The sequence below is a fragment of the Streptomyces sp. NPDC001270 genome (assembly GCF_042896695.1).
Classification (GTDB): domain Bacteria; phylum Actinomycetota; class Actinomycetes; order Streptomycetales; family Streptomycetaceae; genus Streptomyces.
Window position 1 is genome coordinate 1 of record NZ_JBIAXM010000009.1, and the last position, 57,671, is coordinate 57,671.

General features: G+C 70.8%; 43 protein-coding genes, 1 tRNA gene and 1 pseudogene (1 of these 45 running past the window's edge). 11 read left to right on the forward strand and 34 right to left on the reverse strand.

Annotated features, from left to right (window positions below; all coding sequences use genetic code 11):
• Positions 1-374: 374 nt before the first annotated feature.
• Positions 375-1,400 carry a 6-phosphofructokinase gene (locus ACFY2B_RS16625; RefSeq protein WP_390763833.1) on the forward strand — a complete coding sequence of 342 codons (1,026 nt, stop codon included), beginning with the start codon at positions 375-377 and terminating at the stop codon, positions 1,398-1,400.
• A gap of 19 nt (positions 1,401-1,419) precedes the next feature.
• Here ACFY2B_RS16625 and ACFY2B_RS16630 read toward each other — a convergent pair whose 3' ends face one another.
• Positions 1,420-1,713, reverse strand: coding sequence for a hypothetical protein (locus ACFY2B_RS16630; protein ID WP_390763834.1), 294 nt, complete (start codon positions 1,711-1,713; stop codon positions 1,420-1,422).
• Positions 1,714-2,001: 288 nt separating this feature from the next.
• On the opposite strand from ACFY2B_RS16630, the gene ACFY2B_RS16635 reads away from it, so the two are divergent.
• Together ACFY2B_RS16635 and ACFY2B_RS16640 are read left to right on the forward strand one after the other, a co-directional pair.
• Positions 2,002-2,679, forward strand: coding sequence for a hypothetical protein (locus tag ACFY2B_RS16635; protein ID WP_390763835.1), 678 nt, complete (start codon positions 2,002-2,004; stop codon positions 2,677-2,679).
• 250 nt (positions 2,680-2,929) lie between these two features.
• Complete coding sequence (locus ACFY2B_RS16640) at positions 2,930-3,508, forward strand: TetR/AcrR family transcriptional regulator (RefSeq protein WP_390763836.1); 579 nt, start codon at positions 2,930-2,932, stop codon at positions 3,506-3,508.
• Between the two features lie 259 nt (positions 3,509-3,767).
• Here ACFY2B_RS16640 and ACFY2B_RS16645 read toward each other — a convergent pair whose 3' ends face one another.
• Entirely contained in the window at positions 3,768-4,046 is a 279-nt protein-coding gene (locus tag ACFY2B_RS16645; protein ID WP_390763837.1) for a hypothetical protein, read from the reverse strand.
• Between the two features lie 105 nt (positions 4,047-4,151).
• On the reverse strand, positions 4,152-4,904 hold the full coding sequence (locus ACFY2B_RS16650; protein WP_390763838.1) for a hypothetical protein: 753 nt from the start codon (positions 4,902-4,904) through the stop codon (positions 4,152-4,154).
• Positions 4,905-5,388: 484 nt separating this feature from the next.
• Here ACFY2B_RS16650 and ACFY2B_RS16655 point away from each other — a divergent pair, with 484 nt between their 5' ends.
• Both ACFY2B_RS16655 and ACFY2B_RS16660 read left to right on the forward strand, forming a co-directional pair.
• Complete coding sequence (locus ACFY2B_RS16655; protein ID WP_390763839.1) at positions 5,389-5,871, forward strand: hypothetical protein; 483 nt, start codon at positions 5,389-5,391, stop codon at positions 5,869-5,871.
• A gap of 205 nt (positions 5,872-6,076) precedes the next feature.
• The gene (locus ACFY2B_RS16660) at positions 6,077-6,364 is read left to right on the forward strand and encodes a hypothetical protein (protein ID WP_390763840.1); all 288 of its coding nucleotides are present in this window, start codon (positions 6,077-6,079) and stop codon (positions 6,362-6,364) included.
• A gap of 265 nt (positions 6,365-6,629) precedes the next feature.
• Here the strand turns inward: ACFY2B_RS16660 and ACFY2B_RS16665 are convergent, their stop codons facing one another.
• From ACFY2B_RS16665 to ACFY2B_RS16695, 7 genes are all read right to left on the reverse strand, one after another.
• A complete protein-coding gene (locus ACFY2B_RS16665) occupies positions 6,630-6,971 on the reverse strand; it encodes a hypothetical protein (RefSeq protein ID WP_390763841.1) in 342 nt (113 codons plus the stop codon).
• Positions 6,972-7,175: 204 nt separating this feature from the next.
• Positions 7,176-7,430, reverse strand: coding sequence for a hypothetical protein (locus ACFY2B_RS16670; RefSeq protein WP_390763842.1), 255 nt, complete (start codon positions 7,428-7,430; stop codon positions 7,176-7,178).
• Between the two features lie 178 nt (positions 7,431-7,608).
• Positions 7,609-7,950 (reverse strand): hypothetical protein, encoded by a 342-nt coding sequence (locus tag ACFY2B_RS16675; RefSeq protein ID WP_390763843.1) that lies wholly within the window; start codon positions 7,948-7,950, stop codon positions 7,609-7,611.
• Positions 7,951-8,102: 152 nt separating this feature from the next.
• Positions 8,103-8,348, reverse strand: coding sequence for a hypothetical protein (locus ACFY2B_RS16680; RefSeq protein WP_390763844.1), 246 nt, complete (start codon positions 8,346-8,348; stop codon positions 8,103-8,105).
• A gap of 257 nt (positions 8,349-8,605) precedes the next feature.
• Complete coding sequence (locus tag ACFY2B_RS16685; RefSeq protein WP_390763845.1) at positions 8,606-10,018, reverse strand: condensation domain-containing protein; 1,413 nt, start codon at positions 10,016-10,018, stop codon at positions 8,606-8,608.
• A 215-nt stretch (positions 10,019-10,233) separates the two neighbouring features.
• Complete coding sequence (locus tag ACFY2B_RS16690; RefSeq protein ID WP_390764076.1) at positions 10,234-10,842, reverse strand: DUF6924 domain-containing protein; 609 nt, start codon at positions 10,840-10,842, stop codon at positions 10,234-10,236.
• Positions 10,839-11,687 carry an SDR family oxidoreductase gene (locus ACFY2B_RS16695; protein WP_390763846.1) on the reverse strand — a complete coding sequence of 283 codons (849 nt, stop codon included), beginning with the start codon at positions 11,685-11,687 and terminating at the stop codon, positions 10,839-10,841. The genes ACFY2B_RS16690 and ACFY2B_RS16695 overlap by 4 nt, the downstream gene beginning before the upstream one ends.
• 130 nt (positions 11,688-11,817) lie before the next feature.
• Between ACFY2B_RS16695 and ACFY2B_RS16700 the strand changes: the two genes are divergently transcribed.
• Together ACFY2B_RS16700 and ACFY2B_RS16705 are read left to right on the forward strand one after the other, a co-directional pair.
• Complete coding sequence (locus ACFY2B_RS16700; RefSeq protein ID WP_390763847.1) at positions 11,818-12,765, forward strand: helix-turn-helix domain-containing protein; 948 nt, start codon at positions 11,818-11,820, stop codon at positions 12,763-12,765.
• Positions 12,766-12,901: 136 nt separating this feature from the next.
• Positions 12,902-13,252, forward strand: a complete 351-nt coding sequence (locus tag ACFY2B_RS16705; RefSeq protein WP_390763848.1) for a DUF4333 domain-containing protein — start codon at positions 12,902-12,904, stop codon at positions 13,250-13,252.
• A 170-nt stretch (positions 13,253-13,422) separates the two neighbouring features.
• Here ACFY2B_RS16705 and ACFY2B_RS16710 read toward each other — a convergent pair whose 3' ends face one another.
• The 12 genes from ACFY2B_RS16710 to ACFY2B_RS16765 all read right to left on the reverse strand — a co-directional run bounded on the left by ACFY2B_RS16710 (position 13,423) and on the right by ACFY2B_RS16765 (position 35,338).
• Positions 13,423-14,694 carry a nucleotide disphospho-sugar-binding domain-containing protein gene (locus ACFY2B_RS16710; protein WP_390763849.1) on the reverse strand — a complete coding sequence of 424 codons (1,272 nt, stop codon included), beginning with the start codon at positions 14,692-14,694 and terminating at the stop codon, positions 13,423-13,425.
• 264 nt (positions 14,695-14,958) lie between these two features.
• Entirely contained in the window at positions 14,959-17,028 is a 2,070-nt protein-coding gene (locus ACFY2B_RS16715; protein ID WP_390763850.1) for a DNA methyltransferase, read from the reverse strand.
• Positions 17,029-17,030: 2 nt separating this feature from the next.
• The gene (locus ACFY2B_RS16720) at positions 17,031-17,795 is read right to left on the reverse strand and encodes a hypothetical protein (protein WP_390763851.1); all 765 of its coding nucleotides are present in this window, start codon (positions 17,793-17,795) and stop codon (positions 17,031-17,033) included.
• A 458-nt stretch (positions 17,796-18,253) separates the two neighbouring features.
• Positions 18,254-18,382, reverse strand: coding sequence for a hypothetical protein (locus ACFY2B_RS16725; protein ID WP_390763852.1), 129 nt, complete (start codon positions 18,380-18,382; stop codon positions 18,254-18,256).
• 133 nt (positions 18,383-18,515) lie between these two features.
• Positions 18,516-19,802: a TIGR02679 family protein gene (locus tag ACFY2B_RS16730; RefSeq protein ID WP_390763853.1), complete on the reverse strand. Its 1,287-nt coding sequence runs from the start codon at positions 19,800-19,802 to the stop codon at positions 18,516-18,518.
• Positions 19,792-23,904, reverse strand: a complete 4,113-nt coding sequence (locus ACFY2B_RS16735) for a TIGR02680 family protein (RefSeq protein ID WP_390763854.1) — start codon at positions 23,902-23,904, stop codon at positions 19,792-19,794. The genes ACFY2B_RS16730 and ACFY2B_RS16735 overlap by 11 nt, the downstream gene beginning before the upstream one ends.
• Positions 23,901-25,331, reverse strand: coding sequence for a TIGR02678 family protein (locus ACFY2B_RS16740; protein WP_390763855.1), 1,431 nt, complete (start codon positions 25,329-25,331; stop codon positions 23,901-23,903). The genes ACFY2B_RS16735 and ACFY2B_RS16740 overlap by 4 nt, the downstream gene beginning before the upstream one ends.
• Positions 25,332-25,344: 13 nt before the next feature.
• The gene (locus ACFY2B_RS16745; RefSeq protein WP_390763856.1) at positions 25,345-26,892 is read right to left on the reverse strand and encodes a TIGR02677 family protein; all 1,548 of its coding nucleotides are present in this window, start codon (positions 26,890-26,892) and stop codon (positions 25,345-25,347) included.
• A gap of 201 nt (positions 26,893-27,093) precedes the next feature.
• Positions 27,094-30,192 carry a DEAD/DEAH box helicase gene (locus tag ACFY2B_RS16750; protein WP_390763857.1) on the reverse strand — a complete coding sequence of 1,033 codons (3,099 nt, stop codon included), beginning with the start codon at positions 30,190-30,192 and terminating at the stop codon, positions 27,094-27,096.
• Between the two features lie 911 nt (positions 30,193-31,103).
• Positions 31,104-31,964, reverse strand: coding sequence for a DUF6801 domain-containing protein (locus tag ACFY2B_RS16755; RefSeq protein ID WP_390763858.1), 861 nt, complete (start codon positions 31,962-31,964; stop codon positions 31,104-31,106).
• Positions 31,965-32,021: 57 nt separating this feature from the next.
• The gene (locus ACFY2B_RS16760; protein ID WP_390763859.1) at positions 32,022-34,925 is read right to left on the reverse strand and encodes an NACHT domain-containing protein; all 2,904 of its coding nucleotides are present in this window, start codon (positions 34,923-34,925) and stop codon (positions 32,022-32,024) included.
• The gene (locus tag ACFY2B_RS16765) at positions 34,922-35,338 is read right to left on the reverse strand and encodes a trypco2 family protein (RefSeq protein ID WP_390763860.1); all 417 of its coding nucleotides are present in this window, start codon (positions 35,336-35,338) and stop codon (positions 34,922-34,924) included. Before ACFY2B_RS16765 ends, ACFY2B_RS16760 begins: the two co-directional genes overlap by 4 nt.
• Positions 35,339-35,654: 316 nt before the next feature.
• Between ACFY2B_RS16765 and ACFY2B_RS16770 the strand changes: the two genes are divergently transcribed.
• Both ACFY2B_RS16770 and ACFY2B_RS16775 read left to right on the forward strand, forming a co-directional pair.
• Positions 35,655-36,542 carry a DUF6801 domain-containing protein gene (locus ACFY2B_RS16770; protein ID WP_390763861.1) on the forward strand — a complete coding sequence of 296 codons (888 nt, stop codon included), beginning with the start codon at positions 35,655-35,657 and terminating at the stop codon, positions 36,540-36,542.
• A gap of 114 nt (positions 36,543-36,656) precedes the next feature.
• Positions 36,657-37,472, forward strand: coding sequence for a cutinase family protein (locus tag ACFY2B_RS16775; RefSeq protein WP_390763862.1), 816 nt, complete (start codon positions 36,657-36,659; stop codon positions 37,470-37,472).
• 551 nt (positions 37,473-38,023) lie between these two features.
• Here ACFY2B_RS16775 and ACFY2B_RS16780 read toward each other — a convergent pair.
• Positions 38,024-38,323: a hypothetical protein gene (locus tag ACFY2B_RS16780; RefSeq protein ID WP_390764094.1), complete on the reverse strand. Its 300-nt coding sequence runs from the start codon at positions 38,321-38,323 to the stop codon at positions 38,024-38,026.
• Here ACFY2B_RS16780 and ACFY2B_RS16785 point away from each other — a divergent pair.
• Positions 38,276-38,497, forward strand: a pseudogene (locus tag ACFY2B_RS16785) (integrase); the annotation flags it as partial. The gene ACFY2B_RS16780 and the pseudogene ACFY2B_RS16785 sit on opposite strands and share 48 nt — an antisense overlap.
• Positions 38,498-38,541: 44 nt before the next feature.
• Here ACFY2B_RS16785 and ACFY2B_RS16790 read toward each other — a convergent pair.
• From ACFY2B_RS16790 to bldG, 11 genes are all read right to left on the reverse strand, one after another.
• Positions 38,542-38,615, reverse strand: a tRNA-Thr gene (locus tag ACFY2B_RS16790).
• 107 nt (positions 38,616-38,722) lie between these two features.
• Positions 38,723-40,321, reverse strand: coding sequence for an alpha/beta hydrolase (locus ACFY2B_RS16795; protein WP_390763863.1), 1,599 nt, complete (start codon positions 40,319-40,321; stop codon positions 38,723-38,725).
• Between the two features lie 115 nt (positions 40,322-40,436).
• Positions 40,437-41,642 (reverse strand): DNA polymerase III subunit delta', encoded by a 1,206-nt coding sequence (locus tag ACFY2B_RS16800; RefSeq protein ID WP_390763864.1) that lies wholly within the window; start codon positions 41,640-41,642, stop codon positions 40,437-40,439.
• A gap of 238 nt (positions 41,643-41,880) precedes the next feature.
• Complete coding sequence (tmk, locus tag ACFY2B_RS16805; RefSeq protein ID WP_390763865.1) at positions 41,881-45,009, reverse strand: dTMP kinase; 3,129 nt, start codon at positions 45,007-45,009, stop codon at positions 41,881-41,883.
• Between the two features lie 451 nt (positions 45,010-45,460).
• Entirely contained in the window at positions 45,461-48,307 is a 2,847-nt protein-coding gene (gene topA, locus ACFY2B_RS16810) for a type I DNA topoisomerase (protein ID WP_390763866.1), read from the reverse strand.
• A gap of 245 nt (positions 48,308-48,552) precedes the next feature.
• A complete protein-coding gene (locus tag ACFY2B_RS16815) occupies positions 48,553-48,750 on the reverse strand; it encodes a hypothetical protein (RefSeq protein WP_390763867.1) in 198 nt (65 codons plus the stop codon).
• Positions 48,751-49,224: 474 nt separating this feature from the next.
• Positions 49,225-50,823: a methyltransferase gene (locus ACFY2B_RS16820; RefSeq protein ID WP_390764077.1), complete on the reverse strand. Its 1,599-nt coding sequence runs from the start codon at positions 50,821-50,823 to the stop codon at positions 49,225-49,227.
• 117 nt (positions 50,824-50,940) lie between these two features.
• Positions 50,941-51,603, reverse strand: coding sequence for a small secreted protein (locus ACFY2B_RS16825; RefSeq protein ID WP_390763868.1), 663 nt, complete (start codon positions 51,601-51,603; stop codon positions 50,941-50,943).
• A gap of 194 nt (positions 51,604-51,797) precedes the next feature.
• The gene (locus ACFY2B_RS16830) at positions 51,798-54,206 is read right to left on the reverse strand and encodes a sodium-translocating pyrophosphatase (RefSeq protein WP_390763869.1); all 2,409 of its coding nucleotides are present in this window, start codon (positions 54,204-54,206) and stop codon (positions 51,798-51,800) included.
• A gap of 992 nt (positions 54,207-55,198) precedes the next feature.
• Positions 55,199-55,636: an ATP-binding protein gene (locus ACFY2B_RS16835; RefSeq protein WP_390763870.1), complete on the reverse strand. Its 438-nt coding sequence runs from the start codon at positions 55,634-55,636 to the stop codon at positions 55,199-55,201.
• Between the two features lie 152 nt (positions 55,637-55,788).
• Complete coding sequence (bldG, locus tag ACFY2B_RS16840) at positions 55,789-56,130, reverse strand: anti-sigma factor antagonist BldG (protein ID WP_009189842.1); 342 nt, start codon at positions 56,128-56,130, stop codon at positions 55,789-55,791.
• Positions 56,131-56,211: 81 nt separating this feature from the next.
• On the opposite strand from bldG, the gene ACFY2B_RS16845 reads away from it, so the two are divergent.
• Positions 56,212-57,671 carry the 5' portion of a DEAD/DEAH box helicase gene (locus tag ACFY2B_RS16845; RefSeq protein ID WP_390763871.1) on the forward strand. Its footprint extends 1,294 nt past the window's final position, so the window shows 1,460 of its 2,754 coding nt (coding positions 1-1,460); the start codon lies at positions 56,212-56,214; its stop codon lies off the right edge, out of view.

Consider the following 57,671-nt stretch of genomic DNA (forward strand, 5'->3'; position numbering starts at 1 on the left):
GCCCTCGGGCAGATGGGCGTGCTGGCGCGGCGGGGGGGGGGGGGCGGCGGGGGCGGGGGGGGCCCGGGGGGGGGGGGGCCGGGGGGGGGGGGGGGGGGGGGGGGGGGGGGGGGGGGGGGGGGGCCGCGGCCGGGGCCCCCCCCCCCCCCGCCCCGCAGTGCGAAGTGGGCACGGCCGGGCAGCTGGACGGAGGCTGGAAGAGGGAGAGGGAAGCCCGGAGGGAGAGGCGGAGAGGAGGCCGCCCAGCCGGATGGATGACTGATCGGACGAGTGGCTGATCGGACGGGTGACCGGCCTGACGGGCGGCTGATCAGACAGGTGACCGGTCTGACGAGTGGCTGATCGGACGGGTGACTGACGCAAGGGAGAAAGCCATGAAGGTCGGCATACTGACCGGTGGCGGAGACTGTCCCGGCCTGAACGCGGTGATCCGCAGCGTCGTCCGCAAGGGCATCGAGCAGTACGCCTTCGAGTTCGTCGGACTGCGCGACGGCTGGCGCGGAGCGCTCCAGAACCGCGTCGTCCCGCTGGACGTCTCCAGCGTGCGGGGGATCCTCCCGCGGGGCGGAACCATCCTCGGTTCCTCCCGGACCAACCCGTTCCAGCACGAGGACGGGGTTCGACGGGTGCAGGACACCCTCGCCGCGCACGACGTGGACGCGCTCGTCGTGATCGGCGGCGAGGACACCCTCAACGCGGCCGCCGGGCTCAGCGGCCTGGGGATCGGCCTGGTCGGCGTGCCGAAGACCATCGACAACGACGTGTGGGGCACGGACTACACCTTCGGCTTCGACACCGCCGTCGGCATAGCGACCGAGGCCGTCGACCGTCTGCACACCACCGCCGAGTCCCACATGCGCACCCTCGTGATGGAGGTGATGGGGCGGCACTCCGGCTGGATCGCCCTGTACTCGGGCGTCGCGGGCGGCGCCAACGTGATCCTCGTACCGGAGCGGCCGTTCGACATCGACGAGGTCTGCGGGTGGGTGAACAGCCGCTTCCGGATCAACTACGCGCCGGTCGTCGTGGTGGCCGAGGGCGCGGTCCCCAAGGACGGGAAGATGATCCTCAAGGACGACTCGGTGGACGAGTTCGGCCACGTCCGGCTGTCCGGGGTGGGCGAGTGGCTGGCCCGGGAGATCTCGCGGCGCACGGGCACGGACGCCCGCACCACCGTCCTCGGACACGTCCAGCGCGGCGGCACCCCGAGCGCCTTCGACCGCTGGCTGGCCACGCGGTTCGGGCTGCACGCCGTGGACGCGGTCAAGGACGGTGACTTCGGCGTCATGGTGGCGCTGGACGGCACCCGGATCGTCCGCGTGCCCCTCGCCGACGTCACGGGCCGGATCAAGACGGTCGATCCGTCGCTGTACGACGAGTTCGGGGTGTTCTTCGGCTGACCCGTTGCCTGTCGGGGCACTAGGGAGAGGCAGCGGCACCCAGTTCCGTGACGGTGGCACCGCCGCCCAGCCGGACGGCCGCCACCGCCGCCTGGTGCAGGTCGCGGCTGTGCCGCTCGGAACGGCAGGGGACCGGGCTGCCGGTCATGGTCAGCCACGTCGACGTGCCCGTGTACTGGACCGTCACATCGGCCGCTCTGCCGTGCCAGGTGGTGTGAACGGTCAGATCGCCCGTGACGATCCCCGCCTCGTCGGTACGCACGCCACCGCGGCCGGTGAAGACCCCCGGCGTCGTCCATGATGCGCCGACCATGACGCCGGCCTCCTTCCTGTCCGATCCTTCTGGGCCTCTTCCTTCACGATGTCCGATTGCCCATTTCAACCCATTTTCGCCCTATTTCTCCATGATGCCCGGTTGCTCCATGGTGTTCGGCCGGACACGGCCGCCGCTTGGGCCGCACGTCCCGATCCCGGGGTACGACCGGACTCACGGCGCTCGCCCCGGCGGAGCCGCACGGGCGTGCGGCCAGATCTTTGAACGGGCCACGAATTCGGTCGGACTGTGCCACCGTGTCCGTCGCGGACGATCAGAGGGGGACGGGTGACCGACGAACCGCAGCGGAGTGCCCGGATCCGCCTGGCCCGGCGGCGGACGGCCCCGGCCCACGTCCGGGCACGGGTCGCCGAACCTCAGCCGGCGCCGGCGCCGGAGCCCGACGAGGAGGCGCGGGTGCCGTGGCCGAGCAGAGTGTGGCGGATCCTGCGCGGGCGCAGTTGGGCGCAGATCGCGACGGTGATCGGAGTCGTCTCCGCCATCGGCGGCCTCTTCGCCCAGGCAGTGGCAACCTATTACGACGCCGCCGTCTCCAGGGACCAGCTGAAGCAGTCCCGCGAGAACGACAAGGACGCGGAGCGGGACCAGGCGTCCCAGGTCACGTTCTGGACCGAGGAGCCTCCGTTCGGCCGCCCGCGCACGATCCACATCGTGAACAGGTCGCCGGACGCGGTCTCCGCGGTCGCCCTGGCCGTCTCGTGGAACGGATCCGGCAAGCGCTACCTGGCCGAGAACGTGCTCGCCCCGTGCACCGTCGTCACCTACTCGGAGGAGCACCTGCTGGCCTTCCCGCGCCTGCCGTCGGACGGTCCCGAGATGCAGCGCCTGAACACCGTCCGCTACTACGTCGACAGCCTCTCCTTCGTCGACAGTCGAGGACGGGGCTGGGTTCGCTCTCTGACAGGCTGTCCCCGGGGCGCTCCCCGCTGGCGGAGAAATCCCTGAAGGCCGCGCAGAGTTGGGGAGCAGACCCGTTCCAGGACACGCTCGTGTCCGACAAGGAACCTCGGACGGAGAAGGCCACCCCGTGCGGCGACGGGAGCCGGTGAAACGACGCGGACAACCATGTGGCTCGGCCCGGGTCCGGCCGCCCCAGCGACCGACGCCCCGCGGGGTCCCTTCGGCCCGCCCCCCCTCCGAGCGGACGGGGTCACGCCGATTGCCGTACATACATACTTGTACGTACGGTCATGGGGTGACGGAATCGCACGGTGACGCCCGCGAGCGTCTGATCGAGGGAACCCGGGAACTGCTGTGGGACCGGGGCTACCTCGGCACCAGCCCGACGGCGATCTGGCGGGCCTCCGGCGTCGGCCAGGGCAGCATGTACCACCACTTCCGGGGCAAGCCCGAGCTGGTCCTCGCGGCCGAACGGCGCACCGCCGAGGCGATGCAGCGGGACATCCGGGCGTGCCTCGGCGGCCCGGGCTCGGCCCATGAGCGGATCTCGGCCTATCTGCTGCGGGAGCGCGACGCGCTGCGCGGCTGTCCCGTCGGGCGCCTGGTGGCCGATCCCGAGATCGCGGCGGACGAACGGCTCCGGGAGCCCGCGCGCGAGACGTTCGCGGTCCTGCACGCCTGCCTGGTGTCCGTGATCGAGGACGGCAAGGCCCAAGGGGAGTTCGACGCGGACCTGGACGCGGCACGCACGGCGAGCGCCTTGTCGGCCGTCGTCCAGGGCGGTCACACGCTCGCGCGGGCGGCGGCCTCCACCGAGCCGTACGACCGGGCCGTCCAGGGGGCTCTGGCTCTGCTGGACTCCGTCCGCCGGTAGAACGGGCCCCGGTCGAACGGGGCCCGTCGACCGGGGACCAGCCGAGGAGGTCCGGTCCGGCAGGCCCCGGCAGAACCGCAGTTCCGCGCGTCGGGGAGGCGACCGGATCGGACGCCGGCGCCAGGGGCACCCGGGCTCTCCGACGTGCGTACCTCCGAGCCGCCCCCGAGCCGGAAGGGAACGAGGGTGGACGGGACCGGCCAGGGTGCGCGGCCCGGAGGCGCAGGGGGGTTCGGCGGCCGAGGGGCGGCGCCGCCGGTCAGAACGCCCGGTTGTCGCAGCCCATGTCCGAACCCAGGTGGCTCTGCTGCGCGCCCGGGGACCCTTCGCCGTTCAGCAGGTTGCCGGCCAGGCCGGTGAGGCCGCTGACGCTGCCGAGCACTTCGATGTTCATGTCGTGCGAACGGCACTCGACGCCCTGCGTGATGTCGAACTCGTCGTGGCCCCGCTCGCCGTGGGCGAGGGCGGTACCGCCACCGAGGGTGCCGACGCTGCCGAGGATGGCGCCGACGAGGACTGCCTTGTGAAACCTGCGCATGGGTTCTCCGTTGGTCGAGCGGACGGGGTCCGCGTCGGATCGGGTCGGATCGGATCGGGTCGGATCGGATCGGATCGGGATTGCGGGACGAGTGCGGGCGGGCCGTCAACCGAGCCGGGGAAGCCCGAGCTGGCCGACGGGAGGCGCCGCGACCTGACCCAGGCCGACCGGTGCCAGCCCCGGTACGCTCGGCGGCCCCACCAGCGGGTTCACCTGCGGATTCAGCTGCGGGTTGATCTGCGGGTTCACCTGCGGTGCGACATGCAGCGGGGACTCCGGGCCGAATGCCTGGGGCATGGCCACCTGCGGGCCGACCTGGGGCATGACCTGCGGCATGACCTGCGGCACCACCTGGGCCGGCGGCGCGGGGGCGGCCTGCTGCGGGTACGTCGGGGCGGCCTGCTGCGGGTACGGCGACGCATACGACTGTGCCGAGCCCTGCGAGGAGGCCGAGGCGGAGGCGTAACCGGTCGGCTGTGGCGCCTGCGGGGCAGGTGCCGGAGCGGCCTGCGCGACCGGCTGCGGGGCAGGTGCCGGAGCGGCCTGCGCGACCGGCTGCGGGGCCGGCGCCGGAGCGGCCTGCGCGACCGGCTGCGGGGCCGGCGCCGGAGCGGCCTGCGGGGCCGGCGCCGGAGCGGCCTGCGCCACCGGCTGCGGGACAGGTGCCGGAGCGGCCTGCGCGACCGGCTGCGGGGCCGGCGCCGGGGCTGCGGCCTGGGGAGCCGGGTACTCGGGAGCCGGCGCCGGAGTGGCACCGCCACCTGGTACGGACAAGTCGGCGGCATGGCTGATGCCACCCCCGATGGACAGACCACTGGCCGCCGCCACGACGAGCGCGACCCTGTGAAGCTTGCGCATGAAACCCTCGGCCCTTCGATACCCGAAAAGGGAAATCCATTGCATTCGGTGCGGTCGCGCGTGCGGTCGGTGCGATATTCGCACCGCACCGTCAGCAGTGGTACTCCTGAGTTGCACACGGACGTCGCGTCGGAGTTGGCAGCGAATTCCCTCATCCCTCTTCAGGTCCTGCGGTCGCTGCCCTCTCCCCGTCGGAACGACGATTCCCCGGCCATGGTCACGGCACCTGAAAACCCGTCACCCATTTGCCGCCCACTGGCCGGACATTGCGGCCCGTACGTCCTTGCGGCAAATGGGTGACCACGATCCGGCACCCGTATCTGCGTCCGCGCGCACTTCGTTCCCCACGGACAAGAACGACGGACCGGCGCAGCCGCACAGAGCAGCAAGAAATGCGATAACTGCGCTGCCCCGTCAGCCATTTCACCCAGGTTCCGTCTCCAGGTCAATGACGTCTACAGGTCAATGAAGGGCCGAGGATTCCATGCGCAAGCTTCACCAAGTCGCGCTCGTCGTCGCGGCAGCCGGCGGTCTGTCCGCCGTCGGCGCCGGCCCGAGCTCCGCTGCCCCCGCCGCCTACAACGGGGCCGTGCCGACCCCCGTTTCACAGCCGGACGCCCAGGCCGCCCAGGCCGCCTCGGCCTCCTCGGCCCAGGCGACCGCGCAGACCTACGGCGCGCCGGCCCAGCAGCCGGCCCCGCAACGGGGCACCGAGGTCTCCCCGCAGGTCAACCCCCAACTGAACCCGCAGATCAACCCCCAGATCACACCGCAGGCCCCACAGCCGTCGGCGGGTGCCCCAGTGACCCAGAGCAGCTCGTACCGTCCGCACCAGGAGTGCAGCCCGCAGTCCCTGCTCGACGCGAACGTCCCGGTCGCACTGCTCGCCGCCGCCCAGACCCGGGGCGTCGAGTGCAGCCAGGCCAACAGCCAGTCGAACTCCCTCGCCAGCGCGCAACAGCGCTGACCACGGGGGCGACGGACGGCACGGGCCCGGCGAGCATCCCGGCCGACGGGCCCGTCGGCCTTCGCTACGGCTTTCGGGTGCTTCTGTTACGCGATCGCAAAAGCGGCGCGTCGCCGCCCCTTTTATGCCATTTCACACTAATCTCCAGTAACTGTAAAAAGTCGATCTGTCACAGATCACACCCACTCACTCCACCGGAGATGACATGCGCAAGCTTCGCAACGTTGCCGTCCTGGTCGCCGCGCTCGGCAGCATCGGGCTCGTGGGCGGCACGGCCCACGCCGACCACGGCAGGGGCGGCGACGAGGGCGGCGACAAGTTCAACATCCAGCAGAGCTCCCACTGCAAGTCGCACGACCTGAACCTCGACCTTCTCGGCAACGTCGGCCTGCTCAACGGCGCGCTGGGCAACGCCCTGAACGGCGAGGGCAACCCGGGCGCCGAGGCCACCGACATGGGTTCCACGATGGGCTGCAACAACAGCGCGCTCTGAGGCGACGGCCGACGCACAGACGCCGGCCGGTGAACGGTCCCGGCACCGGCCCCCAGGCCCGGTGCCGGGACCTTTTGTGTGCTCCGACAGGACCCGGGAGATCGAGAAGTATTCGTTCGGGTCGGCCGCCGGCAGGACGAAATGGTGATCCCCGGTTTTCCGACCGCTGATCGGAAAACCGGGGATCACCATTTCGCCACCGGCCCGTATTCCCGAAAACCGAAGACCCGGCCGGGAAATCCGGTGAGGCATTCACCAAGAGCTCTCAGAACTCGACGTGCGGCTTCTTGAATCCCTTGGGCAGCTTCGCCGTGTTGGAGCAGTCCACGTCCCGTCCGACACGGGCGGATCCGCCGCCCGTCAGCTGGTCCTCCGGAAACACGCGCGGATGGTCGGCCGCCGAGCAGTTCTGTTCCTGCTTGACGACGTGCGTGTCGTCCTCGTCGATGCGGGTCTCGCTCTTGTGCACGCAGACGGTGTCACCCTGCTCGGTGCTCTTGCAGTGACCCGAGGGCCCGTACGCGTACGCGTGTCCGGCGCCGACACAGAATGCGGCGAGACTTCCGACGAGCCCCGTGACGGTGGCGATCTTCCGCGGAGTGAACATGTGCTGTATTCCTTTACGACAGAGGCCCGGGCGCCTGTGCCATTGATCGGCATGCGCCCGGGCCCGAGAAGGTCAGACTGAGAATTCTGTGCCTGGACGCGTCGTCAGCCGCGTCCGACGGCGGGATGGCCGCAACCCGGACGCGCGACCTGATGAACCGTCGCGCGTCCGGGCTGCCTTCACCGATGAGCCCTCGGGACGTCTTTACTCGCCCTGCTCACCCTGCTGCGGGCCGTAGCCCTGCTCGGGACCACCCTTGTGCTCCTCCGGCGCGAAGCCGTGCGGCGGAGTGCCGAAATCGCCGCCGACGGCAACAGCGTTGGCCGACGAGTTGGCGACCGCGGTGACGCCCTGCGGCGCTTCGTCGTCGAAACCGCCGGCGGAGCTGATCCCGGCGCCCAGGACGGACAGCCCCGCCACGGCCACCGCTACGACTGCGGCGCGCTGAAATTTACGCATGGTTCGACCCTTTCGTGTTCAGGCGTCAACGCCCGACTTGACTACTCAACGTGATCATAACCACACATTCCGTAGTTACTCAGGATCTGCCGCGTCCCACGTGGCGCGTCGCCCCCTTCTGCCGTATCGACACAAGGAGCCGCCGGCCGGCAGGCTGCCGCGCGGGGGCGCAAGGAGCTCAGTCCGACAGACCGGGCCACCCCTGCCCGCCACCGGTTTCCTCCGGCGCACCCGATGCCGTGGGGGAACAGGTCACCTCGGGCCCGAACCGTGTCGGCCCGCCCGCCAGGGCGGCGGGCAGCGCCAGACGGCGGACCGGCTGACAGGTCTCCTGATGGGGGGCGGCGCCGCCCTCGGAGATCCAGCCTTGGATCCGCTGGGAACAGGTGACATTGCCCTGGAGGTCGCGCGTGCAGGTCCCCGGCCCCGCGCCGGCCTGTGCCTGGGCGATGCCGGTGCAGGCCACGGCGAGGCCGCCGAGGAGTCCGGAGACAGCCGCGATCTTCTTCCCGCTGAACATGTGATGCGTTTTCCTTTTCAGGGACGCCCGAGAACCGGCCCCGCCGGGCTCCGTCTTCGACGCTCAGGCAACCGGCCGGGGGGTACGGGACCCGTCGAGACTCGCTGCGAAGGGTCCCGCGCCGAGCGTCGCTGACGATGACGCAGCAGGTCTCAGCCGTTGAAGGCACTGCTGTTGTACTGGCCGCAGGCGTTGTCCAGGGTGCCGGCGACCCCGAGCACACCGACCGGGATGTCGTTCTCGGACACCGTCTGCGGGCTGCATTCCTGGTACGGGCGGTAGAGGTCGGACACCCGCGGCCCGTCGTCGGAGGTGGTGGCGGTGGCCGTGCCGACGCCGACCGCGGAGAGGCCACCGGCCGCCACCGCTGCGATCACGACCTGCTGAAGCTTGCGCATGGAACCCTCGGTTCTTTGCTCATCCATCAAAACTGGTTGCCTAGCGTGACTGCCAAAACACTAGCAGTAGCGGCACATAGCATTCCACACGGGACATCCGCCCTGAGAGGGACATAACCCACCAGAATCAACGGGTTACCTCTGACTGCCCATTCGGCGACGGGGTTGACCCGCGGCACAGGGGCGCGCCTCACGTGAGTCCGCGTCAGGTGCGGCACCTGCCGATGCCAACCCGCCGGTTGCGGACGCCAGTTGCGTCAAGCGGGCGCCGACGCCGCGATCCGCAGGTCCTCGCGCGCGGGCACCGAGGTGATCACGTCCCGCAGTCGCTCGACATACCGCCGCACGTTCCGGTACGCGATGTCCGTGTCCGGATAGCGGCAGGCGAACCACAGCCCCTCGTGCAGCCGGTTGACCCACGCGCACAACTGATCGCCGTACGACACCCGCAGCAGCCCGTACGCCTTCTTCTCGGGCCAGTCGGCCGAGCCGGGGGTGAGGCGGGCGTCCACGTACGAGATGATCGAGTACATGTCGGGCGAGGTCGGCCGGAAGTCCGTGCCGAGCAGGCGCAGTACGCGGGCCAGCGGAATGCGCGCCAGCGCCCGGTTGGCCCGCAGCTCGGCGCGGACCGTGGCGAGCGCGCCGTCGAAGTCCCGTGCCGCGGGCACCTCGATCGGTGCGCCGCCGACGTACCAGCCCACGGAGTCCGACCACGCGGACCTCAGCCGGGTGTGGAACGGCACGACCGTGCGGTAGACCGGCTGCCCGCCGAGTTCGTGGACGATCAGACTGGTCGCCGCCAGGACGCCCACCAGGCTGCCGCCGTAGGGCCGGCAGTGCGCCTCGAACACGGCGGCGGCGTCCGCGTCGACGAGCGGCTCGCACATCAGCTTCTGAGCGGGCAGGACCTCACCGGGCCGCAGACCGAGGTCGACGGGGAACTCCGGCAGCCTCCCGTCGCACCGGCCGATGAACTCGCGCCAGCGGGCGACGATCGCGTGTGTGTCGTCGATCCCGTCCGCGTTCACCCGCTCCTGCTCGCAGAAGTCGACGTAACTCCCGGCGGGCACGCCGCCGGCCGGCCGCCCGGTGACGCCCGCCCGGTACAGCTCGTGGACCTCGTCCGGGATGCGCTGGAGGGAATAGGCGTCCACATTGGTGTGGTCGAAGGCCATGTACACGCTGGTGGAGTCCTCGCGTACGACCGCCGCGTAGATGAGGTTCGGCCAGCCGAGCGCGTCCGCCGCGATGTCGAATCGGTCCTGCAAGTACCGGATCAGCGCATGCGTGTCACCGAAGTCGCCGACCACCGCCCGGTCCAACGCCACGTCGTCCTCGTCGAGCGTGAACCGGTGCATGTCCTCGCCGGCCCACCTGAAGCCGCTGCGCAGCGTCTCGTGACGCAACGTCCAGACGCGCAACGCCTGTTCCAGCACGTCGAGATCGACCTGGCCCGGCAGGTCGAACGCCGTGCCGAGCCAGGTCGGTACGAACAACCCGTCCTCCCGCACCGACCGGGCCGTTCTGATGTGCGACTCCTGGATGTACGCCGGCGGCCGCGGATCCGGCGGCAGTGCCGCCGCGGCCGCGATGGTCGCCGGGCTGAACGTCCACTCGACGAGCCGTCCGGGCCGGACCTCGCAGCGCTGGATATCAGAAATTCGCACAGTGGCGTCTCCTTCGCAGAAGACACCAGCTTGCTCGATCAAGGGGGAGCCGTGCGCGAGCGGTGGTCGCTGTGTCGTCGGCATTTCAGCGGGACGTGTGACACCTCGAACGGCGATGCGATACTCCGGGCGACGACCGGCCTCGTGGCCCGTGCCGTCGTCCGTGTCGCCGCGCCCCGCGCCGTCGTAACCTCCCCTTGCGGGGCGGCTTCCCGTCAGTGGGGCGGTTCGCCGGCGAACTCCTCGAAGTCCATGGTGGCGAGGGCCAGGTTGCCGTGCAGGGCGTGCGGGGTCCCCAGGGCCGGTACGCGGTACGGCTCGGTCGGCTCCTCCGGGTCGGTGCTCACCGCGAGCAGCGTCGGTTCCGGCCCCGTCATGCTCGCGGCGTCGGCGAGGAAGACCACGTCCCAGCCGCACTCGGACGGTTCCCCGCCGTCCTCGGGCGCGGTGAGGGCGGCGAGGACGTCGGCGAAGGTCGCCTCCGCCCACTCCGGGTCGTCCACGGACAGGATCTCCTCCGTGAGGCTGTCACCGTCCCCCGTCGTTCGCGTCGTTGGCTTCGTTCGCGTCGAAGACCCAGGGCTGGTCGAGCGGCCCGCAGCCGCAACCAGGCCGCCTCGTCCCGGAAGTCGGTGCGGACGAGCAGGAGGGGCGGACAGTCCTCGTCGGTGTTCGGCAGGACGCGCACGGGCGATGCTCCTTGCAACAGGCGTCCTGGACAGCTGCGTTGACGATGCGCCCGAAGAGTGGAGGCCGGGCCCGACAAGAGCCCTGGCAGCTCGTGTGCTGGGCCCGGGGCACGGGTGCCCCGGGCCCGGGGTCAGCCCTGCTGCACGGGGACGACGATCAACTCGGCGATGTTGACGTGCGGCGGCGCGGAGACGGCGAAGGCGATGGCTTCGGCGATGTCCTCGGCGCCCAGGGGCCGCAGGTCGGTCCGCATGCGCACGAGCGTCGCGCGCATGTCCCCGTCCTGCATGTCCGATCCCAACTCCGTGACGGTGACGCCGGGTTCCACGTTCTTCACCCGGACGCCGCGGGGCCCCAGTTCGGCGCGCAGATTGCGGGTCAGGTGGGCCACGGCGGCCTTGGTGGCGCAGTAGACCGACCAGTTGGGGTAGAGGCTGTGGCCGGCCACGGATCCGACGTGCACCAGGTCCGCGGGCCGACCGTCGGCCGCGGCGGCGAGGAGGTCGTCGGTGAAGACACGTGCCGTGTGCAGCAGACCCCGCAGGTTCACGTCGATCATGCGGTCCCACTCCTCGGTCCGGGCGTCCGCGAAGGGGGCACCGAGCATCGCTCCGGCGCCCGCGACGACGAGATCCACGCGGCCGAGGCGCGAGCCGACGGTGCGGGCCGCCGCCTGTACGGCCTCGGGGTCGGTCAGGTCGACGGCGAGCGGCAGGACCGTCCCGGTGGCCGTGTCCCGCGGCCGGTCCGTCCCGGTGGCCGTGGCCCGCAACCGGTCCGCCAGTTCGTTCAGCCGGTCCGCGCGGCGGCCCAGGAGGGCGACGGCGGCTCCGGCCGCGGCCAGCCGGCCCGCGGTCGCCGCGCCGATACCGCTGGAGGCGCCCGTCACGACGGCGACCCGACCGGTGAGGGGCCGGGCGACGCCGTCCGACTCGGCGGTGCGGAGCCCGGCGGGTGTGGTGGTGTGTTCTGAGGTCATGTCCTCGACCCTGCGGCCGGTGCGCTGCGCTGCCCAGGCCGCCGCTCTCCTGCCACCGCCCGTGGTAGGAGTTCCACGGCCACCTTCCGGTCTCCCGTTCCCGCCTCCGGCCTGCCTAGGCTGAAGAACCATGGACAGGACGCCGGACAGAACACCGGGCAGGACGCCAGAGGGGACGAACCCGCTCGGCGCGTACCTGCGTGCCCGGCGTGCGCTGGTGCGGCCCGAGGACGCGGGAGTGCCGAACGCGGGCCGGCGCCGGGTGGCGGGACTGCGCCGGGAGGAGGTCGCCCTGCTGGCCGGTGTCAGCGGCGACTACTACGTACGGATGGAACAGGGCCGTGAGCGGAACCCCTCCGCCCAGGTGGTCGACGCCCTCGCCCGTGCGCTGCGCCTGGACCCGGAGGCCACCGACCACTTGCACCGGCTGGCCCGTCCGGTCCCGCAGCGGGCGCCCGCACGCCCGCGTCCCGAGCGGGTCGGCCCGGTCCTGCTGCGGATGATGGAGGACTGGCACCGCACCCCGGCCGTGGTCCTGGGCCGCCGCATGACCGTGCTGGCCCACAACACCCTGGGCCGGGCACTGTTCGCCGGCCACACCTACAGCGGTGACCTGGTACGCCTGGTGTTCCTCGATCCGGACGCGCGCGTGTTCTACCCCGACTGGGACGAGGTGGCGGTCAACACCGTGGGCGGCCTGCGCGCGGCCGCGGGCCCCGACCGCCACGACGACCCCCACCTGATCCGCACGGTGGGGGAACTGTCCCTGAAAAGCGCTGAGTTCCGTCGGCTGTGGGCCCGCCACGACATCCGGCAGAAGACCCACGCGACCAAACGCTTCCGGCACCCCCTGGTGGGCGAACTGACCCTCGACTACCAGTCGCTGACCGTCAACGGCACCCCGGACCAGCAACTGGTCGTCTACCGGGCCACCCCTGGCAGCGCCTCGGAACAGGCCCTCGCCCTGCTGGGAAGCCTGACCGCCGATCCCCCGGGCACGGACCCGGCACCGCCCGGCAGCGCACCCCGGAGCCGGACGGGACCCAGCGACCCGACGGGCCCTTCTGACAGGCCCTAGGTGTATGGGTATTGATGCGTCCGAACGAAGCCACGGCGACGCATCGACCGCCGGGAGCACTTCGCAGGGACCGAGAGGGACTTCACGTCACCACAGAGAGTTGTATGAGCACGGACAGCCGGATAGGACTGTCCGCGTGACTGATCAACGCAGCTTCGCCCGTACCGTCATCGCGCTCTCCCTGGCCGTGATCGCCTGTTGTGCGCTCACTTTCACCATCATGCTGCTGGCCGGGAGTCCCGCCGTGCAGCCGCAGCGCGTCCTGGATCAGGACGCGCTGGCGCGGGCCGTGCTCAACAACGTCAATTCCACCGACTTCGCCAAGCCCCCGACCATCGATGATGTCAGCTGCCCCGCTTCCGTCCCCGTCGAGGCGGGCCAGGAGTTCGAGTGCAAAGTCGACGGCGTCGGCGACGGCCACACCAGCGGCCATGCCTGGGTCAAGGTGAAGATCCAGAACGATCAGGGCGACCTGTCACTGAGCTGAGGAACGGCAGAGCGAGCGGGACCGCAGCCGTGGGCTCGGGGCCGTCCCGGTCCCTGCCGGCGGCAGCAGTGGACCGCTTGTAGCCCCAGGCCAGGGGCAAGACCGTCAAACGCCCCGAGACCCTCACGGCCATCGGCAAGCCCGGAAGACCTTGGTGGATGAGGAACAAGCTAGGCGAGGGTGAGCCGCTCGATCTCGGCAAGCGCGTCGTGTGCGGAATACACCTGCGCGAGGCGCCGTACGGTGTCCCGCACTTCGGTGTCCTTGAGGAGCCTCTCGGTGGCCGCGGCCACCTCTTCGGGCGCGGGAGTGGCCGTCCGCAGGTCGATCCCGAGGCCGTGGTACGCGACCCGCGCGGCGTTCGCGGGCTTGTCCTCGGTCGTTCCGGCGGCGATGACCGGCACTCCGGAGGCCAGCGCCTGATGGATGCCACCGGCGCCACCGTTGGTGATGTACACGTCGGCCTTCGGCAGCAGCACCTCGAACGGGATGAAATCGGCGACCCGCGCGTTGGCCGGCACCGGGACGGACAACGCGTCGACCTCACGGCCCAGGGCGGCCACCACGGTGACGTCGAGGTCGGCGAGACCAGCGAGGGCCGGTTCGATGAGCTGGGAGACGTCCCGGTTGGCAAGGGTTCCCTGGGTCACGACGACGACCGGGCGTGAACCGTCCAGCTCGGACCACCAGGCCGGAGGCTGCCACCCCGCGGGGCGCTGCGCGGGCAGGTGCCCGACCAGGTGCAACGACTCCGGGGCGTCGCTGCGTTCGAACTCGAATCCCGGGACGGTCAGGGCGACGGTCACATCGGGAACGGTGATGACTCCGTCGGCGAACGCCGGGAACGTCGCGGTCGCGCCCATGGCGCGCAGGACCTCGTTGAGCCGCTCCTGCGTCGGCTGCGCCGCTTGCGCGAACCCCGCGTTGGCGGCGCGGTTGGCCGCTTTCTGGTCCTGGCCCGGTTCGACCGGCACGGGCCCGAAGAACGTCGTGTCGTCGCTGCTGAGCGCCAGCGGCACCACGGACACCCCGACCCAGCGGCGCGGCCGGCGGCCCGGTACCCCCATGGCGGTCGGCACCGCTCCCAGGAACAGGGCATTGCAGATCAGATACTGATCGGGGTCCTGGTCGAGCAGTTCCTGCAAGGCCGCGTGCTGGTCCGGCATGGGATTGACGAAGGTGTACGTCCAGTCGTAGTTGAGCTGTTCGGGGCCGGGCGTCAGACGCATACGTTCCGGTACCTCCGCCAACAGCCGGTCGTCGAAGTCCGCATCGCCGGTCAGCGGCGCGAAGCCGAGACCCATGCCCTCGACGGTCGTACGGAAGCGGCTGCCGGTGAGCACGGTGACCTGGTGCCCGCGACCGGTGAATCCGCGTGCCACTTCGAGCAGAGGGGCCAGCTCGCCGGTGATGGGAGGTGACGCCACGATGATCTTTGACATGAAGAACCCCTGGGGCACGGGTGCTTGACGCACGGCGGAGCCACCGCTGCGGACCACGATCGTGCTGAATCACCGACAGTAGTCCAACTGCCCTGCCTGCAAAGGCTGTCCCGACACACGCGGCGTCCGCCCCGCAGGACCGGCCATACTCATGGACAGCCCGGCTCGCCGCACGGCCATCCGTCACCACCGGCCTCGGCCTCTGCCCCTGTCTCCGGGCCTCGGCTCCGGGCCTCGGCCCCGGCCCCGGTCCACCGGAATGCGCTAACCCAGCAGCATCGCGATGCTCTCCGTCGCCAGGGAGTCCACCCGTACGGCCACCGCCTCGTCGAGGTCTGTGCCCGTGGAAGCGAAGTAGGCCAGGAGCGACCCGCGGACAACCGACCTGACGTCGCCCGCCCCGACATCGATTCCGGCGTCCCGCAGGCCCGTCAGCTCCTTTGTGGCAGTCGCCAGGGCTTCCTCCACGGAGCGATTCGGGTTCGCCGCTCCGTCCGCGATCCGGCGACAGACCACGACGCTGTCGAGGTTGGAGGGCTCACGAGCACCGGCCTTGACGACGCTGGTCGTCATCTCGCCCTTCACCGGCTGGACGGCCATCACGACCCAGCCGGAACGGCGGAGCGAGTCGACCACCCGCACCCAGCCGCTGATCCGGGCCTGATGGAAGGTGAAAGCCAGCAGTCCGCCCGGCTTCAAGACCCTCGCGCACTCGGTCCACACGGCCTCGATCGCCTTCCCGAATTCCACCGGGTCGGCATGCTGAACTTCGCCCGCTTGACGGGTCGTTGCCGCACTGGAGTAATCGGAGTACGGCCGCATGCCCCGAAGCCATGCGTGGAAGAAGTCCGCCAGCTCGGCATAGTGGACGTTGTCCATATAAGGCGGATCGGTGACGACCAGATCGACCGATTCATCGGGGATGTCCGTGTCTGCCGAGTTCCTGGTGGCGACGTAGGCGACCTGCCCCTCAGCCGCGGCAAAGGACTCCCACGAATCAGCAACAGTCGCGCCCAGCGGCTTCGATACGCCGGTGACGCGCTCGATCCCCGCACCGCGGCCGACGAGGTCGGCGGGGTGCGTCTTGTACTCGTGGGCGCGGTGCAGCCGACTCTTGTAGAGCGTGGAGAAGGCACCCGAAGACTGCGGCGTACCCCAGGGATGCGCCTCCAGTGGAGTCCTCTCCGGCTTCAGGATGTGATGGCTGAACATGTGCCGCACCGCACCCGTGCCCTCGCCCTTGAACGACGTGAACAGGTTGTTGAACTCCAGCGTTCCGGAGAAAAGGGCGCAGAGCGCTTCACGTTCGGGAGCGGGCCCGGGAAGGTCGCGGATCGCCGTCGCGATGAGCGAGAGGGAAACCAATTGGCGTGCGTTGAAGAAGTCACGCCACTCGCGGAAGTTCCACTTCAGGGCCTGGTCGGTGTTGTTGCCGGGAGCCAGCTCACCGTGCGGGAGCACAGCGGAATCCGGTAGATCCGCAAGCGCTTCGACACACCGCTCGTACAGCTCGCGATCCCATTCCGTGATGGGTTCGTAACTCTTCGTGCCGTCAGGGTTGGCCACCATCTTGGCGTACATCTCGTACGCCGGTCGCGCCCCACCGAGAGCGCTGAGGGTCTTGAATTCGTGACCGCGCGGGCAGGTGGCCGACTGACCCCGCACCGCACCACGCTGCGTGATCCTGTGGCCGCTGGAGCACATCTCCACGTCGAAGTCGTACCGGCTCTCCTGGACCGCCAGACATTCCGGGCAGACAAGCTGCGCCTTGGGCACCCGCTTCGGGTACGCGTTCTTGGAGAACACCGGAGAATCAAACAATCGCACGACTTCGGAGCAATCGGGACATGCGACGGTAGCGACCCAGAAGTAATAGAGAACGGTCCTGCCATCCTCCGTCCGGTGCAGGCTGTCGACCTCTGACCGGCAGGCCGACTCGACCGCCGCGAAGGCATTTTCCAGTGCCGCCAGGTCCCACGGCTGAACGGCTTGGCGCTGGACCAGCGTCGCCACGGGATTGATGTCGAAACAAATGGCCCTGGCCCCGAGCTTGAGAGATTCCACGCCGGTGATGCCCGAGCCGGAGAAAGGGTCGAGCACTACGGCACCGGCCAGATCGAGCGATGATCCGTAGGCCCTCTCCGCGTCGGCTCCCTCAGGTGTCGTCGCCGACGCGAGAATCCCCCGGAAGACCGTGCCGAGGCGCTTCGCCCACCACTTGTGGGTGCTGGTGGCCGGACGGTGGACCTCTTTGCGCCAGGACTCCTTCGTGCCGACCTCGCTGAGCATCGCCGCCGGAAAGGCCGACTCCAGACTGGTGCGGGCCGGCACCACGGCTACCACAGTCGGGCTCCCGTGAGAGAAACGGTCTTGGAGTCACCCGCGCCACGCGACCGATAGGCGTGGAAGCTGTGGACCATTCCCGCCAGGGGGTTCGGCGCCTTGTACACCACCATCTCGTTGGTCTGGAGGTTGAACTCGTAGGACACGACGACCTCGTCGACCTCGATCCGGTTCAGCTCTCCCACCTTTACCAGGGCGTCCGACTGCGGCTCGAAGCCGGCGGGCACGATCAGGGTCGCGAGCCCCGCGGTCCCGGAAGCCAGTGCGTACGGCGTCGGCACCACGTACATCTTGCGGTCGCGAACCAGAATGTCGCCGTACGTGCCGAAGCCACGGAACGACCTGTTCTTGTGGACGTACTCACTGTCCGCGTTGAGGAAACTGCCGTGACACACCACAAGGTCCACGACGGGGTACTCGTCGACCCCGCGCTCCGACTTCGGGTACCGGCCGAACACGTAGAAGACCTCGCGTCCGCCGTGATCACCGGTCGGCACCTGGGAGTTGGAGTCGTAGTCGGCCTCCCGGCCGGGGAACTCCAGGCCCTTGACCTCGTAACCCTCCGGGTGATGGATGAGCCGGAAGTCCGGATACGTGTTCCGACCGGGCTCGTCGTACGCCAGACCGCAGGCCTCGATACGCGCCTGCACCCAGTTCTGGAAGTGGTACTCCTTGTCACTGGCGGAGACACGCCGGATCAGGTCACCGTCCGCCCGTGCCCGCTCACACTCAAGAAACACCTGTTCGACGGCGCTCACTGCCACCCTCTGTCACTCTTCGCGTCCACCCGCATCGCCCCTCTCGGGCACCATGCCTTGAGGCTACAGAACGCCCCGCATGCCCACGGGCCGTGTCCGCACTGAACGAAAAATCCCAGCTCAGACATTGTCCAAGCTGGGATCCGGTGGAGCCGCTTTCGGGATTCGAACCCGAGACCTACGCCTTACGAGACCGTGAGGGATCATGTTGCCTCGTACCAGCTGGGTGCTGTCTGATGCCGCCCTGCCTGATCAGAGCGGCTGCGGCGTCCTGATCGGTGATGCCTCGTGCCGCGCCGCCCAAAGGCGTCCGGCCACCGGCTGGCCACCGGGGGAGTCGCTGAGCAGCGCAGCGCGGTGTTGGGGTCGAGATGCAGGTGACCTCCAACAAGCCACTGCCGGCTTTTCACCAGCCCGCCGGCGCCGTCCTGAGTCAGCGGCCCACGGCCACGCCACCGTCAGTCCGAGCCGAAGACCTCAATGCCGCATTTCGCAGCACCGCTCCGTTCGATCCTCGCATCACTGGTGATCAGCGTTGCGGCGAGAGCCTCGGCCAGGGCGACGTACTGCGCATGGTAGGCGCTCACGTTTCCGTGGAGAGCCTGAACGCGATCACCTCGTCCGCGCGACGCCGGATGCCGGCGGTTCCCCCTTGTGGTAGGGCACACGCCACGTCGGCGTGCTCTGGTGGACGGATCGAGTCGGCCGCAGGACTCCGGATCAGGCACGGGCGAGGTCTGACAGGAGCGCCGGCAGGAGGCGTTCCTCCATGACCGTGCCACCCGACGCCTCCATCGCGAGGGCCAGTTCGGGGTCCCAGGGGCTGGCCGCGGGCGGTCCAACGAGCGGTGTGGACTCGCCCTCGTCGAGTGCCGCCGTGTAGTCGGCGGCCGTCATCCTCCAGGGCTGGGCGCCGTGGCGGGCCACGGCGTCCGCGGTGATGCGCAGGCCGGCCCAGTCGAAGTCGGCGCGCCAGCGCAGCCGGGCTCCCGCGCGCACGGCGTCGCCGAGCAGCTTGTGGCAGGCGGCGGACGGGACGCCCTCGGTGCAAACCAAGGCGGCGCCGGTGTCGTGCAGTTCGCCGGCTGCGGCGCGCAGTACGGCCGGGTTCTCGCAGACGAAGATGGTGCGGGCGGCGGGGACGACCGGGTCGGTGGCGAGTTGGTGGAGGGTGAGCCGGAAGGGAATACCGAAGCCCGCGGCGTCGCGCAGCCAGTCGCAGACCACGGTGTCCCCCTCGGCACCGATGTTGAGGACGAGGACCTGGCTGGCGAGGTCGTCCGCGATGGCGCCTGCGCTCTCCCACAAGGCGCGCCGCCCCGCCCGCTCACGCGGGACGGCGCACCCGTCGCCGGTGCGCCGGGCGAGGGCCCGCAGGACGAGCTGTTCCAGCGGGGCGCCGGGCACGAGGGCTTTGGTGTCGCCGGTGGCCCACTCGGCGAGAACCGGGAGCGGCAGGACGCCGGGGACCCGGTTCGGGGAGCCCCCGGAACGGTCCCCGTCACCGGTCAGCAGATCCAGGACACGTACCGCCGCGTCGAGGAGCGGCGCGTCCCCCCGGCGTACGAGACGGGTGAGAGTGCCGTCGGCGGCAATCCGGTCCAGCCAGGCGGCGAACCATCCCTGCCCGGCGAGCCGGCTGGAGTGGGCCGACTTCAGGGCGTCGTCGCGGCGCGCTTCCTCTTCGGCCCGTTCGGCGGGCCGGTCACGCAGCGGCCCGTGGAGACTGCCGAGGGTCTGGAGGAGACCGGTGCCGTAGCGGCCGTACAGATACCCGTCCAGATCCCTCAGGGGTACGGCGAGGCGCTTGGCGGTCTCGGGCCGGTAACGGCCGGTGATCCCGATGACGGTGCGGCGCTCGGCCTCACTTGGCCCCGCGAGCCCGATGTCACCGTCGAGCGCGCCGCCGGTGCGCTCCAGTCTGCGGCGGGCGGTGGCGAGCAGCCGGGTCCATCCCTCGCCCCGCAACTCGTCGTACCCGTGGTCTTCTCGCCGCTCAGTCGGCAATCGTGGCCTCCTCGGGCATCGGGACGCGCCGGGTGCCGGGCGAGCCGAGGGCGGTGGTGAGGTCGCCGGTGTCGTCGGCGAGGAGCCGGTCGCCGTCCCAGACGAGCAGCAGGGCGGAGACGGTGTGGTCGACCGCGGTGTGCGCGAGGTCGTAGTGGGCGGCGGCGGACACGGAGGCGTGGGCGGCCCACAGGTCGTAGCCGGTCATGAACAGATCGAGGTCGAACTGCGCGGCCAGGGACATGAGTTCGCCGCGCCCGGTGTCGTCCACGCCGGCGAATGCCTCGTCGAGGGCGAGCAGGCGCGGCGCGTGTGGGGCAGCGGAGTTGAGCATGGCGTGCGCGGCGGCGAACAGCGGCAGGTGCAGTGACACGGACTGCTCACCGCCGGACAGGCGACTGTGCCGGGCACGGGTGAGCCGCTCCTCGCTCTTGTCGGGGCGTACGAGCTGGAACGCGAACTGCCGCCAGCGCCGGTAGTCGAGGGTCTCGGCGAGCAGTTCACGGTAGGGCTGGTCGCGGTGGCGGGCGCGGGCGGTCTTGATCTGCGCGGCGAAGTGGACGCGCACCCGGGCGAGACCGTCCGGACCGAGGCGGGCGGCGTCGGCGTCGAGGAGGGCGCAGACGGCGCGTTGCTCGTCGTCGAGGTGGTCGTCGAGCAGCCAGCTCACCCCGACCGTCGTCCCCGAGGACATCGTGCGCCGGCGCATGTCGGTGTTCATCCGGCGGATCAGGTCGCGGGCGTCGACGGTGCGGTCGTGGATCTGCTGAGCGAGCCGGGTGAGCAGGGCATCCTCCAGGATGCGCTGCTCGGACTCGGAGAGCAGTTCGGCCTGGTCACGACGGTGGGCGGAGATCTTCTGGGCGAAGGCGGCGACGGGCAGCGGGCCCTCTTCGTCGGCCACGCGGACGAGAATGACCCCGTCGGAGCCGTCCCATTCGGGCCGGTAGTCCTGCCCCGCGGCGGCGAGCTGCGCCTGGAGGTCGTCCAGTGCCTTGGTGAGGCGGGTGACGGACTGCTTGAGGCTGGTCTCGGTGGGGGTGAGGTCACGGGTCGCGGAGAGGATCGCCTCGTGGACGGCGGCCACAGCCGGCGGGAGTGCCTCGCCGGTCCAGTCGGCCTCCTGGGCGGGCCAGGCGAGACCCTGCGGACAGCGCAGGATGTCGAGGAGTTCGCGGGCGGCGTACGGACGCAGGGAGCGGGCGGTGTCCTTCTCCTCCGCGGCGGCGACCGCCCCGGCCTCGGCGGTGGCGGTACGGCGGGCCTCGGCCGCCGCGGTGCCCGCGATCGCGGTGTGCTGGGCGCTGCGGGCCGTATCGGCCTCCCCCACCAGGGCGTCGATCCCGTCCTCGGTCTCCCGCAACTGCCGCATCACCTCCTGCGCCTCGGCCCCGACGGCCTCCTGAAGGGCCTCGAGTCCCGCGGCCTCCTCCGCGTGCCGGCGGCGCGCCGCGCGCTCGATGTCCGTCGCCGCCGCCTCGTCCTCGGCGGCGACGGTGAGCCGGTCGGCGGCTGCCTCGGCCGCCTCGTTCTGACGGGCGCGCTCGCGGCGGCGTGCGGCCAGTTCGCGAACCGCCGTCTCGAAGGCGCGGGTGGCGGTCTCGACGGCGTCTACCTGTTCTGGGCGCCCGGTCTCGATGGTGTGCTCGGCCGCGGTGCGGAGCAGGGCACGCTCGGCGACCGAGCAGGCGGCCACCGACTCGTCGTACGCGCCCTCGGCGGCGTCGGCGGCGTCACGGGTGGCACGCAGCCTCGCCGCGGCCCGGTCGAGTTCGCGCAGCGCCTGTGTGATCGCGGTGGTGCGGGGCAGGGCGGCGCGGGCGGCGGCGTACGCGTCGAGGGCGGCGTCCGTACGGGCCTGTGCGCGCCCCGACTCGTCGAGCTGGGCGCGGAGTTCGGCCAGCAGCGTCTCGCAGGCGGCGATCCGGGCAGCCCGGCGACGGGCACGGGCGGTCGCGCCGACGTACTCGGCGTGCTCCTTGGTGTGCGCGCCGACCAGGACACCGGCCGCGTACCGGCCGTCCGGGCTGACCTGCGGGATGCCGGTGCCGAGGTCTCCGGTGACGGCGACCGAGCGCAGTACGGCGGTGATCCGGGCGGCGGTCGGGATCCCGTCGCCGGTCTCGGGGGCCTCCGGGCTCAGGAGGTCGGCGAGGCTGGGTCCGTCGACCGGGGCACCGGCCCGGAGGTAGCCCTCGCTGTGCCCGGCCGCCACGGGGGTGTCCTCGGCGGTGACCATGGCGTCGAGGAGGCCGGAAGCCTCCAGGGCCGCCTCCAGATCAGCTTGCTGACGTTCCGTCAGGTTCTGGTCGAAGTCGACGAGCTGCCACAGCGGAACGCCGTCGCCTGGCGCCCGGTCGGCGGTGCGGCCACGGGCCGGGGGCGGGGCGTCGTCGTGTTCGTCGGCGATCCGGTCGCGTTCGGCCTCCGTCTCGGCGCGGCGACGCTCGACGTCGGCGCGCTGGGCACGCAGGGCGGCGAGGGTGTCGCGCAGTTCCAGTACGGCGGGGGCGGTCGCCTCGGTGAAGGCGTCGGCGAGCGTGACCGCCTCGGCCTCGCCGGTGAGTTCCAGGGCCTCGGCGAGCCGCCCGCGACCCTCCTCGGACAGGAGCTCGCCATGCGTCCCCGTCCACTGACCCAGCGCCGAACGGTGCTCCTCGCGGGCGGATTCGAGGGCCGCCTCGACGGCGGCCTCCTCGGTTTCGGCCGCGCTGACGGCCTCCTCGGCACGGTCGAGCGATACCCGGGCGAGGTCGCGGGTCTGCTCGGCGCCGCGTGCCGCCACCTGGGCGGCGCGTACGGCCCGGACGCCCTCGTGGCGGGCGGCGGCGAGCGCCGCAGAGCGTTCGGCGAGGCGGGCGGGCTCGGCGTCGGCCGGGGTCCAGGGCAGGCCCGCGGTGTGGGCGTGGTCGGCGACGGCGGCGGCGTCCCGGGAGACCGCGGCGTCGAGGTCGGCGGCGATCCGTGCGGCGTGCTCGGCCTCGGCGCGGGCGCGGCCGGCGGCGGCGCTACGGCGTTCGCGTTCGGCGCTCGCCTGCCGGGCGGTCTGCTCGCAGGTGCGCACCAGGCGTTCCAGGTCGGCCAGTTGCTCGACGGCCTGGTAGGCGGCGGAGGAACGCAGCTGGTCGAGGCGGGCGCGCTGGGCGGCGAGCGAGGCGTCGGCCGACTCGGCGCGCGTCTCGGCGGCGGCCTGCCGCTCGCGGGCCGCCGTCAGGTCCGCGGTGGCGGTGCTCAGCGCGGCGGCGCGCTCGGCGGTCTCGGTGCGGCGGGCGGTGAGCCGGTCGGCGGCGGCACGGGCGTGGACCCTCAGGTAGGTGGAGTAGCTCGCGAGGAAGGCACGGGTGGCGTCGTCGGCGGCGGCCAGCCCCTCCAGGGTGCGCTGCACGGACTCCATGTCGTCGAAGGAACGGGCCGCCTCCGCGATCAGGTCGTCGTCCAGCGGGCGCAGACCGGCGGTGAGGGTGTCGGAGAGCCTGGCCGGGTCGAGGTTCTTGGCGAGCTGTGGGCGGCGCAACGTGAGGATCAGGGTGAGCAGTTGCTCGTACCGCTCCGGGCCGAGACCGAACAGGCGCTGGTCGACGGCGGCACGGTAGTCGGCAGTGGAGGCGATCAGATCACGGCCGAGTTCGACGGCGAGTTGTTTCTTCGTCATCGGCCGGTCGTCACGGGTGAGAAGGGAGAAGTCCGCGCCGACGCGGCCCTCCGCGACGAAGTGCCAGCGGGCCGGTGTGTCACGGTGGCGCTGGGCGTGCAGCCCGATGCCGCAGGTGACGGCCTCGCCGGTCTCGCGATGTGTGAACTCGATCCACACGTAGCCGAGCGCGCTGTCCTGACCTCGGAAGAGCAGGTTGGACTTCATCGTGCGGTCCTCGGCGGCGAACGGGTTGAGCCGCTTGGGGTCGATACGGCCGTCGAGGACGAAGGGGAAGAGGACTTCGAGGGCCTTGGTCTTGCCGGATCCGTTGGGGCCGCGCAGCACCAACCAGCCGCCGGCGAAGGAGAACTCCTCGTCCCGGTAGTCCCACAGGTTGATGATCCCGGCGCGGGTGGGGACGAACCGGGCTGAGGGGGTGAGGGCTGGAGTGGGAGCGGGGGTGCTCACGGAGTGGGGTCCTTGGCAGTGTCGTCGGTGAACAGGGTGGCCTGGGAGAGCGGTTGGGGCGACGTACGGGTCTTCACCCGGGCCGTGACCCCCCGGTAGCGGGCGATCAGCGGCAGGGCGAGCGCCCCGCCGTCGACCCGGGCGATCAGCGACATGGCGGCCAGCAGGTCGAGCGCCTGACCGAGCAACCGGTCCGGGTCGGCGCGCAGATCGGCGGCGAAGCCCGCGCCGTACTCGGTGGTGATCTCCTTGAGCCTGCCCCGGAGCCAGGAGTCCGTGACGAAGGGGTAGCGGGTCTCCGCCGGCTCCTGGCCACCGTCGTCGGGCGTCTCGTACACAGACACCCCGTACGCCGGCTCCTCGCCCTGCTCGGCGAGTTCGGCGACCAGTCCACGCGAAGGCAGAGCCGCGTCGATACGCCGGGCGCGGGCCGCGAGGCGTTCGGCGGCGGTGGGCGCGGGCAGCAGTTCGAGGGCGTGCCGTCCGGAGCGCTGCGCGGCGGCGCTGATCCGGGCGGCGAGGAGCAGCGCGGCCTGCGCGACGGTTCCGCCGCCGGGGAAGCGGAGATCGGACAGCCGGCCGGACGTGTCGACGAGCGCCACGCCCTCGCCCCGCCGCTCCACCGTCAGCCCGGTCAGCCGCTCCAGGTCCTCGGCGAGGGCGGGGGCCCGTAGCTGGCCCAGCAGTTCGGTGTCGGCGTCGGCGTAGTACGCGACCGGGTTCTCCAGCACCAGCCGGCGGGCCCGGCGGGCCTGGTCGCGGCGCTGGGCGGCACGCCCCGCGGACATGCCCAGCGCGCTGCCGGAGTCGAGGAGCGCGGTGACCGAGGTCAGGTGCTGGAGCACGCGGGTCGGGTGGTGGACGGCGAGGAGGATCTCGCGGTCGATGTCGTACAGGGCCTCGGCACGCTCGGGGTCGCCTGCCCAGGCGGTGGCGGAACCGTCGGCGAGGGTGAGCGCGCCGCGTTCGGTGAGCCAGGTGACAGCGTCGACGAAGGCGTCCCGGTCGGGCTTGCGGGCCGTGTCGAGGCCGAGTCCGTCGATGCGTACGGCGTCGGCGGCGACCGCGTCGGCCAGTTCGCCCAGTGCCACCTGCGCGCCGTGGCGGCCCAGGGCGGCGAGGGTGAGGACGAGGTAGGCGTAGCGGCGCCGGTCGAAGGGGCGGCCCGCGCGGGTGAGCGCCGGGCGGGTGGCGTCCAGACCGTCCTGGGCGCGCTGGAGCCGGACGGTGTCTGCGGTGGTGACGAGCCGGTACCCGAGTACCTCCATGAGGTCGGTGCGCAGCTGGTCGGCCCAGCGGCGCACGGTCGCCAGCGCCGCCCCGTCCGGGAACCCGGGCGTGACCAGCGGATGCCGCAGGACGAGCCGCACCGCCTTCTGGTAGTCGGCGAGTTCGAGCGCGGAGACTCCTTCGGCGACACGGCTCATACGACGACCTCACTCATGCGGTGACCTCCAGGCGCAGCCCGTCGAGATGGAGACGCCCGCGCACGGTGTCCACGGTCGTGGAACCCTCGGCGGGGGTGAGGGTGAGCCGCACCCCATGGGCGGATCCGGAGGCGGCGATGACCAGGCGGCTGGCGGGGACCCGGGCGGCGAGCGCCACGTCCAGCAGGGCGAGCAGGGCGCGTGTCTCGGGCTCGTCGAGAGTCCGGCCGTACACGCCGTCCGACGCGAGGGAGTTGGCGGCGCCGCGGCGCTCGGCCTGTTCCTTGAGCTGCTCGGCGCGCAGCAGGGCCCGCCGCTCGTCGTCGCGTTCGATGCGGCCGGGGCCGTGCAGGGCGGGGGTGCGGCCGGACTGGACGAGGGTGCGGGCCAGTTCGACCGGTTCGGCCTCCCACCAGGACGCACGGCCGGGGATCCGCTCGGGGTCGGCGTACGGGACCGCGATGTGACGCGGCGCCCCGAGCCCGAAGACCGCCTGGAACAGGGCATGCGCGTCCTCGTCGCTCTCGCAGGAGGTGAACCACTGGGCGAGATGGCGCAGCTGGCTCTCCCGGCTCACCCCGCCCCGGCGAGCCTCGGTGACCCGGCGCAGCAGGGCGAGGACGGAGCGGATCGCGGTGACGGTGGCGTCCTGCAGCCGCTCGGTCTCGCTGTGCTCGCGCTCGGCGAACCAGTGGACGATGCCGTCCCACCGGTGCCGCCAGTCCGCCAGCCGCTCGGCGGGACTGCGGAAGAGCCGCTCGTCCGCCTCGGCCGCGTACTCGATCATCCGGTCCACACCGGTGGCCGCGGCCTTCTCGACCGCTTCGGCGAGCAGCGGGGCGTAACGCCCGAGCTCGGCGGTGAACTCCCGCATATGCGCGAGGAGCGCGTCCTTGTGGGCGAGGAACACCTCGGGTCGGGTGTCGTTGGTGCGCGCCAGGTCGCCCAGCATGAGGTAGAAGCGGGCGGCACGCTGCGCCATCTCGTTCAGCACCGAGTCGAGACGGCCGAGCTTGCGGTACACCTCCTCGCCGTCACCCGCGGTGTTGGCCTCGGCCAGCGCGCGCAGGTCGCCAAGAATGTCGGGAAAGACGAGGCGGGAGAGCTGGGCGTCCTCCAGGCTCGCGCCGAGCACGTCCTCCACGGCCCGGTAGGCCCGGTACCCGGCCTGGGTGAACTGGTACACGTAGTGCCGATTGCGGTACTCGGCGAGGTTCGCGGCGCGCGTCCCGTCGTACGACCGGTCCAGCACCTGCCACTCCGCGAGCGCGTCGAGCAACGGCTGCACACCAGCCGTACCACCGACGGCACCCGCGGCGGGATGGCCGGCGGCGAGCCGCTCCAGCAGCCCCACCGCGTCCGAGGCGTGCAGCAGCACCTGGTAGTTGGCGCGTCCGCGGTCGAAGGCCCGCAGCAGCCACAGGTACTCGTGTCGTTTCTCGGCGGCGGCGAAGTGGAACAGCCGAAGCCGGTCGTCGAGGGAGAACGCGTCGATACCGAACGCGCCCTCGTCGACGGGGTCCGCGGCATCGGGCTCCGGGACATCGAACTCGTCACTCACGGAACTGTGAGCTTCCCTTCTCCCCCTGCTCCGGCTGGTACACGTCCGGCCGGACGTGTACCAGCCGAATCCACACCAGTCTGCCGCACCCCGACCAGTGCGTGTGAGCCGCTCCTCCGCCCATGCCACTTGTGCTACCGTGCGCCCGTTTCACGCTCCCTGCCGGACGGTGGCCGCCGTAGGAACACGCCTGTGGCCGGCTCATCGGCGGAGCGTCGCGTACGCCCCGAGCCACCCCGTCCCCAGCCGGTCACCGCCCCTGGTGAAAACGGCCGCCCCGCTGTTGCCGGCCGAGTTGTCCGACGGGTCGTCGGGCGGCAGGAGCAAGGTGGTCATCTCGCCGTCGCCGCTGTGCAGGGTGGTGATCGCGCCGTTCCACAACCGGATCACCGAGCCCGGTGGGGCCGCCACCCGGAACCTGTTCTCCCGCAGGTCAAGGTGAACGCCGGTGGCGCGCTCCGCGAGCAGCGCGCGGTAACGGTCCGGGGACAAGGCGCAGTCGTTCGGCGGTGTCGTCCCGCTCCAGTCGGGGGCGTCCACGCCGCGGGCGCGGGCCGCGCGCCACATCCGGGGAACGAGATCGGGCGCGAGCGGGGCGGTGGCCATCCGCTCGCACATCCACAGCAGCCGTCCGGCCCCGCGGTCGGGCCCGAGTGCGCGCCACCGGATGCGCTGGGCCAGGTCACCGGCGACGACGGCCGCCCACGGGTGGACCGTGCCGAGCTGGCCCTGCGCGCCGAGCCAGGCCAGGTAGCGCTGGGCCTCCTCCAGGATGCCGGTCATGGAGTCGACGGGGATGCCCAGCACGTAACCAGGCCGCCCGCGGAAGAGGCCGGGTCGGTCGGCGACGAGGTGGAGGACCGCGCGAGCGAGATCCCCGGCCACCGGCTCCGGCTCGTCCTCCACAGACTCCCCGCTCTCCTCCGGCGCCTCCTGCCTCTGCTCCGCCTCGCGCAGTACGCGGCGCAGCGCGGCGCGGGCCCGGTCGGTGAACGGCGCCTGTTCCAGCACCGGGAGGCGGACGCTGAGCAGGGCCGCCAGCGACCGCTCGGCGGTGAGGGCGTCCCCAGGTACCGGGGACTCCCGCACCGCGGTGGCCAGTTCGTCGGCGAGGATGGCGTCCACCATGAAGCGGCTGGTCAGCCTGCCCAGCGGGCTCGGCTCCCAGCGGCCCTCGTCGGGGGTGGCACGCAGACAGCCCGCGGTCGTGAGGAATCTCGCCGCCACGCGCAGGGGTCCGACGCCGTCCGCACCCTGGTGTGCCGCCAGTGTCCCCGCCCACCACCGCTCCGCCTCCTCGATGTCGGCCACCCTTTCCTGGACTGCCTCGGCCAGGAGGTGGTCGGGCAGGTGGTCGCCCAGCCGTGACCGCACCGTGTATCCGGCTGCCAACCGGGCCTGCCAGTGCGCCCGTTCCGCCGGATCGGCGAGCAGGAAAGCCCAGCCCTCCCGCTCGCCGGCACCGATCCGGCCCGCCCGGCCGAACATCTGCTGGACCATGGACACCTCGATACGGTGCAGACCGATGGTGGTGTCGGCGACGATCACGGCCCTGGCGGGGAGGTTGACCCCCGCGGCGACGGTCGATGTGGCGACCAGAACGTCCGCCTCCCTGGCGCGGAAGGCCTGCTCGGCCTCCCGCTTGTAGGGCCAGTCCCGGTAGTGGAGCCGTACCCCGGCCCTGGTGCACAGCCGCTCGACGGCTTCGGCGTCGTCCGCGTCCACACCTGCGGTCACCGCACCACGGTCGGCGGCCAGCGCCAGCGCGGTGGCCCGCACCCGGCGCTTGCTGCCGCAGAACACCAGCACGCTGCCGCCGTCCGCACCGACCCCGCGGGCGATCCGTACGGCGGCCTCGGTGCGTACGGCGGCCCGCGCCGCCCAGTCCCCCTCGTCCCCCTCCGGCAGGACCGGCAGCTGCCAGGTCAGCCGGGTGGGCCGCCAGGCGGTGCGGACCAGGCCGGCGCCCAGCCACTCGGCCACTTCGTCCGCGTTGGCGACCGTCGCCGACAGCCCGACGATCCGCGTGCCCTCGCTGTCCTCCCGCACCCGCGCGAGCAGCGCTTCCAGTACGGCGCCGCGCACCGGATCGCCGAGGAGATGGATCTCGTCGACGACCAGGCAGCCGACCTCGGCGAGCGCGTCGCCCAGCGATCCCGCGCGGCAGATCGCCTCGAACTTCTCCGTCGTCGCCACCCACACATCGGCCGCCCGGATCAGTCCGGTGTCCACGGCTGCCTCACCGGTCAGCCGCACCACGCGCAGACCCCGGCGCCGCCACAGCCGCAACTCCCGGTCGAGTTCGTCGGTGAGCGAGCGCTGCGGCACCAGCCAAGCGGCCTTCCTGCCCCGGGTGTGCGCGTCCAGCGCCGCGACCATGCCGACCGGAGTCTTGCCCGCACCGGTGGGTGCCACCACCACCAGATGCCCGGTGCCCTCCCGAACGACGGGAACGGCAGCCGCCTGGGCCGGGTTGAACGACGGATGCGGCAGCAGCGCGGCCCACTCGGCGGGCACCAACTCCTCGACCGGCACATACGCGTCGCCGCCGGCCTCCGGCAACTCCTCCAGCGCGTCCCACTGCGCGGCGAAGGCGTCCCGGGCCGCCGTCGCCCAGGCACCCGCGGCCGGGACCGCGCCACCCGGACCGACCGCGACCAGATCCGTACGGCCGCCCAGCTCATTGACCGTGCGGACCTGTTCGGCCTCCTCCCAGTAGCGGCTGACCCGGTACGGGACGCCGCGCTCCGCGAGCCAGGTCCGCAGGGCGTCGTATCCCGGCCCCTCGGGCAGGACCACCCGCACGTCCTCCGCCGTCGCGACCGCCTCCCCGGTGGGACGCCAGCCCGGATCGGTCACTTTGCACCACAACAGGGCCCGCTTCTCGGTCTGCTCCGGCACGGCCAGATCGTCCGGCCACGCCGGAGGGTGCCCCCCGCGCACTGCCCCGGGGAACTGCCCGGGGACACGGATCGCGGTCACCTTGACCCCGGGCCCACCCGGGCAGGGCCCCAGCGGTACGGACACGGCCGCCGAAAACGCGGCCGTGAGCTGGTCGTACGTCTTCACCCCCAGGTCAGCGAGACTGAACGCGGCGGGACAGCCAGGACAGACCAGCGCGACATACCGGTACACCCGCCCCTGCGACTCGTACGGCCTGCGCAGCGCGTGCAACTCCCCCTCGCAGACGGGACAACGGCGCTCCACCCGTTCCTCGTAGGCCCAGCCGGGCTCGAAGAACCGAGCCGGGGCATCCCCGCCCAGGGCGACACCCCACCGCCGCCGTGCCACCTCGGCCACGGATCCCTCCGCGCCCGTCCCCAAGTGCGCCGGGACACCCTCACCCATCACTCCGTCCGCACCACACATACCGCGACTGTGACATGCCGTGATCTACGCCTGCAGGCGGTTCCCACGTCTTCCACCACTACGGGTTCCACCACCATGAGCACGGCCTGCGTTCAACCGGCCAATGAAGTCACGGCCTCGCCGCCCATGCGAAAACCGCGAGGCTGCCCGAGGAGCCATCTACACGCCCTCTGCACGCCTGGCCACCAAACGGCCACCAGCTCGAACCGGACGGGGCCGGGAAAATCGACAGCCATGAACAAAATGCCGAGGTCACAGCCCCACGATCCGCAACCGCCACTGGCCGTCAACTTCAGACCTACGCATTGCGATACACAGACCACACGTGCCCGATTGGCCCGAATTCCAAGGTAAACCAAAACAAGAAACCCCAGGTCAGAGGCTTGACCTGGGGTTCACCACAGAGCCGCTTTCGGGATTCGAACCCGAGACCTACGCATTACGAGTCCACGAGCGATCATGTTGCGTAGTGCCCCCTCGTACTGTCCAGTGACATTTTGCCTGATCAGCGCACGTGCGACAGGTTGACCTGTGTCACCCCGTGACGCACTGTCCAAAGGCGTCCGTCCACCGGCTGTCCACCGACGGGGCTGTCGTCGGCCCACCAGCGGGACTGAAACTAAGCTCCAGTCCCGCTGGAAACCGGTCGGATCTACGAACGGAGGTTACTGTAGGAAATCCACATTGGGCGTCCGTTCAGCGGGAGATTCGCCCCTCCTCCCCCTGTACCCGGGCTGGCAGCGGTGCCCCGATCTCAGCGGCGAACGTGTGCAGTTCCTCGCGCCTGGGCAACTCGGTCAGGGCCTCGCCGACAGGGAGCGGGCCCGGCCGCACGACGGCCGTCACCCACGACGGCGGCGTTTCAGCCGCGAGCCGAAGAGGAAGACGCCGCCGCCCGCGACGAGAACGCCAGCGGCCAGCAGAATCAGACCCTTGGTGTCCTGGCCGGTCGTCGCCATGGCGCCCTGCACCGTAGCGTCGGCATGGGATGGCGACACAGCCGACGCCCCGGCGGAGGCCGAGCCGGTCGTGGCGCCCGTGCCCGAAGTGCCGGACGAGGCCGAGCCGGTCGTCGTATCTGCCCCTGTGATCGCGAACGATGCTACGACGGGCGACTGGTGGGCATCGAGCTTGCATGCCGGGTTGACCCGGCCCACGGGTTTGCCGTTCGCCTGCTTCCCGACGAGCGTCAGGTTGAGGTCGCCGACGGCGATCCGCACAGTGCCCTGCTTGTGGAACGTGCGAGAGGGGACGGTGCCGGCCGCCGTGACGGCAAAGGCACGGTCGGCCTTGGGAATGGTGACCTTGTTAATGCTGAAGCGTACAGGGACTTTGAAGGTGCCCTCCTGCGACCGGAGTTCGACGTTCGTGTCCACCGTGCCCTCAATGGACTTCAGGTCCGCAAGGAATGTGTGGATCAGATGCGTGTCTTCCTTGCTCGCCGTCGTCGTCGCGTCGAACGTGAATTCCGGGCTGGGCTTGCCGGCTGCGACCGAATCCGGGACATCCGCGTGGATCTCCATCGGGACGGTCCGGCTGACCCCGGAAACCTTGCATGTGTAATTCAGCGTGATCGAGGCCGGGCGCGCGGACGCGGTGCCGGCCCCGGGAGCGCCCACGATTCCGACCGCAACTCCTGCTGCCACCATGACCCCAAGGGCGAACCTCGCCTTTGGCCTTCCCGAACTGTTCCCGGTGCCCATGAGTTGTCCCCCATCAGTCGATCAACTGATCAATTGATCAATTGCGATATTCATCGGTCAACGCCTGTCGGATATCGCTGTGTCCATGGCGACGCTCGTCCGCTCCCCCATGGTTCCCGGCTTGCCCACCGGGTGAACTCCGCGGCCGGTGCTGTCCTGGCGCGCCCGGTGGACGTGGGCCAGGTGGGCTTCGAGCCGAGCATGGCGGAACTGGTAGACCGCACCGGCCTTGCGCAGCACACCTCGATCATGGGCGTCATCCAGGAAAGCGATCACTGCCCAGGGCAGACGCCTGGTCAGCGGCAACCACATGCGCGACAGGGCCGCCCACTGACCCCAGGCGGTGAAACTCAGCCCGTACCCGAGCCCGCCCGCGAACGCGCCCTCGATCCCGAAGACGAGCCCCACCAACAGCCCGAGCACGGGCCCGGGCGCGAACCCGCCCAGTCGCCCGGGCGCGAATCCCATGGCGATTCCGGCCGGGACCCCGAGCACGAGCAACCACACAAGCATATGGACGAATGCGTTCTTGCGGTTCGTCCTCAACAGGTCCGAGGCGCTGATAGCGGATGTGGTGTCAATAGGGGTTTCGAGCCACGCCATGACGGCAAGCGCGGTTCCGGCGCCGAAACCGATTTCCACCGGAAACAGCAACGCCCCCCTGAGGCCGCCGTCGAGTCCGTCGTCGAACCCCAGCGGCCCGACGATCAATCTGTCCATGAGCACCAGCACGACTGCGGTCGGCGCCCCGAACCCGATCCCCAGGATGAACCTCCGGGCGATCTCGGCACCATTGCGCCGGGTCTCGCCGAAGATCTGTATGCGCAGAGTCGACGGCTTGGCCGCCGCCCCTCTGGGCGCGAACTCGTACACCAACGCGAACACCAACCCGGCCACCAGTCCGTGCAGGAGGCAGACCAGAAGCCCCCGCACGATCGCGAACCCGAGCCCACGCGTGGTCGCGATCAAGTCCACGGGCAGGTTCCCGATCCCGGTCGGCACCCCCAGAGCCATCCCGGCGAGGAACCCGATCACGAGCATGCGCGTGGAACGGCGCATCGTGGTGCCCAGTTGCCACCAGCCGAGGTCATGGGTCTTGAGTTTCTCCAGGTGCGCGGCGAGGTAGCCGAGCCAGTGCTGGGCCTGCCCGGGCGTCCAGTGACGGCGGTGACGGGGACTGTCGGCGTCACGATCGTCGTGCGGCGCGGCACTGTAGACGGCGGGGATGAATGCGTCCAGGAGATGATCTTGCAGGGCTTCGGGCGTGGGGAAGTCCAGCAGCTTTTCGGGGTCGCGTCTGGGAGCGTCGCTGTAGATGGTGCGGGCCAGCGAGACCATCAGCGGGGTGGCGAGAACCTTGGCGAGGTTCGCCGTGCCCTGGGTGTACGGCCCTTCGCGCAACCGGGCCAGGACGCCATCCCACACCGTACGGTCCGCGCCGCCCTCTCTGATCGTCCGGCTGGCACGGATCAGGTAGTGGGCGTAGTCGTCCACCATGAGGTCCTCCAACTCGATGACCGCAGCGGCGGTGAGCACGTCGGAATCCTCGGAGCCGTTGACGGCCTTGGTGTATTCGTCGGGGCGGCTGGTGAGCAGCAGCGGCATGGTGGTGGCCTGGTTGAGCGCTTTGAGCGCCATACCGTGCAGGCCGCTGGGGATCTCGTCGAAACCGTCGAGAACGGGCAGGATCCGGCCCGAGTCGACAAGGACACGGGCCAGATTGCCTCCGCGCGCGGCTGGAGCCGCGAGGAAGGGGTGGTCACGCACCAGCTGGGCACACATCCAGTCGCGCAGCGAAGTCGCGGCCGGATCCCAGGAACCCAGGCCGAAGATCACCGGTACCCGGTCGCCGGGGGTACGGGTATCGAGCCAGTCGACGAGGAAACGCAAAGTCAAGATCGACTTGCCCGATCCGGCCTCACCGAGCACCACCAGCCGACCGGACGGGACGAAGGTGTACGCGTCCACGATCTGGTCGAGTTCGCCGTCCAGCGGCAGGGGCGTTGCAGCCGCCCCGCGCGGGAGCCGGCGGATGTTGGCCCAGTTGTCGAAGACATTCCGGTCGGTGCACCGAAAGCGCACGGGGAGCGGGAACGGGTCGTGCACCCGTCGCTGCTCCTCCTCCTTACGCCACTGCTTGGAGACCTCGTCGGCGAGGGCCTCGGCCGGGTCGCCCTCAGCCGGCGGTGGATGCGGCGGCGGTGGTGGGAGCCGCGTGAGGTGGACGGCGCGGGCCGGCAGGCCGATCAGGTAGCCCAGTTGATCGATCTGGGCTTGGGTGAGGTGTTTGTACCAGCGTTGCACCCGGCTTGCCGTGAGCCTGCCGGCTCCGTCGGTGAGGTGATGCGCGCTGACCACTCCGATCAGGTACCCACCGCTCCACACCGCGGCTCCCGACATTCCCTCCCATGGGGAACGGCCCTCCGGATCGGGCCCCGGAGCGCCCACGGAGATCTCCAGAGTGCCCTTGCGCAGGTCCGCCCACGGCGTGGTCTTGCCCTGCGCATGGTGGGAATCCCGGTACCGTGCGGTCCTGTTGAGTTCCGACGATGCGTTGTCGGGGCGTAGCTTGAATTTGGGGAACCCCAGCGCGTCGCAATCCACCGGCTGGGTGATGAGGCCGTACCGCACCGGCGGGACCTCGGCAGCGTAGAGCCCGCTGCCGCCCGGGTCATTCGAGATCTTGAGCACCGCGACATCGACGTCGGAGTCCTCCCACAGCGGCTCCGGCTCGCCGGACAACTCCGTTACGTCACCGTCCTCGGTGAGAAAGCGCAGCGTGACCGAGACCGCGCCCCGCACCACATGCGCGGCTGTGAGTACCGCGTTCCCGCTCACGCGGTAACCCGATCCGCGCCACTCCTCGCCTCCGCGTCGGGTGATGACGACCTGGACCACTCGACGTACGTCGAGCTCGTCCGGCCCGGGTGCCCCCGATGCGCTGCCGTCCGCAGTGCTCATTGCTCGTCCGGGTCAGCGCGGCCGACGACGAACGGCCGGTCAGGCGACCCTTGGAGGGTCGGCTGCAAAGTCAGTTTGACCAGCTGCGTCGAGGTGGAGTTCACCGTCGCGTCCGCACCGGACTCGACCACCCAGAACCGTACCCTCGCCTCCGCGTGCCCGGTTCGCTCCAGCGTGACCGACAATTCCAGCTCGATCGTCCCCAACTCGAAGCGCAGCGTCTCCCCCTGCGCGGCGACGACCGCCTGCTGCAACTCCTCCCGCAGGTCCCTGATCACACTGGCCAACTCGATCACCCGCGCCCCCTGCACCGATACCAGTTGTCGGTCGCCAACGACTCTAGCCCTGTCCATCGCCTGTACGGAGCGATTCGGCACGGTCGCCGCGACCTCCGGCTCTCCAAGGAACTTCACGCGCGCGGCGTCGACCTCGTCACCTTGGACGTGAGACCTGTCAGGATCGGACAGCCCTGCCGCCGCCGATGACCCCCTCAAAGACGGTCGTATTTCATCCGTCGGCCCAGGGACAGCGACAGGTCCCTGAGGGAAAGTTCCGCCACGAGCGGCTTCAGGATCACCTCATCAGCACCCGTTCCCGGGTCTGAATCGTGACTGCCCCATTGCGGACACGGGGCCTACTCTTTATACGGTGGTCCAACTGCCCTGACAGAGGGGTGAATTGACATTACGTCAGGAGATCGGCACGGCCGGTCCGGCAGCCTGTGCAGGCTTGGCAGCGACCGTCGCGGGGGCGGGCGCGTTCGTTGGACCTATCGGCGCCGGGCCGGCGGTCGCGGAGTCGGTTTCGGTTACTCTGCGGTATTCCTGCACGTTCCCGCTCATCGGCCCCGCCCCGGTCGCGATGACGATCACCTCGGAAATCCCGCAGGTCACGGTCGGCGTACCCACCGACCGATTCGTCGTCCATGCTTCGGCGCCGGTGAACGCCGTTGAGGCGACGCTGATGAGGCGGCTGATCGGTATCAAGACCGTCGAGGGCACGGTGGACGCGAGCGGTGTGGTGAACGCGCCTCAGGGGCCGATCCCGGCCGGGATGACGTTCGTGGTTCCCAGGACGACCGTCTCCGCATCCGGCGGCTTCGAGATCACGGCGAGCGGTGCCCTGCCATCAGAAACCTTCAGCCGGTCGGGCAACGCGAGCGTCCGTGTCGGCGATGTCACCATGCACCTCACCGCGCGGGACGCGAGCGGCAGTCCGACATGGCCGAACACGTTCACCTCGCCCTGCACGCTGGAAGCCGGGCAGAAAAACACCGTGGCGTCCTTCGCCATCACGGCGCCTCCGCCGCTGCCCGGCCCCACCCCCGTACCGCCGAACCCCCACCCCACCACGCCGACGCCCGGCCCGAAACCCATCACTGCATCACCCGCGCCCGACCCCACCGGCACGACGCCGAATCCCAGCCCCACCACGACAACGCCCAGCCCCAGCCCCACTCCCACTCCCTCCACCACCCACCCCAGTCCGCCGGAGCCCCACCGGCAGAGCATGTATCTGCCCTTGGTAGTCGGCGTGCCGCTGGTCGCGAGCGCTCTGATCGTGGGCGGCGTCTACTGGATCAACAAGCGCCGCAGGCACCGGGCCACACCCGGGTGACTACGGCCGTGAAAATAAAGGCCCTTGACAGCAACTTGGGCCTCCCGATCCAACGAGGACGCGCAGCGGCTATCCGCCATCTTGTGAAGTCCACCACCCACCAGGAGATCAGGCATGTCGCAAACGAGAATGATGGCACGGGCTGTTGGCACCGCAGTCACCACGGCGGCGCTGATGGTCGGCACGGCCGTCGCGTTCTCCTCCGCCGCACAAGCGGCTGGTTCAGGGCACTACTACATCGAGATCGGCGGCACCGGCGCCACGAACCCCACGCCTGACTGCCCCACCACTACTACCTCCTACGCCGAGGCGAACAAGACTCTTCCGCCCGGCTCCTCCGCGCTCCCGGTGTGCTACCCGGCCACCGCCGGCCCGTTCGTCGGCCCGAGCGGGTCGCTCATCGACCTCGGCACCCTGCAATTCCGCCCCGACGCCCTCATCGCACCGAACTACGACTCCAGCGTGCAACAGGGCTACCAGGCGGCGTTGAAGGCGGCGGAGGACACCTACAGCTCCCACCCGGACGCACGCATCACGATCACCGGCTACTCCCAGGGCGCACAGGTCGCGGACGAAGTGCTCCAGACAATCGCGGGCGGTGGCACCAGCATTCCGCTCTCGCAGGTCGACGGCATGCTCTACGCCGACCCGATGCAGCCTGGCACCGGCTTGACGGCCCAGATCCCGAAGGGATGGGGCGTGCCCGGGTTAACTTCCCCGGGCGCCGGGCCGACCGAGTTCAACGGCGTTCCGGTCACGCGGTACTGCATCCACGGCGACCCGGTGTGCGACGCGTCGCTCTTGAACGCGCCCGGCTACTTCAAGCTACACCCGCTCTACCCGCAGCCTGGCAACGTCATAGCCCAGACCCTCACCGACGACGGCAAGGACGGGATCCAGTGGAGGGAACCTGCGGGAACCCCCGCGTAGGGCTCCTGACAGAAGCGGAGCAGCGGCTGCAGCGGACCGCCACCACGGCCCCTTCCACGAGCGCCATCGTGCTCATCACCCACCTCGCACGCGCCGTCCACTGCCGTGTCGACCCGAATCAGCTCGGCATCGAGCGGTCGCCGAGCAAGAAGCGGGTGTACAGGTCGGTGCAGGCGACGTGCAGGTAGCGTGCAGGTAGCCCTTGGCTTCCTTCTTCCCCGCGAGAGTGCGGCAGGCCCCACCTTGAGCGGGGTCTCGTCCGCGCAGATGGCGAACGCGAGCGTGATCAGGGCGCGGATCGCGACGTCGCACGCCTGAAGCGCCCGCGCCGCACGTCCCGGCAGAGAGTGGACGAACCCGGTGGAGGAGGTGGATCGGCGCCTCCCCTGTATGCACCTACGAGTACACCTGCGGTGCAGTTGGGAACAAAGCACGCATGGCGTAATCTGCGTGCTCGCCGTCCGGCTCCGACCTCATAAATGCCCTCTCGCGCAGGAGGGCCGCTTATAGGGCCTGCCGCCAGACCGCTCATCTACGGAGTGGAACCGCGGCTACTCGGCTTCGGCAAGCCCCTCCAACAGGGCGTGGATGGTTTCGGCATCGGCCCGCGGCGGGATCGGGGCGGTGTGTTCCGGGTTCACCTCGACCATGGCAACGGCGTCGGCGTCAGCCGGGAGCAGGCCGAGGAACCAGACGATGGTGTCGGCCCAGAACTCCGGGTCCCCATCGCCGAGGATCAGGTTGCTGTGGTCGTAGTAGCTGACCGTACGGGTCATACCCTCCAGGTCCAGCTGAAAGTCGAGGACGAACTCGGGGTGGACATGCCGACCATCATGGAGATCCTTCGGCACACCCAGATCAGTCAGACCCGGCGATAAGTGAAGGGCAGATCCCACCTCTCGAAGGACGCGATGCGCCGGATGGGAGACACGTTCATGCCCCGCCCGGCACCCACAACTGAGACCAAGACTGAGACCACGCACCGCCGCGCGGCACGCGCCCAGCGTCGTCACCGCATCCGATAGACGAAAAAGCCCAGCTCAGACATTGTCTGAGCTGGGCTTGGATGAGCCGCTTTCGGGATTCGAACCCGAGACCTACGCATTACGAGTGCGTTGCTCTGGCCATCTGAGCTAAAGCGGCGTGTCGTACGCACTTATGGTGCGATCAGCGACGGCGGTAAGTCTACACAGTTTCCGAGGTGCTTCGTACACGCCCCGGAGGAGGGTCCTCCGGGGCGTGCGGCGAGGCTATGAGCAGCGCTTTCCGTTGGCCGGCGGGGTTCCCTCCAGCAGGTACGCGTTGATCGCGGAGTCGATGCAGGTACTGCCGCGGCGGTAGGCGGTGTGGCCGTCGCCGGCGTAGGTGAGCAGGCGGGCCGAGGTGAGCTGGCGGGAGAGGGACTCCGCCCAGGAGTACGGCGTCGCCGGGTCGCGGGTGGTGCCCACGACGACGATCGGTCCTGCGCCCCTGGCCTCGATGCGGTGCTGCCCGCCGGTGGCCCGCACCGGCCAGTAACCGCAGCTCAGGGCCGCCCAGGCCAGGCCCCTGCCGAAGACGGGGGACGCTTTCTCGAAGGCCGGGAGGTCCTTTTCGACCTGCTCGGGTGTGTCGAAGGCGGGCGGGAGGTCGAGGCAGTTCACGGCCGCGTTGGCGAACATCAGGTTCGTGTAGCGCCCGTCGCCGCCCCGCTCGTAGTAGCTGTCCGCGAGCGCGAGCAGACCGGCGCCGTCGCGCTTCTTCAGCGCCGAGGTGAGCGCCTCGCGCAGTTGCGGCCAGGCCGCCTCGTCGTACATCGCCGCGATCACCCCGGTGGTGGCCAGGGCCTCGCCGAGGGTGCGGCCGTCGGCGTCGCCGGCCGGGATGGGGTGCTCGTCGAGCTTGCGGAAGAACGCCCGCAGGTGGTCGCCGACCTGCGCCGCGGTGGTGCCCCTGCCGCCGAGCGGGCAGTCGGCCTGCCGCACGCACTCCTTGGCGAACGCCTGGAACGCCGTCTCGAAGCCCGCCGTCTGCTGCAGGTTCAGCCGGCGCGCGGACAGCGACGGGTCCATGGCGCCGTCCAGGACCAGGCGGCCCGCCCGCTGCGGGAACAGCCCGGCGTACGTCGCCCCGAGGAACGTCCCGTACGACGCCCCCACGTAGTTCAGCTTCCGGTCCCCAAGCACGGCGCGCAGGATGTCCATGTCCCGGGCGGCCTCCACCGTGGAGACGTGGCGCAGCAGTTGCGGAGAGCGGGCCCCGCAGCCCTCCGCGAACTTCTTGAACTGCCCGACCAGCGCGTCCGTCTCCGCGGCGCCGTCCGGTGTGACGTCGGCCTGCGTGTACGTGTCCATCTGCCGCCCGTCCAGGCATTCGACGGGCTCGCTGCGGGCGACGCCGCGCGGATCCATCGCCACCATGTCGTAGCGGGCGCGGACCTCGGCCGGGTAGCCGATCCCCGCGGACCGCTGCAGGTAGTCGACCGCGGAGCCGCCCGGACCGCCCGGGTTGACGAGGAGCGAGCCGAGCGGCTTGTTCTTGCCGGTGGTCTTGCCGGTGGTCTGCTTGCGGGCGACGGCGAGCCGTACGTCGCCCGAGCCCGGGTCGGCGTAGTCGCGCGGCGCCTTCAGCGTCGCGCACTGGAAGCCCTCGACACCGCATGTGCGCCAGGCGAGTTTCTGCCCGTAGTACGGCGCGAGCGCGGGCGGTGTCGTACTGGGCAGCGGGGCCAGCGCCGCCTCTGCCAGGTCGTTGGTCGCCGTCACCGAGCTGCCGGCGGAGCACGCGGCGACGAGCACCGCGGTGGTGAGGGCGGTGGCCATGGCACGGGCCACGGGGTTGGTCTGGCGGGGGGTTCGCCTGATGTGCATCAAGCGAGCGTAACGCTGAGCGACCAGGTGGATGCCGTGCGTGGCCTCCGTGGCTCTTTCGAGTGACGGCGTCAACGGCATGTCCGGCCGGACCGGACCCCGGCCGCCCCCGCGGTCAGCCCGCTCTCAGTGCCATCGTCATCGCCTCCACCGCGAGCAGCGGCGCCACGTTGCCCTCCAGTGCTTCCCGGCACGCCGAGATCGCCTCGATACGGCGCAGGGTGGACTCCGGTGAACCGGCCCGCGCGAGCCGCTCCAGATCCTGCTCGGCATCGGTGTTGGCCAGCGCCACGCGGGAGCCGAGTTGCAGGGCGAGGACGTCGCGGTAGAAGCCGGTGAGGTCGCCCAGCGCGACGTCCAGGCTGTCGCGCTGCGTCCGGGTTCTGCGGCGCTTCTGCATGTCCTCCAGGTCCTTCATCACGCCGGCCGTGCCACGGGGCAGGCGTCCGCCCTGGGCAGCGCCCAGGGCCGCCTTCAGCTCCTCCGTCTCCTTGCCGTCCATCTCCTCGGCGAGCTGTCTGGCGTCGTCGGTCGCCGCGTCGACCAGTTGCTGGGCCGCCCTGAGGCAGCTCCCGACCTCGTCGAGACGCAGCGGCAGCTTGAGCACGGAGGCCCGGCGCTCCCGTGCGGCCGGGTCGGTGGCCAGGCGGCGGGCCCGCTCGACATGGCCCTGGGTGGCGCGGGCCGCGGCGGCGGCGGCATCGGGCTCGATGCCCTCGCGCCGGACGAGCATGTCCGCGACGGCGGCCACCGACGGCGTGCGCAGGCTGAGGTGGCGGCAGCGGGAACGGATGGTGGGCAGCACGTCCTCGATCGAGGGCGCGCACAGCAGCCACACCGTGCGCGGGGCGGGTTCCTCCACGGCCTTGAGGACTGCGTTGGCGGACTTCTCGTTCAACCGCTCGGCGTCCTCGACGAGGATCACCTGCCAGCGGCCGTTCGCCGGGGACGTGAACGACTTGCGGACCGTGTCCCGCATGTCCTTGACGAGGATCTCGGTGCCGACCGCCGCGACCGTGGAGACATCCGCGTGGGTGCCGAGCAGCGCCGTGTGGCAGCCGTCGCAGAATCCGCAGCCGGGGGCCCCGCCCAGGGCCCGGTCGGGGCTCACGCACTGCAGGGCCGCGGCGAAGGCGCGCGCCGCCTGGGTGCGGCCCGCGCCGGGCGGGCCGGTGAACAGCCAGGCGTGGGTCATCCTGGACGCCTCCGGCGGCGGCGCGTCCGCGGCTGCGGCGGTGACGAGGGCGTCGGCGTCCCGGGCAGCGGCGGTGAGCAGTTCGCTCACCTTCTCCTGCCCGACGAGGTCGTCCCACACGGTCATGGGTCACGCCGCCCTTCCGTCACGTTGCACGTTCACCTCGCGTGTCCGCGGTGTGTGTTCACGGTCCGTGTCCACGGTGCATGGTCACGGTCCGCGAACCACGGTCCGCGTTCACGTCGTACGGTCCGGAATCCATTGTGCGGGCGCCCACTGACAACGGGGCTCCGGTCGTCTCGGGTGAAGCGGCCGGGCGCGAGGGACATGCGCCCCCACGTCGGCGCCCGGCGCCCGGAGACGATCAGCCGCGCCGTCCCCGGCCCCGCCCGTCCCGGCTCTCGTGCTCCTCGTCGTCGTACCCGCCGAGCAGTTCGTCCGCCAGCGTCGGCAGGTCGTCCAACGGCGTCTCCTCGGCCCAGTCGGGCCGCGGGCGCCGCCGCACCGTAGCGTCGGCGTCCACGTCGACCTGCGGCATCTCGCGCGTACGGTCCTCGGAGCGGTCGGCGGCCGGCCGCTCGTCCCGGAAGAAGCCCCGCGGCACCCGGTCCGCCGGGTCACCGGCAGGTACGGGCGGCAGCACGGCCGTCTCCTCGGCCGCGCCCGGCGGGACCGGCGGCTGCGGCAGCTGCGTCGTCACCTCGGACGCGGACTCCGGCCCGCGGGCGGGCCGGGCTTCCGCGTCCCGTTCCTCACGCACCGGCCGCAGTACGGCCGTTTCGTCGGCGCCCGGATTCACCATGGGCGTTTCCACGGTCGTGGCGTCCGGCGTCACCCCGGGTGCCGCCGGCCGCGGTGCCACCGGCTGCCGGGCCACCGCGTCGGCCGCGACCGCCGCGTCGGCGGCCTGGCGCCTGGCCTCCTCGGCCCGCATCAGCGCCTCTTCGGCCTTGCGCTGCTTCTCCTGGCGCCGCGCCTCTTCCTCGGCGCGCAGCCTGGCCTCCTCCTCGGCCTGCTTGCGCCGCCGCTCCTCCTCGGCCTTGCGGCGGGCCTCCTCCTCGGCCCGGATCTTCTCCTCGGCAAGCAGCCGCTGCCGCTCCTCCTCCGCCCGGCGCCTGGCCTCCTCCGCCCGCTGCCGGGCCTCCTCGGCCTGCCGTTCCGCCTCGCGCCGCTGCGCCTCCTCCAGCTCGCGCTGCTTGCGCTCCTCCTCCTCGGCACGCAGCCGGGCCAGCTGCTCCTGGCGCTCACGCTCCAGGCGCTCCTCCTCGGCCTTGCGGGCGGCCTCTTCCTCGGCCTTGCGGCGGGCTTCCTCCTCGGCGGCCTTGCGGGCCTCCTCCTGGGCCTTGATCTCGGCCTCGGACAGCGGCAGCACGGTGTCGAGACGGTGCCGGATGACGGTGGTGACGGCCTCGGGTTCCTGGCCCGCGTCCACGACCAGGTAACGGCCCGGGTCGGCGGCGGCCAGCGTCAGGAAACCGGCCCGCACGCGCGCGTGGAACTCCGCGGGTTCCGACTCCAGCCGGTCCGGGGCCTCCGTGAACCGCTCGCGGGCGGCCTCCGGGGACACGTCCAGCAGCACGGTCAGATGCGGGACCAGGCCGTTGGTCGCCCAGCGGTTGATCCGCGCGATCTCGGTCGGGGACAGATCGCGGCCCGCCCCCTGGTAGGCCACCGAGGAGTCGATGTACCGGTCCGAGATGACGACGGCGCCCCGCTCCAGCGCGGGCCGCACGACCGTGTCGACGTGCTCGGCGCGGTCGGCCGCGTACAGCAGTGCCTCCGCGCGGTGGGACAGCCCGGCCGACGACACGTCCAGCAGGATCGACCGCAGCCGCTTGCCCACGGGCGTGGCCCCCGGTTCGTGGGTGAGGACGACCTCGTGTCCCTTGGCCCGGATCCACTCGGCGAGCGCCTCGGCCTGGGTGGACTTCCCGGCGCCGTCGCCGCCCTCCAGGGCGATGAAGAAGCCGCTCGTGGCGGGAGCCTGCGCCGGGTCGTCCCCGCCGAGCAGCGCGTCGCGCAGGTCGTGCCGCAGCGGCACGCCGGACCGGTCGTCGACCTTGGCCAGCACCAGCGCGGCCACCGGCAGCAGCAGCGCGCCCACCAGCATCAGGGTGAAGGCGGCACCGCCGTGCTCGAACACGAACTTGCCGTTGACCAGGCGGTGCGGTCCGATGAGCGCCGCCACCAGGGGCGCGATCAGCGCGCCGAACGCGACGCAGACCCGGACGACGGCGTGCAGGTGCTCGGTGGTGCGCGCCCGGCGGTGGTCCTCGGCCTCCTGGTCGAGCAGCGTGTGCCCGGTGTTGGCGGCGACCCCCGCGCCGATCCCGGCCAGCGCACCGATCAGCACCACACTGGTGACGTCCGGGACGAGCCCGGCGGCGAGCAGGGCCACACCGGTGAAGGCGATGGCCAGGGCCAGCAGCCGGCGACGGGAGAGCGACGGCAGGACGGCCGGGGCGGTACGGATGCCGACGACGACCCCGCCGGCCAGGGCGAGCACCAGCAGGCCGTAGAGCACCGGGCCACCGCCCAGTTCCGCGGCGTGCAGCACCGACACGGCGACGGCGGCGGAGATCGCCCCCGCGACGGCCGCGCAGGCCGCCACCAGCAGCGGGATGACGCCCGTGCGGCCCTTGTCCACGCCGGAGCCGGTCCGGGGGCGGCGCAGTCCTTCGAGCGGAGACCGCGCGCGCGGGGTGCGCACGTCGGGCAGTTCCAGGAAGGCGACCACCGAGAGGGACGCGGCGAACAGCCCGGCCGCCACGTACGAGCCGAGCGCCACCTGGTGCTGGTCGAACCAGTCGAGGCCGGTGCCGAGCAGGTTGTTCAGGAGCGCCGCGGCGACCAGGACGGCGGCGGCCAGCGGAATCGCCGCGAAGCTCGTACGCAGGGACAGGCGGCGCAGGGCGTCCATGTGGTCCGGCAGCGGCCGGACCGTCGCGCCCTCCGGGGGCGGGGCGGGCAGCAGCGCGGGGGCCGCGCTCTCCCGGCAGACGGTCCAGAAGCGCTCGGCGACCCCGGTGACGAAGGCCGTCACCAGGATCATGGGGAGCGCGTTGGCCGGCGTCCAGTCGATCCACAGCGGGGCGACGATCAGCAGCGCGGCCCGCAGGCCGTCGGCGCCGACCATGGTCCAGCGGCGGTCGAGCGCGCCTCCCTGGGCGGTGAGGGAGGTGAGCGGGCCGAGGAGGACGGCGCCGAAGACGAGCGTCGCGACGACGCGCGCGGCGAAGACGGCCGCCACCGCGAACGCCACGCCCCGGTACCCACCGCCGAACGAGCCTTCGGTGACTGCCGTTTGGAGGGCGAGGACCACCAGCACCAGGAGTGCGAGGACGTCCCCGACTCCGCCGACCTGCTGTGCGCTCCACAGGCGTTTCAGTTCGGGCTGGCGCAGCAGGGAGCGGACGGCGCGCTCGCGGGAATCCGCCACGAGTGCGTCGTCGGGGTTCGTGCTGTGGGCCGTTGGCTGCTCGGCTCGCGTCATGCGTTCAGCCTATCGGCAGCCACCGACAGCGGATCGCGCGCGTCCGGACATGTACACGCCCCGACATCAAAGTGATGCCTGGGCGCGCCCTTTGCGAAGTCGGTGCGCCTGGTGTGCGAGTGAATTCGGTGTGGAGGTACGGGTCGGCCCACCGGTGGTGGCCGTCCGGGGCCCACGGATCGCCGTGCGGACCCCGACTCGTCGCCTGCTCGACGCCCCCGGTGATCCAAGCCTCACGGGGGACGGCGGCTTCGGCCCGACGCGGGGCGGCGGCTCCGACGACCCGGATGCGGCACAGTTCGCCGACTCCGGCGATCCGGTCTGCGCGGATCACGCCGCCCGCAGTGCAAAGCGGCCTGCAATCCGCACTGCAACCCACCGACCCACGCCGCCCCCGGGGTCGTCGCCGCCCCGGACTCTCGCCGCCGGGGCTCTCGCCGCCCCTGGGCTGTCAGTCCTCCGTGGCCGCCTTCGAGGCCGTCGCCTTCTTCGCGGTGGTCTTCTTGGCCGTGGTCTTCTTCGCGGCGGTGGTCGTCTTCTTCGCCGCCGTCTTCTTGGCGGCGGTCTTCTTCGCCGGGGCGGCCTTCTTCGCGGTCGCCTTCTTCACCGTCTTCTTGGCGGGCCCCTTCGCCCGCTTCTCGGCGAGCAGTTCGAAACCGCGCTCCGCGGTGATCGTCTCGACGCTGTCGTCGGAGCGCAGGGTCGCGTTGGTCTCCCCGTCGGTGACGTACGGCCCGAAGCGGCCGTCCTTGACGACCACCGGCTTGCCGCTGACCGGGTCGGCGCCCAGTTCCTTCAGCGGAGGCTTGGCGGCGGCCCGGCCACGCTGCTTGGGCTGGGCGTAGATCGCCTCCGCCTCCGCCAGCGTGATGGTGAAGAGCTGGTCCTCCGCCTGCAGCGAACGCGAGTCCGTGCCCTTCTTCAGGTACGGCCCGTAGCGCCCGTTCTGCGCGGTGATCTCCACGCCGTCCGCGTCCTTGCCGACGACGCGCGGCAGCGACATCAGGCGCAGCGCCTCCTCCAGCGTCACCGTGTCCAGCGACATCGACTTGAAGAGGGAGGCGGTGCGCGCCTTGACGGCGTTCTTGCCCGTCTTCGGGGTGCCGTCGGGCAGGACCTCCGTGACGTACGGACCGTAGCGGCCGCCCTTGGCGACGATCGGGCGGCCGGTCTCCGGGTCGGTGCCCAGGGGGCGCTCACCGCTCGGCTTGGCGAGGAGTTCCTCGGCCAGGTCGACGTTCAGCTCGTCGGGGGCGAGGTCCTGCGGGATGTCGGCACGCTGGTGCTGCTCGGTGTCCTTCTCGCCGCGCTCGATGTACGGGCCGTAGCGGCCGACGCGCAGCACGATGTCGTTGCCCACGGGGAACGACGACACCTCGCGCGCGTCGATCGCGCCGAGGTCGGTCACCAGTTCCTTGAGGCCGCCGAGGTGGTCACCGTCACCGTTGCCGGCCTCGGCGGCGCCGCCCGGGCCGCCCGCGGCGAAGCCGCCGTCGGGCGTCGTCTCACCGAAGTAGAAGCGCTTCAGCCACGGCACGGACTGCGCCTCGCCGCGGGCGATGCGGTCGAGGTCGTCCTCCATCTTCGCGGTGAAGTCGTAGTCGACGAGCCGGCCGAAGTGCTTCTCCAGGAGGTTCACCACGGCGAAGGACAGGAAGGACGGCACCAGGGCCGTGCCCTTCTTGAACACGTAGCCGCGGTCGAGGATCGTGCCGATGATCGACGCGTAGGTCGACGGGCGGCCGATCTCCCGCTCCTCCAGCTCCTTGACCAGGCTGGCCTCGGTGTAGCGGGCCGGGGGCTTGGTGGAGTGCCCGTCGACCGTGATCTCCTCGGCGCTGAGGGCGTCGCCCTGCGCGACCTGCGGCAGCCGGCGCTCGCGGTCGTCCAGTTCGGCGTTCGGGTCGTCGGCTCCCTCGACGTACGCCTTGAGGAATCCGTGGAAGGTGATGGTCTTGCCGGACGCGCTGAACTCGACGTCCCGTCCGTCGGCGGCCGTGCCACCGATCCGCACGGTGACGCTGTTGCCGGTCGCGTCCTTCATCTGGGAGGCGACCGTCCGCTTCCAGATCAGCTCGTACAGCCTGAACTGGTCGCCGGTCAGGCCGGTCTCGGCAGGCGTGCGGAAACGATCACCCGAGGGGCGGATCGCCTCGTGCGCCTCCTGCGCGTTCTTGACCTTCCCTGCGTACGTACGCGGCTGGGTCGGCAGGTAGTTCGCCCCGTACAACTGCGTGACCTGGGCGCGGGCGGCGTTGACGGCGGTCTCGCTCAGCGTCGTGGAGTCCGTACGCATGTACGTGATGTAGCCGTTCTCGTACAGCTTCTGCGCGATCTGCATCGTCGCCTTCGCGCCGAAGCCGAGTTTGCGGCTCGCCTCCTGCTGGAGCGTCGTCGTACGGAACGGGGCGTACGGCGAGCGGCGGTACGGCTTGGACTCCACGGACCGCACCGAGAACCGGGTGTTCTCCAGGGCGGCGGCGAGGGCGCGGGCGTTCGCCTCGTCGAGGTGGAGGGTGTTCGCGCTCTTGAGTTGTCCCAGGGAGTCGAAGTCGCGGCCCTGCGCGACCCGCCTTCCGTCGACGCTCTGGAGGCGGGCGACGAGCGACGACGGGTCCGACGGATCCCCCGCGCGGCCGGTCGAGAAGGTCCCCGTCAGGTCCCAGTACTCAGCAGAACGAAACGCGATGCGCTCGCGTTCCCGCTCCACCACGAGCCGGGTGGCGACGGACTGGACACGGCCGGCCGACAGGCGCGGCATGACCTTCTTCCACAGGACCGGCGAGACCTCGTAGCCGTAGAGGCGGTCGAGGATGCGGCGGGTCTCCTGGGCGTCGACGAGTCGCTGGTTGAGCTGGCGCGGATTGGCGACGGCCGCGCGGATGGCGTCCTTGGTGATCTCGTGGAAGACCATCCGCTTGACCGGGATCTTCGGCTTGAGCACCTCCTGGAGGTGCCAGGCGATGGCCTCGCCCTCCCGGTCCTCGTCGGTGGCGAGGAAGAGTTCGTCGGAGTCCTTCAGCAGGTCCTTGAGCTTCTTGACCTGCGCCCTTTTGTCAGCGTTGATCACGTAGATGGGCTGGAAGTCGTGCTCGACGTCCACACCGAGGCGGCGCACCTCGCCGGTGTACTTGTCCGGCACCTCCGCGGCGCCGTTGGGAAGGTCGCGGATGTGCCCGACGCTCGCTTCGACTACGTAGCCGGGGCCGAGGTAGCCCTTGATCGTCTTCGCCTTGGCAGGCGACTCGACGATGACGAGTCGGCGGCCGCCCTGTGCGGTCTCGCTGGTCGGGGACAACTTCGCTCTTCTCTCCGGTCGACGCTGGGGCCTCCCCAGGTCTTCGTCCTGGGGTTGGGTGGTGGTGACGCTGCGGAGTGTGACGGTACATCCCGCCCCCGTGTCAAACGGGAAAAGCCCGCAACGGCCACTCGAACGGTAACCCGACTACCGCCATTCCTGCCGCCCGGACTGCCGGGCGACCCACGCGGCCCTTTTCGGAGGGTAACGCTCCCCTTACGCACGGGACAGCGTGCGCACCGCCTTCAGATGCGGGTGAAGCAGTACGCCGCGAGGCCCAGCGCGATCACCGAGGCGAGGCCGGCGAGGGTCGCCGATGCGACCTGACTCACACCGTGGGCGACCTGCTCACGATGGTGCAGCCGCATGCCTGTCCATACCAGCAAAGCGCCCCCGAACAGGGCGAACACCGCTCCCGCGAAGATCGCTGGTCCGCTCTCCATGGTCCCGTGCGCCCCTTTCCCTCCGTTCGTGCGTATCCAGCGCCCGGAGACTGGCACGCGCAGGCGGCGGGTGGGCGAATCCGAAGTGAACGCGGAGCCGACAGACCACGCAAGTGACTCCGGACACCTTCCGCTCCCGATCGGGCCGCCCGCATCTTTCCGGCCGATTTCCGCCACGCACGGCTCACGGGCCGTTCCGTACCGCGACCACACGCCGCAGGACGGCGCCGACCACGACCGGAAACCAGCCAGGCGCGGGCACCAGGCGCGGACGACGGGCGCGCGGCACGGCCGGGTGAGAGGCGCGGCCGGGTGCGCGGCACAGTCAGGCGCCCGGCACGGCCAGGTTCGAGGCGCGGCCGGGCACCGCGCACGACGGCGTGCGCGGCACGGCCAGGGGCGCGGCACGGCCAGGCCCCCGGGCACGCGTCCGGCTCGATGCCCCGAGCGCGCCCCGGCCGGGGCGAGGCGCCGTCACCCGGCCGGTTCGAGGAACCCCTGTTCCACGAGCAGGCGGATCTGTGCCGGTGTGCGGTCACGCAGCACCACCGGGTCCTCGCCCACGAGTTGGGCGATGGCGTCCAGGATGCGGCCGGCGCTCAGCGTGCCGTCGCACACGCCCGCGAAGCCCGCGCCGACGGTGTCCACCATGGTGGCGCGGCGCATCCCCCGGTTCTGGCGCAGCACGACATGCTCCGGGTCCTCGGCGCCGGGCAGGCCGACCTGCTCCTGGACGACCTCGGCGACGAGCCGGAAGTGGCCGTCGAGCAGCGCCGCGTCATCGTGTTCCCGGAGATAGTCGAGACGGCCGAAGTGCGCCCGGACCACCTCCCCGAGCGGCTGTTCGATCGGATGCGGCCATTCCTCCACGGTGACGGAGGGCTCGGCGGCATCCGTCCTGCGCAGCGTGATCCATCCGAAGCCCACCGCCTTGACCTTGCGCGCCTCGAACTCGTCGAGCCAGGCGTCGTACCGCGCCCGGTACTCCCCGGTGTCCCCGCGGTGGTCACCGGCGTCCCTGAGCCACAGCTCGGCGTACTGCGTGACGTCCTGCACCTCGCGCTGCACGACCCAGGCGTCGCACCCGCGCGGTACCCATGACCTGATCCTGTCCTGCCAGTCCTCCCCTTCCACGTGCTGCCAGTTGGCGAGGAACTGCGCGAACCCGCCCTCGTTCAGTCGTTCCCCCGCCTGCTGAACGAGCGAGCGGCACAGATCGTCCCCGCCCATCCCGCCGTCCCGGTAGGTCAGCCGAGTGACCGCAGGGGCGTCGCCGGGCGCTTCGGCCGAGGAGGACGACGGCAGCCGGGTGGGAGAGATCACGAAGGGCGGGTTCGAGACGATCAGGTCGTACGTCTCCCCGTCCTCGACCGGCTCGAACAGCGACCCTTCGCGCAGGTCAGCGGCGGGTGCGCCGGACAGGGCGAGCGTCAGCGCGGTGAAGTGCAGGGCGCGCGGGTTGACGTCGGTCGCCGTCACACGCGTGGCGTGCTGAGCGGCGTGCAGTGCCTGGATCCCGGACCCGGTGCCGAGGTCGAGCGCGGCGGCGACGGGCGTGCGGACGGTGATGCCGGCGAGGGTGGTGGAGGCGCCGCCGACACCGAGCACGACCCCTTCGTTCCGGTTCCCGATGCCGCCCGCGCCGCCGACCGCGCAGCCGAGGTCGGACACGATGAACCAGTCCTCGCCGTCCGGACCGCCGTACGGCCGTACGTCCACGCCGGCGGCGATCTCGTCACCGCCCGTGCGCACCAGCCAGCCGCTCTCCAGGCACTCCGGGACGGGCAGTACGCCGGCCACGCGCGCGTACCCGACGGGTTGCTGGAGCAGGAACAGCCGTACGAGCGTCTCCAGCGGCGTGTCCCCGCGGGTCGCCCGGAGCGCGGGCACGGTCTCGCTGCGGGCGAGCGCCGCGTAGGCCGCGGCGCCGAGCAGTTCGAGCAGTCCGTCGGCGGTGAAGGAGGCCCCGAGCAGGGCCTCGCGCAGCCGGGCCGCGACGTCGGGACGGTCGGCGGACGGCAGGGTGGTCACGGAAGGGAAAGGGGGCACAGTGGCGTTGCTCACGCTTCCCATTGTGTCCGTACGCATGGTCTCCGTACGCGCGGGCGGGGCCCGTGCCCGTGCTGTGTCCGCGCATGCGGGTGGCGCACGCACCCGCGCACCCCCGGCGTCGGCCTCGCCACCCCGCGCTCAGCCCGCCTTCGACGAACCGGACGAAGACGAAGAAGACGAAGGCGACGAAGAAGACGAAGTGGACGGCGAGGACTCCGACGAGGACGGCGAAGACTGCGAGGATGCCGACTTGCAGCTCTCCTGCCCGGCCATGGCCTTGCCCACGTCGCCCTCCTCCAGGTTCTTGAGCGCGTCGCTGCCGGTCTTGCTCAGCTCGGCCAGATCCGTCGCGATGTTCTTGAGGCCGTCGGCGAACTTCGCCTGGTTCTTCGTGTCCAGCTTGTCGACCTGCTTCTTCAGGGAGGCGTACTGCGCCGAAATGGCGCTCAGCTCCTTGACGGCGTCCTGCTGCTTCTTCTCGCCGTTGTCGACGTCGGGCGCACCGGCCGAGTTCACGGCGGCGCTGATCGCCTGGTAGGCGTCCGACATGTCCTGGAATGCCTGTGCGTCGGTCTTCTGGACGTCCGCGGGCGCGCTGTTGTCCGAGGTCTGCTGCTGGATCGCGGTGTTGGCGGCCGCGATCTTCTTGGCCTGCGGCTGCACCGCGTCACAGACCTGCTTGGCCCAGCCGTTCAGCTTGTCGTTGCTGCCGCCGCTGCATCCCGTCAGCCCCAGCACCAGTACCGCACCGCCGGACAGCGCGGCCGCGAGCTTCTTGTTCACCGGTTCGGTCCCTTCCATGCTCTCGGCCCCCGGACCATACACGGCAGACCGTTCACCCCCATGCCTCGAACGCGCATTAAGTAGCTTTTTAATGTTATTTGTACCGCAGGAGAGAAGACTCACGGTGCGGGCGCGCACGGACGCAAAACGGGCGGGCGGCGCACCAATGCGCGCCACCCGCCCGCCCGTTGAGCGAACTCCGTACGTACGGCCTACGAAACCACCGCGGGATCCGCCGACTTGGACACCCGGCCGGCATCCTCCTCGTCGTCCCCCACCGCGATGCCGCGCCGCTTGGAGATGTACACCGCGCCGATGATGACCGCGACCGCGAGGATCGCGATCAGGATCCGCACGCCGATGTTCTTGTCGTCGCCGTAGGAGAACTTGATCACCGCGGGCGCGATCAGCAACGCCACCAGGTTCATCACCTTCAGCAACGGGTTGATCGCCGGGCCCGCGGTGTCCTTGAAGGGGTCGCCGACCGTGTCGCCGATCACCGTCGCCGCGTGCGCGTCGCTGCCCTTGCCGCCGTGGTGGCCGTCCTCCACGAGCTTCTTGGCGTTGTCCCAGGCGCCGCCGGAGTTGGCGAGGAACACGGCCATCAGGGTGCCCGCGCCGATCGCACCGGCCAGATAGGAGCCGAGCGCGCCGACGCCGAGTGTGAAGCCGATGAAGATGGGCGCCATCACGGCCAGCAGACCCGGTGTGGCCAACTCCCGCAGGGCGTCCTTGGTGCAGATGTCGACGACCCGGCCGTACTCGGGCTTCTCGCTGAAGTCCATGATCCCGGGCCTCTCACGGAACTGCCGGCGCACCTCGAACACCACGGCGCCGGCCGAACGCGACACCGCGTTGATGGCGAGCCCGGAGAAGAGGAAGACGACCGCCGCCCCGGCGATGAGACCGACCAGGTTGTTGGGCTGCGAGATGTCCATCATCAGACTCATCGGCGCGCCCGCCCCGGAGAGCTTCTCGCCGACGTCGTTCGCCCCGGTCGTGATCGCGTCGCGGTACGACCCGAACAGCGCCGAGGCCGCCAGGACCGCGGTGGCGATGGCGATGCCCTTGGTGATGGCCTTGGTGGTGTTGCCGACGGCGTCCAGGTTGGTGAGCACCTGCGCGCCCGCGCCCTCGACGTCGCCCGACATCTCGGCGATGCCCTGCGCGTTGTCGGAGACCGGGCCGAAGGTGTCCATGGCGACGATCACGCCGACCGTGGTGAGCAGACCGGTACCGGCCAGCGCGACCGCGAACAGGGCCAGCATGATCGACGTACCGCCGAGCAGGAACGCCCCGTAGACGCCGAGCCCGATCAGCAGCGCCGTGTACACGGCAGATTCGAGACCGATCGAGATACCGGCGAGTACGACGGTGGCCGGACCGGTGAGCGAGGTCTTGCCGATGTCGCGCACGGGCCGGCGGGTCGTCTCGGTGAAGTAGCCGGTCAGCTGCTGGATCACGGCGGCGAGCAGGATGCCGATCGCCACCGCGACCAGCGCGAGGATCCGCGGATCGCCGTTCTTGCCGCTGATCGCCGCGTCCGTCACGCCGTTCAGGTCCGAGTACTTTCCGGGCAGATAGACGAAGACCGCCACGGCGACCAGCGCGAGCGAGATCACCGCGGAGATGAAGAAGCCCCGGTTGATCGCGGACATGCCGCTTCGGTCGGCCCGGCGCGGGGCGACCGCGAAGATGCCGATCATCGCGGTGATCACACCGATGGCCGGCACCAGCAACGGGAAGGCGAGCCCGGAGTCGCCGAACGCCGCCTTGCCGAGGATCAGCGCCGCGACCAGCGTCACGGCGTACGACTCGAACAGGTCGGCCGCCATACCGGCACAGTCGCCGACGTTGTCGCCCACATTGTCGGCGATGGTCGCGGCATTGCGCGGGTCGTCCTCCGGAATGCCCTGTTCGACCTTGCCGACCAGGTCGGCGCCGACGTCGGCGGCCTTGGTGAAGATGCCGCCGCCCACACGCATGAACATGGCGATCAGGGCGGCGCCGAGGCCGAAGCCCTCCAGCACCTTCGGCGCGTCGGTCGCGTACACCAGCACCACGCAGGAGGCGCCCAGCAGGCCGAGACCCACCGTGAACATGCCGACGACGCCGCCCGTGCGGAATGCGATCTTCATTGCCTTGTGCGAGACGGCGGTGAGATCCTTTTCCGGTTCACCCGCCGCCGGTGTCGCTTCCCTGGCCGCCGCGGCGACACGCACATTGCTGCGTACGGCGAGCCACATGCCGATATAGCCGGTGGCCGCCGAAAACACCGCTCCGATCAGGAAGAACACCGATCGTCCGGCACGCTGACTCCAGTCGTCGGCGGGCAGCAGCATGAGCAGGAAGAACACGACGACGGCGAATACGCCGAGCGTGCGCAACTGACGGGCCAGATATGCGTTGGCACCTTCCTGGACCGCCGCCGCGATCTTCTTCATGCTGTCGGTGCCCTCGCCCGCCGCGAGCACCTGGCGCACCAGGATCCCGGCGACCACGAGCGCGGCCAGCGCGACGGCCACGAAGACCGCCACCAGGACACGGTTGCCGTCGGTCAGTACTGCGGCTGCGAAGGTTGTGGGTTGGCCCAACTGATGAGGGGTAGAAAGCCCCGCCATTCGTCCTCCTTGACGCTTGGGCTGAGCTCAAGATGTGGACGGATTCTAGGTACCGGAACCTGATCAAAACAGAGCGCGGTAATCGGAATTAGCCTGCACCTGCTCTACAGCAAATGATCGACATCACACCACAGAACCCGAAAGTGGTAACGCCCCAAAGGCGTTGACGCCCGCATTGACGCTTGATCAAATTATCAGGTGATTGATCGTGAATTCCTTCACGAATTCCGACGTCCGCCGGAAAATAACACGAAACCCCTGCTGAGCGGGGCTCCGGAGGACGGCCGGCCGGCGGCGGCCGCACCACCGGACGACGGCACGGGCGCACGGGTGCATGCGGGTGACGCGGGTGGCGTGGGCGGCACGGGGGCGGTGGTGGGATGCGGGGACGGTCGTGTGGGGACGGTGGTGTGGGGACAGGTCGGCAGGGACCTGCCGGAGGTGGAAGAGGCGGCGGCACGGACGGCCTGAAGGGACACGTGGAACGCAAGTGGCGCGATGTGCAGGGCGTGGGCCGCCGTGAACGGGGTTAGGGCCACAGTGAGCAAGGTGACGCCGATGAGACGAGGCACAGAAAAACTCGGGACCAGGAGCATCGAGATCCCGGCGTGTCGGCACCCCCACCGGTACGCGGTCGTGTGTGACCAGTTGGAACCAGGAGAACGGACCAGGAGAACGGACCAGGAGAACGCACCCGGAGAACCGCGGTAGGACCGGGTAGGCCCGGCGAGCCGGGAAGCGCTGGCTAGGAAAGCCGCCCGTAACCCACGCCGAAGCCCCCGGTCGTCCGGGAGCGCAATGAAGCCGAAGAAGCAGGTGCAACCAGGTGGAGCCCGGGAACCCGATGGAACCGGATTGGGCCCGATGGAACCGGATTGGGCCAGATGGAACCGGATTGGGCCAGATGGAACCGGATCGGGCCAGGTTGGGCCCCATGGAGCCGATAAAAAGGCGACCGCAGGTGTGTCGCGGGGTGCCGCTGCGCGGCGGTGTCAGGCGAGGGCGGTGGCCGGTGGTGTGGTCGGCCAGGTCATGCGGATCAGCCCGCCGTGTTCACCGGCGGTCACCTCCACGTCGTCGACGAGTCCGCTGATCACCGCGAGGCCCATCTCGTCCTCCTCGGTCTCCGCGTCCGCGTCGTGAGCGGAGCCGCCGGGCGCGCGCTCACCCGGGGCCGAACGGGGCGCCTCGTCGCCGACCTCGATGGAGAACTGTTTCTCCTCCTCGATCAGCACCACCTTCACCGGCGCGGTGGTACCGGCGCCCTGATGCAGTCCTACGGCGCGGGAGCATGCCTCGCCGACGGCGAGCCTGACCTCGTCGAGTACGGCCTCGTCCACTCCGGCCCTGCGCGCCACCGCTGCCGCCACCAGTCGGGCGGTGCGGACGTGCTCGGGCAGCGCGCTGAAGCGGAGTTCAACGGTGGCCATGCGTCCCCCTCGGAACTTCGGGCGTGCGGTCGGGGGGCCGGACCGCCGAAAGTCCGACCCCCCTGATGAACTTCTTCCGCCCGGGCGATAGGCCCGGACACGGTCCGACGGCTCGGGCCGGTCGGTGGCCCGAGTCCGATCGGCGACCGGCGTCAGTCGGTGGCTGCCACCGCTTCGTCGACCGAGGTGTGAATCGGGAACACCTTGGTCAGACCGGTGATGCGGAAGATCTTGAGAATGCGCTCCTGGTTGCAGACCAGGCGCAGCGAGCCCTCATGGGCACGCACTCGCTTCAAGCCGCCGACCAGCACGCCGAGCCCGGTGGAGTCGAGGAAGTCCACGCCCTCCATGTCGACGACGAGGTGGAAATTCCCGTCGTTCACCAGCTCGACCAGCTGCTCGCGCAACTTGGGCGCGGTATATACGTCGATTTCGCCACCGACCTCGACGACCGTACGATCGCCGACGGTACGGGTCGACAGGGACAGGTCCACGGATCCTCCAGCACCTTGCTATCGAGCGGTCGCCCCTCGGGACACCTCGGCTTGCGGCCCCCGGGACGTACGCCAGCCGCGATGGCATTCAATCACTTACCGGCAGGCGTGCACGACGCCTTGGACCCATTGTCCGTCACGCCGGTGACACACTCGGTGCCGATGGCCAAGAATCACCGATCTGATCGACTCCAGACGGACGCCGAAACCGGCTTCTCCCCGGGCACGGTCCTGCACCGGCTCGCCTCGGGGCCGAGCCGGTCTTCGCGCATCACTCATACGGAGCATTTGCCCCCGCGTGCGGGCCGCCATGCCGTCTGGCCCGATCGGATCCGCGCCGAGGTCGTCGCGGCCGTCCAGGCCGCCGGTATCGACCACCCGTGGGCCCACCAGGCCCTGGCCGCCGAGCACGCCTTGGACGGCGACTCGGTGATCGTCGCCACCGGCACGGCCTCCGGCAAGTCCCTGGCGTACCTCGTACCGGTCCTCTCGGCCCTCCTGGGCGGCTCCGAGGCCCCCACCCGGACGGAGCAGCGCCAAGCGCCTCCACGAGGCTCTGGCGGGCGAGGGACGGGCGGTCGCGGCAGCACCGCCCTGTACCTGGCCCCGACGAAGGCACTCGCGGCGGATCAGTGCAGGTCGGTGAAAGAACTTTCACAACCGTTGGGCAAAGCGGTGCGCCCCGCCGTGTACGACGGCGACACAGCGTTCGAGGAACGCGAGTGGATCCGCCAGTACGCGAACTACGTGCTCACCAACCCGGACATGCTGCACCGCGGCATATTGCCCTCGCACGCCCGCTGGTCCTCCTTCCTCAAGCACCTCGAATACGTCGTCATCGACGAGTGCCACACCTACCGGGGTGTCTTCGGCTCGCACGTCGCCCAGGTGCTGCGCCGGCTGCGCCGCGTCTGTGCCCGCTACGGCGCCTCGCCCGTGTTCCTGCTGGCCTCGGCGACCGCCGCGGAACCGTCCGTGGCGGCCCGTCGGCTCACGGGCCTGCCGGTCGTCGAGGTCGCCGACGACGCCTCCCCCCGAGGGGAACTGGTGTTCGCCCTCTGGGAGCCTCCGCTCACCGAGCTGCACGGCGAGAAGGGCGCGCCCGTCCGCCGCACCGCCACCGCCGAGACCGCCGACCTGCTGACCGACCTCACCGTCCAGGGCGTGCGCTCGGTCGCCTTCGTCCGTTCCCGGCGTGGCGCCGAGCTGATCTCGGTGATCGCCCAGGAACGGCTCGCCGAGGTCGACCGCTCCCTGCCCCGGCGCGTGGCGGCCTACCGCGGCGGCTACCTGCCCGAGGAACGCCGCGCCCTGGAACGGGCCCTGCACTCCGGCGAGCTGCTGGGCCTGGCCGCGACGACCGCCCTGGAACTCGGCGTGGACGTGTCCGGACTGGACGCCGTGGTGATCGCCGGGTATCCGGGCACGCGCGCGTCCCTGTGGCAGCAGGCAGGCCGGGCCGGCCGCTCCGGCCAGGGCTCGCTGGCCGTGCTGGTCGCCCGCGACGACCCGCTGGACACCTTCCTCGTGCACCACCCCGA

Coding starts and splice junctions, on each gene's coding strand:
- ACFY2B_RS16625 (WP_390763833.1), top strand. CDS start 375: ATGAAGGTCGGCATACTGACCGGTGGCGGAGACTGTCCCGGCCTGAAC.
- ACFY2B_RS16630 (WP_390763834.1), bottom strand. CDS start 1,713: ATGGTCGGCGCATCATGGACGACGCCGGGGGTCTTCACCGGCCGCGGT.
- ACFY2B_RS16645 (WP_390763837.1), bottom strand. CDS start 4,046: ATGCGCAGGTTTCACAAGGCAGTCCTCGTCGGCGCCATCCTCGGCAGC.
- ACFY2B_RS16650 (WP_390763838.1), bottom strand. CDS start 4,904: ATGCGCAAGCTTCACAGGGTCGCGCTCGTCGTGGCGGCGGCCAGTGGT.
- ACFY2B_RS16655 (WP_390763839.1), top strand. CDS start 5,389: ATGCGCAAGCTTCACCAAGTCGCGCTCGTCGTCGCGGCAGCCGGCGGT.
- ACFY2B_RS16660 (WP_390763840.1), top strand. CDS start 6,077: ATGCGCAAGCTTCGCAACGTTGCCGTCCTGGTCGCCGCGCTCGGCAGC.
- ACFY2B_RS16665 (WP_390763841.1), bottom strand. CDS start 6,971: ATGTTCACTCCGCGGAAGATCGCCACCGTCACGGGGCTCGTCGGAAGT.
- ACFY2B_RS16670 (WP_390763842.1), bottom strand. CDS start 7,430: ATGCGTAAATTTCAGCGCGCCGCAGTCGTAGCGGTGGCCGTGGCGGGG.
- ACFY2B_RS16675 (WP_390763843.1), bottom strand. CDS start 7,950: ATGTTCAGCGGGAAGAAGATCGCGGCTGTCTCCGGACTCCTCGGCGGC.
- ACFY2B_RS16680 (WP_390763844.1), bottom strand. CDS start 8,348: ATGCGCAAGCTTCAGCAGGTCGTGATCGCAGCGGTGGCGGCCGGTGGC.
- ACFY2B_RS16695 (WP_390763846.1), bottom strand. CDS start 11,687: ATGACCTCAGAACACACCACCACACCCGCCGGGCTCCGCACCGCCGAG.
- ACFY2B_RS16700 (WP_390763847.1), top strand. CDS start 11,818: ATGGACAGGACGCCGGACAGAACACCGGGCAGGACGCCAGAGGGGACG.
- ACFY2B_RS16710 (WP_390763849.1), bottom strand. CDS start 14,694: ATGTCAAAGATCATCGTGGCGTCACCTCCCATCACCGGCGAGCTGGCC.
- ACFY2B_RS16740 (WP_390763855.1), bottom strand. CDS start 25,331: ATGAGCCGTGTCGCCGAAGGAGTCTCCGCGCTCGAACTCGCCGACTAC.
- ACFY2B_RS16755 (WP_390763858.1), bottom strand. CDS start 31,964: ATGGGCACCGGGAACAGTTCGGGAAGGCCAAAGGCGAGGTTCGCCCTT.
- ACFY2B_RS16760 (WP_390763859.1), bottom strand. CDS start 34,925: ATGAGCACTGCGGACGGCAGCGCATCGGGGGCACCCGGGCCGGACGAG.
- ACFY2B_RS16775 (WP_390763862.1), top strand. CDS start 36,657: ATGTCGCAAACGAGAATGATGGCACGGGCTGTTGGCACCGCAGTCACC.
- ACFY2B_RS16795 (WP_390763863.1), bottom strand. CDS start 40,321: ATGCACATCAGGCGAACCCCCCGCCAGACCAACCCCGTGGCCCGTGCC.
- ACFY2B_RS16800 (WP_390763864.1), bottom strand. CDS start 41,642: ATGACCGTGTGGGACGACCTCGTCGGGCAGGAGAAGGTGAGCGAACTG.
- tmk (WP_390763865.1), bottom strand. CDS start 45,009: ATGACGCGAGCCGAGCAGCCAACGGCCCACAGCACGAACCCCGACGAC.
- ACFY2B_RS16815 (WP_390763867.1), bottom strand. CDS start 48,750: ATGGAGAGCGGACCAGCGATCTTCGCGGGAGCGGTGTTCGCCCTGTTC.
- ACFY2B_RS16820 (WP_390764077.1), bottom strand. CDS start 50,823: ATGGGAAGCGTGAGCAACGCCACTGTGCCCCCTTTCCCTTCCGTGACC.
- ACFY2B_RS16825 (WP_390763868.1), bottom strand. CDS start 51,603: ATGGAAGGGACCGAACCGGTGAACAAGAAGCTCGCGGCCGCGCTGTCC.
- ACFY2B_RS16830 (WP_390763869.1), bottom strand. CDS start 54,206: ATGGCGGGGCTTTCTACCCCTCATCAGTTGGGCCAACCCACAACCTTC.
- ACFY2B_RS16835 (WP_390763870.1), bottom strand. CDS start 55,636: ATGGCCACCGTTGAACTCCGCTTCAGCGCGCTGCCCGAGCACGTCCGC.